45 protein-coding genes and 2 pseudogenes (2 of these 47 running past the window's edge) are annotated in these 57,671 nt (G+C 60.2%); 27 read left to right on the top strand and 20 right to left on the bottom strand.

What is annotated here, in order from left to right; genetic code table 11:
- The 6 genes and pseudogenes from HT585_RS14020 to HT585_RS13995 all read left to right on the top strand — a co-directional run.
- Positions 1–4,097 carry the 3' portion of an Ig-like domain repeat protein gene (locus HT585_RS14020; protein ID WP_176353520.1) on the top strand. The gene continues 835 nt to the left of window position 1, outside the view, so the window shows 4,097 of its 4,932 coding nt (coding positions 836–4,932); its start codon lies off the left edge, out of view; the stop codon is at positions 4,095–4,097.
- Between the two features lie 174 nt (positions 4,098–4,271).
- Positions 4,272–4,424 (top strand): annotated as a pseudogene (locus tag HT585_RS14015) (transposase); the annotation flags it as partial.
- Positions 4,425–4,907: 483 nt separating this feature from the next.
- Positions 4,908–5,192: a hypothetical protein gene (locus HT585_RS14010; protein ID WP_176353519.1), complete on the top strand. Its 285-nt coding sequence runs from the start codon at positions 4,908–4,910 to the stop codon at positions 5,190–5,192.
- 159 nt (positions 5,193–5,351) lie between these two features.
- Positions 5,352–8,480 carry a response regulator gene (locus tag HT585_RS14005; protein ID WP_176353518.1) on the top strand — a complete coding sequence of 1,043 codons (3,129 nt, stop codon included), beginning with the start codon at positions 5,352–5,354 and terminating at the stop codon, positions 8,478–8,480.
- Entirely contained in the window at positions 8,477–9,349 is an 873-nt protein-coding gene (locus tag HT585_RS14000) for a CheR family methyltransferase (protein WP_281410680.1), read from the top strand. The genes HT585_RS14005 and HT585_RS14000 overlap by 4 nt, the downstream gene beginning before the upstream one ends.
- Entirely contained in the window at positions 9,342–11,171 is a 1,830-nt protein-coding gene (locus HT585_RS13995; protein WP_176353517.1) for a response regulator, read from the top strand. Before HT585_RS14000 ends, HT585_RS13995 begins: the two co-directional genes overlap by 8 nt.
- Here HT585_RS13995 and HT585_RS13990 read toward each other — a convergent pair.
- The 8 genes from HT585_RS13990 to HT585_RS13955 form a co-directional block, all read right to left on the bottom strand.
- A complete protein-coding gene (locus HT585_RS13990; RefSeq protein WP_176353516.1) occupies positions 11,168–11,422 on the bottom strand; it encodes a hypothetical protein in 255 nt (84 codons plus the stop codon). The two genes, HT585_RS13995 and HT585_RS13990, sit on opposite strands and share 4 nt — an antisense overlap.
- Before the next feature lie 127 nt (positions 11,423–11,549).
- Positions 11,550–12,464 carry a LysR family transcriptional regulator gene (locus tag HT585_RS13985; protein WP_176353515.1) on the bottom strand — a complete coding sequence of 305 codons (915 nt, stop codon included), beginning with the start codon at positions 12,462–12,464 and terminating at the stop codon, positions 11,550–11,552.
- Between the two features lie 70 nt (positions 12,465–12,534).
- Entirely contained in the window at positions 12,535–14,079 is a 1,545-nt protein-coding gene (locus tag HT585_RS13980; protein ID WP_176353514.1) for an ABC transporter ATP-binding protein, read from the bottom strand.
- 5 nt (positions 14,080–14,084) lie between these two features.
- Positions 14,085–15,008 (bottom strand): ABC transporter permease, encoded by a 924-nt coding sequence (locus HT585_RS13975; protein ID WP_425513759.1) that lies wholly within the window; start codon positions 15,006–15,008, stop codon positions 14,085–14,087.
- 58 nt (positions 15,009–15,066) lie between these two features.
- Positions 15,067–16,161, bottom strand: coding sequence for an ABC transporter permease (locus HT585_RS13970; protein ID WP_176353512.1), 1,095 nt, complete (start codon positions 16,159–16,161; stop codon positions 15,067–15,069).
- 74 nt (positions 16,162–16,235) lie between these two features.
- Positions 16,236–17,228 carry a BMP family protein gene (locus tag HT585_RS13965; protein WP_176353511.1) on the bottom strand — a complete coding sequence of 331 codons (993 nt, stop codon included), beginning with the start codon at positions 17,226–17,228 and terminating at the stop codon, positions 16,236–16,238.
- Positions 17,229–17,280: 52 nt separating this feature from the next.
- Complete coding sequence (locus HT585_RS13960; protein ID WP_281410679.1) at positions 17,281–18,591, bottom strand: amidohydrolase family protein; 1,311 nt, start codon at positions 18,589–18,591, stop codon at positions 17,281–17,283.
- Between the two features lie 578 nt (positions 18,592–19,169).
- The gene (locus tag HT585_RS13955) at positions 19,170–20,066 is read right to left on the bottom strand and encodes a LysR substrate-binding domain-containing protein (protein ID WP_176353510.1); all 897 of its coding nucleotides are present in this window, start codon (positions 20,064–20,066) and stop codon (positions 19,170–19,172) included.
- A gap of 160 nt (positions 20,067–20,226) precedes the next feature.
- Between HT585_RS13955 and HT585_RS13950 the strand changes: the two genes are divergently transcribed.
- From HT585_RS13950 to HT585_RS13905, 10 genes are all read left to right on the top strand, one after another.
- Positions 20,227–21,618: a nucleobase:cation symporter-2 family protein gene (locus tag HT585_RS13950; RefSeq protein ID WP_176353509.1), complete on the top strand. Its 1,392-nt coding sequence runs from the start codon at positions 20,227–20,229 to the stop codon at positions 21,616–21,618.
- Positions 21,619–21,691: 73 nt separating this feature from the next.
- Entirely contained in the window at positions 21,692–22,555 is an 864-nt protein-coding gene (locus tag HT585_RS13945; protein WP_176353508.1) for an FAD binding domain-containing protein, read from the top strand.
- Positions 22,552–23,034: a (2Fe-2S)-binding protein gene (locus tag HT585_RS13940; protein ID WP_176353507.1), complete on the top strand. Its 483-nt coding sequence runs from the start codon at positions 22,552–22,554 to the stop codon at positions 23,032–23,034. Before HT585_RS13945 ends, HT585_RS13940 begins: the two co-directional genes overlap by 4 nt.
- Positions 23,031–25,337, top strand: a complete 2,307-nt coding sequence (locus HT585_RS13935; RefSeq protein WP_176353506.1) for a xanthine dehydrogenase family protein molybdopterin-binding subunit — start codon at positions 23,031–23,033, stop codon at positions 25,335–25,337. Before HT585_RS13940 ends, HT585_RS13935 begins: the two co-directional genes overlap by 4 nt.
- Before the next feature lie 2 nt (positions 25,338–25,339).
- Complete coding sequence (locus HT585_RS13930) at positions 25,340–26,458, top strand: CobW family GTP-binding protein (protein ID WP_425513758.1); 1,119 nt, start codon at positions 25,340–25,342, stop codon at positions 26,456–26,458.
- Positions 26,459–26,855: 397 nt separating this feature from the next.
- Positions 26,856–27,779: an amidohydrolase family protein gene (locus tag HT585_RS13925; protein ID WP_176353504.1), complete on the top strand. Its 924-nt coding sequence runs from the start codon at positions 26,856–26,858 to the stop codon at positions 27,777–27,779.
- Positions 27,780–27,797: 18 nt separating this feature from the next.
- Positions 27,798–28,742: an amidohydrolase family protein gene (locus tag HT585_RS13920; protein ID WP_176353503.1), complete on the top strand. Its 945-nt coding sequence runs from the start codon at positions 27,798–27,800 to the stop codon at positions 28,740–28,742.
- A gap of 60 nt (positions 28,743–28,802) precedes the next feature.
- Complete coding sequence (locus tag HT585_RS13915) at positions 28,803–30,176, top strand: UbiD family decarboxylase (protein ID WP_176353502.1); 1,374 nt, start codon at positions 28,803–28,805, stop codon at positions 30,174–30,176.
- 4 nt (positions 30,177–30,180) lie between these two features.
- Positions 30,181–30,762: a UbiX family flavin prenyltransferase gene (locus HT585_RS13910; protein ID WP_176353501.1), complete on the top strand. Its 582-nt coding sequence runs from the start codon at positions 30,181–30,183 to the stop codon at positions 30,760–30,762.
- Position 30,763: 1 nt separating this feature from the next.
- Positions 30,764–31,723, top strand: a complete 960-nt coding sequence (locus HT585_RS13905) for an XdhC family protein (protein ID WP_176353500.1) — start codon at positions 30,764–30,766, stop codon at positions 31,721–31,723.
- Positions 31,724–31,916: 193 nt separating this feature from the next.
- Here HT585_RS13905 and HT585_RS13900 read toward each other — a convergent pair whose 3' ends face one another.
- The 4 genes and pseudogenes from HT585_RS13900 to HT585_RS13885 form a co-directional block, all read right to left on the bottom strand.
- A complete protein-coding gene (locus HT585_RS13900) occupies positions 31,917–34,643 on the bottom strand; it encodes a cation-translocating P-type ATPase (RefSeq protein WP_176353499.1) in 2,727 nt (908 codons plus the stop codon).
- A gap of 307 nt (positions 34,644–34,950) precedes the next feature.
- Positions 34,951–35,185, bottom strand: a pseudogene (locus HT585_RS13895) (transposase); the annotation flags it as partial.
- 184 nt (positions 35,186–35,369) lie between these two features.
- The gene (locus tag HT585_RS13890; protein ID WP_425513757.1) at positions 35,370–36,416 is read right to left on the bottom strand and encodes an alpha/beta hydrolase family protein; all 1,047 of its coding nucleotides are present in this window, start codon (positions 36,414–36,416) and stop codon (positions 35,370–35,372) included.
- A gap of 420 nt (positions 36,417–36,836) precedes the next feature.
- Positions 36,837–37,064, bottom strand: coding sequence for a hypothetical protein (locus tag HT585_RS13885; RefSeq protein ID WP_176353497.1), 228 nt, complete (start codon positions 37,062–37,064; stop codon positions 36,837–36,839).
- Positions 37,065–37,398: 334 nt separating this feature from the next.
- Here HT585_RS13885 and HT585_RS13880 point away from each other — a divergent pair, with 334 nt between their 5' ends.
- The 5 genes from HT585_RS13880 to HT585_RS13860 all read left to right on the top strand — a co-directional run bounded on the left by HT585_RS13880 (position 37,399) and on the right by HT585_RS13860 (position 43,633).
- Entirely contained in the window at positions 37,399–38,394 is a 996-nt protein-coding gene (locus HT585_RS13880) for a Rossmann-fold NAD(P)-binding domain-containing protein (protein ID WP_176353496.1), read from the top strand.
- 81 nt (positions 38,395–38,475) lie between these two features.
- Complete coding sequence (locus tag HT585_RS13875; protein WP_176353495.1) at positions 38,476–40,086, top strand: MBL fold metallo-hydrolase; 1,611 nt, start codon at positions 38,476–38,478, stop codon at positions 40,084–40,086.
- Positions 40,087–40,840: 754 nt separating this feature from the next.
- Positions 40,841–41,377: an NUDIX hydrolase gene (locus HT585_RS13870; protein WP_176353494.1), complete on the top strand. Its 537-nt coding sequence runs from the start codon at positions 40,841–40,843 to the stop codon at positions 41,375–41,377.
- 225 nt (positions 41,378–41,602) lie between these two features.
- The gene (locus tag HT585_RS13865) at positions 41,603–41,809 is read left to right on the top strand and encodes a hypothetical protein (protein ID WP_176353493.1); all 207 of its coding nucleotides are present in this window, start codon (positions 41,603–41,605) and stop codon (positions 41,807–41,809) included.
- Positions 41,810–41,974: 165 nt separating this feature from the next.
- Positions 41,975–43,633, top strand: a complete 1,659-nt coding sequence (locus HT585_RS13860; RefSeq protein ID WP_176353492.1) for an FMN-binding glutamate synthase family protein — start codon at positions 41,975–41,977, stop codon at positions 43,631–43,633.
- Between the two features lie 169 nt (positions 43,634–43,802).
- Here the strand turns inward: HT585_RS13860 and HT585_RS13855 are convergent, their stop codons facing one another.
- From HT585_RS13855 to HT585_RS13840, 4 genes are all read right to left on the bottom strand, one after another.
- Positions 43,803–44,594 (bottom strand): sulfite exporter TauE/SafE family protein, encoded by a 792-nt coding sequence (locus HT585_RS13855; protein WP_176353491.1) that lies wholly within the window; start codon positions 44,592–44,594, stop codon positions 43,803–43,805.
- A gap of 235 nt (positions 44,595–44,829) precedes the next feature.
- A complete protein-coding gene (locus HT585_RS13850) occupies positions 44,830–45,264 on the bottom strand; it encodes a YeeE/YedE family protein (protein WP_176354161.1) in 435 nt (144 codons plus the stop codon).
- Positions 45,264–45,695, bottom strand: coding sequence for a YeeE/YedE family protein (locus HT585_RS13845; RefSeq protein ID WP_176353490.1), 432 nt, complete (start codon positions 45,693–45,695; stop codon positions 45,264–45,266). The genes HT585_RS13850 and HT585_RS13845 overlap by 1 nt, the downstream gene beginning before the upstream one ends.
- A gap of 5 nt (positions 45,696–45,700) precedes the next feature.
- Positions 45,701–46,639: an MBL fold metallo-hydrolase gene (locus HT585_RS13840; protein WP_176353489.1), complete on the bottom strand. Its 939-nt coding sequence runs from the start codon at positions 46,637–46,639 to the stop codon at positions 45,701–45,703.
- A 130-nt stretch (positions 46,640–46,769) separates the two neighbouring features.
- On the opposite strand from HT585_RS13840, the gene HT585_RS13835 reads away from it, so the two are divergent.
- From HT585_RS13835 to HT585_RS13820, 4 genes are all read left to right on the top strand, one after another.
- Complete coding sequence (locus HT585_RS13835; protein WP_176353488.1) at positions 46,770–47,408, top strand: peroxiredoxin; 639 nt, start codon at positions 46,770–46,772, stop codon at positions 47,406–47,408.
- A complete protein-coding gene (locus tag HT585_RS13830) occupies positions 47,405–47,827 on the top strand; it encodes an ArsR/SmtB family transcription factor (protein WP_176353487.1) in 423 nt (140 codons plus the stop codon). Before HT585_RS13835 ends, HT585_RS13830 begins: the two co-directional genes overlap by 4 nt.
- A 273-nt stretch (positions 47,828–48,100) precedes the next feature.
- Positions 48,101–48,463, top strand: a complete 363-nt coding sequence (locus tag HT585_RS13825) for an EF-hand domain-containing protein (RefSeq protein WP_176353486.1) — start codon at positions 48,101–48,103, stop codon at positions 48,461–48,463.
- A 158-nt stretch (positions 48,464–48,621) separates the two neighbouring features.
- Complete coding sequence (locus HT585_RS13820) at positions 48,622–49,011, top strand: DUF302 domain-containing protein (protein WP_176353485.1); 390 nt, start codon at positions 48,622–48,624, stop codon at positions 49,009–49,011.
- A 292-nt stretch (positions 49,012–49,303) separates the two neighbouring features.
- Here HT585_RS13820 and HT585_RS13815 read toward each other — a convergent pair whose 3' ends face one another.
- The 4 genes from HT585_RS13815 to HT585_RS13800 form a co-directional block, all read right to left on the bottom strand.
- Positions 49,304–50,542, bottom strand: coding sequence for a class I SAM-dependent methyltransferase (locus HT585_RS13815; RefSeq protein WP_343213977.1), 1,239 nt, complete (start codon positions 50,540–50,542; stop codon positions 49,304–49,306).
- Positions 50,543–50,860: 318 nt separating this feature from the next.
- Positions 50,861–51,556, bottom strand: coding sequence for an SDR family NAD(P)-dependent oxidoreductase (locus tag HT585_RS13810; protein WP_176353484.1), 696 nt, complete (start codon positions 51,554–51,556; stop codon positions 50,861–50,863).
- Between the two features lie 15 nt (positions 51,557–51,571).
- Positions 51,572–53,119: a cryptochrome/photolyase family protein gene (locus HT585_RS13805; protein ID WP_176353483.1), complete on the bottom strand. Its 1,548-nt coding sequence runs from the start codon at positions 53,117–53,119 to the stop codon at positions 51,572–51,574.
- A gap of 245 nt (positions 53,120–53,364) precedes the next feature.
- A complete protein-coding gene (locus HT585_RS13800) occupies positions 53,365–54,060 on the bottom strand; it encodes a VIT1/CCC1 transporter family protein (RefSeq protein ID WP_176353482.1) in 696 nt (231 codons plus the stop codon).
- A gap of 676 nt (positions 54,061–54,736) precedes the next feature.
- Here HT585_RS13800 and HT585_RS13795 point away from each other — a divergent pair.
- Both HT585_RS13795 and HT585_RS13790 read left to right on the top strand, forming a co-directional pair.
- Entirely contained in the window at positions 54,737–55,813 is a 1,077-nt protein-coding gene (locus HT585_RS13795; protein ID WP_176353481.1) for a sensor histidine kinase, read from the top strand.
- Positions 55,814–56,306: 493 nt separating this feature from the next.
- Positions 56,307–57,671, top strand: the 5' portion of a protein-coding gene (locus tag HT585_RS13790) for a bifunctional metallophosphatase/5'-nucleotidase (RefSeq protein ID WP_210270414.1). Its footprint extends 516 nt past the window's final position; only the first 1,365 of its 1,881 coding nucleotides appear in the window; its start codon is at positions 56,307–56,309; its stop codon lies beyond the right edge, outside the window.

Here is a 57,671-nt window from a genome sequence, read left to right as displayed (position 1 = left end):
TTTCCAATGTGAGCACGGATGATTTCAGCCTCTCGACAACTGGAACTGCCGCCGGGACGATAGCGAGCGTCTCGGCAGCAAGCGGCTCTTCGGTCAACGTAACGGTGAGTGGGATTGCCGGAACGGGCACAATCCGGCTCTACACAATTAGTGGCACGGACATCGCCGACGGGGCAGGCAACGCTATGCTCGCGGGTTTCACCGGCGGCATGGTGCACACAGTAAGCCCAGCCGCACCGACTGTCACCGTCTCGGCCTCCGAGAGCAGTCCGGCGCTTGGCGCGTCGGTGACCTTCACCGCCACGCTGGGTGGTGGCGCGTCGCCGAGCGGAACCGTCACTTTCAAGGATGGCGCCACTACGCTGGGCACCGGCACCATTTCCGGCGCCACCGCAATCTACTCCACCTCGGCCCTGACCAGCGGCGCGCATTCCATTACGGCCGAATATGCAGGCGATGCCAACAACTCAGCCGCCACCTCCAACGCCGTCACAGTTACCGTAGCCACGCCGACGATCTCCCTGACACCTTCGAGCCTGCCCAACCCCAAAGTGGGGGCGGCGTACGGCTCCGTTTCGTTCTCCGCCACCGGCGGCACGGGGCCTTATACATTCGCCGTGACGAATGGGGCGCTTCCCGCGGGCATGACCCTTTCGACCGCCGGCGTCCTCAGCGGCACGCCAACGGCGGGTGGCAGCTTCCCTACGATTACGGTGACGGCGACCGACGCGAATGGCGGCACCGGTACGCGGGACTACACCCTCACGGTCACCGCGCCGACCATCTCGCTCTCCCCGACGACCCTTCCAGCGGGGGCCTTCGGCGTTGCCTACCCCACGCAAACCATTGTCGCCACCGGCGGGACCGGGCCTTACACGTTCGAGTTTGCGCCCATGCTGCCAAACGGTATGACCTTCAACACCGCGACCGGTGCGGTGGCAGGAACGCCCACCCAGAGCGGCTACTTCCTCTTCGCAGTGAAGGTCACGGACAGCTCGACGGGTGCAGCCGGCCCCTATAGTTTCCAAACTTTCGTGAACATTACCATCGCCGCACCCGCCGTCGTTCTCGTGCCCGCAGACGGCACGACACTGACGGCCGGGGAGGTTGGCGCGCCTTACAGCGACACCTCGATCTCAGCTACGGGCGGCAGTGGGGCGATGTATTATTCCGCCACAAGCCTACCGACTGGGCTGTCAATCAACTCGGCGACCGGCGCCATCAGCGGCACGCCGACGGTGGCCGGTACCTTCCCCTTTACGGTCTGGGCCGCAGGTATGGCGGGCGGCGCCTCTTCAGCCGATTATGAGATCGTGATCACCATGGCGCCGCAGTTGTCGATAGCCGATATCAGCCAGTCGGAGGGCAATGCCGGCACCACGAATTTCAACTTCACCGTATCGCTGGACAAACCGGCCGGCGCAGGCGGAGTGACGTTTGATGTTTCCACGGCGGACGGCACGGCGAGCGCCTCTGGCGATTATGCAGCCAAGTCTTCGACTAGCCTGAGCATTGCCGCCGGCAGCACCAGCGCGACGTTTACAGTGATCGTCAACGGGGATACCGACCTCGAGCCGAACGAAACCTTCTTCGTCAATGTCGCGAATGTCTCCGGTGCGACGGTCCTCGACCACCAGGCTATCGGCACCATTGTCAATGATGACGCGGCGCCCGGTCTCCCCACGATCTCCGTTTCGGCTTCCGACAGCAATCCTGTACTCGGTGCGCCGGTTACCTTCACTGCCACGCTGGCGGGTGGCGCATCGCCAACCGGGGTCGTCACCTTCAAGGACGGCGCCGCCACGCTGGGGATCGGCACGATCACCGGCACCGCGGCGACCTTTGTTACCTCGGCGCTCACCCTCGGCCCGCATTCCATTACCGCCGAATATGCCGGCGACAGCAACAATACGGCTGCAGCCTCGGCGGTCGTCACCGTCACAGTCGGCCAGGTTATCCCGACGATCTCCGTCTCAGCTTCCAATAGCAATCCTGTGCGCGGTTCACCGGTTACCTTTACCGCCACCTTGGCGGGCGGCGCATCACCCACCGGCACTGTCACCTTCAAGGATGGCGCCGCCACGTTGGGAACCGGCACGATCACCGGCACGGCGGCGACTTTTGTCACCTCTGCGCTCAGTCTCGGTCCACATTCCATTACCGCCGAATATACCGGCGATACCAATCATGCAGCTGCGACCTCGGCGGCCGTCAACGTAACAGTTGCAGCCCCAACGTTCGTCTTCTCCCCCGCGGGAGGGGCTCTGCCTGACGGAAGGGCCGAAACAGCCTATAGCCAATCAATAACTGCGATCGCTTCCGGTAGCACGACCCCGATTGCCTATGCGGTCACTTCGGGAACGCTTCCGTCCGGATTGACACTCGATCCTGCAACGGGCGCGATAAGTGGAACCACGATCACGGCTGGAAGCTTCAGCTTCACGATCACGGCGACGGACAGCGCTGTCCCGCCCAATCGCGCTGCAGCGAGCTACACAGTGGCTGTAAAGCCTGTGGTGACTTTCTCCTTTTCGCCAGCGGGAGGCGCGTTGGCAGAGGCCATGCCTGCCGAGGATTACAGCCAGCAGATTTCCGCGACAGGCGGAACCGGCACGCTGACCTACAGTCTCGGCTCGGGCGAATTGCCGGCGGGCATGGTTCTCAACACCTCAACTGGGGAACTGACGGGCCCGCTGGATGTAAACGCAGAAGTGAAGGAATACAGTTTCACCATCGGGGTGCGCGACGGCGCCGGTGCGACCGGAGCGGCGCGTTACACCCTCAATGTGAAAGAACGCATCGTCACCGTCACCGACAAAACGATCGTCGTTGCGGCCGGCGGAACGCCCGCCAATGTCAATCTGGAACACGGTTCCACTGGCGGGCCGTTCACCGATGCCGAGTGGACTTTTGTGGAGCCGGCCAATGCCGGCACGGCGAGCATCGTCAGAGGAGAGTTCGCACAGGCGAGTGGCTCCACGCCTCTCGGCTGGTATCTGAAGTTCATCCCTGACCCGGCCTTCTCGGGCACGGTACGTGTCGGTTTCACGCTGACGAGCTCGCTCGGAGCCTCAGACAGCGGAACCGTGACCTACAAGCTCGGCTACGATCCGGCCAAGGTCGCAGAGGCGATTGATGGTCTCGTGCACGACTTCGTCCGCACGCGGCAGAGCATGATCTCATCGACGATCAAGGTTCCGGGCCTTCTGGACCGCCGGCAGGTGGGGAGCTCCGCCAACCCGGTTACCGCCCGCATGACCCCATCGGAAGAAGGCATGACTGCCAACTTCTCGACCAGCCTTGTACAGATGGAAGCGGCGCGTGACAGCGCGGACGGCGTCGCCGGCAGCTATTCCTCACCGTTCAATATTTGGATTGACGGTACGCTGATGTCACATAATCGGGAGGAGAATGGCGGAAAGTGGGGCAGCTTCGGCATGATCAGCTTGGGAGCTGACTATCTGCTTTCGGAGAAGGCGCTGGTCGGCCTGTCGTTCCACTTCGACCGGATGACCGATCCGACAGACGCCGACGCGGAGCTGAGCGGCAACGGCTGGCTGGCTGGTCCCTATGCCTCCTTCGAGATCGGCAAGGGTGTGTTCTGGGATACGAGCCTGCTCTATGGTGGCTCCGCCAACGATATTGATACTTCCTTCTGGGACGGCGGCTTCGATACGACGCGATGGATGATCGACACCGCGCTTATAGGTGAGTGGCAGGTCGATGAGGTGACAGTCCTGACGCCGGAACTTAGAGCCGTCTACTTCAACGAGGAGGTCGAGGACTATGCGGTTGGCAACGCGGCGGGCGACGAACTCACCATAGATGGTTTCAACGCAGAACAGTTCCGCGTGAGCCTTGGGGCTGAGATCGCCCGATCCTTCACGGTCGAGAACGGTTCGACGCTGACACCGAAACTTGGTGTCACTGGCGGTTATTCCGGTCTCGATGGTTCGGGCGCGTTTGCTTCACTTACCGCCGGTCTGACACTGGAGACCGCCGATTTCTGGATGCTTGAGGCAAGCCTGCTTTTCAACATCGAGGGCGATGGACAGAAATCCGTTGGCGGCAGAGCGACGGCCTCAAAGCAGTTCTGAATGTCTGACGTTCAAAAGGCGAAGCTGCGGTGAAAGTCACTGCGGCCAGACTGCAAACAAACCCCGTCAAATTCTGGCGGGGTCAGACTGCTGACAAACCCTTGGCGAGAGCTGGGGGTTTGTGATTCACTGGGTCATGTTGACAAACCCGTTCCCGAACAGACATCTCTCGAGATGGTTACGCTCGATAGCTTGGTTTCGAAGGATCACCTGCTTCGCAGAATAGACGCGGTGATCGATTTTTCCTTCATGCACGATCGTGTTGCAGGTCTTTACTGGGCCGATCACGGCCGCCCGCCGCTCGATCCGACCTTGATGTTCAAGTCCTCACCATCACCGAGGCACTGGCACACCGTCTTTCAAGCGATAACTCGCACTGCACTACCGTCTTAAGCCTGCCGGGCAAATGAAATCATGGGGAAGGCTCGATAACGTTAAGAACCACCTCCGCTTCGGGCCGCCTATAGTCTTGGCATATTAGCTCTCCGTCAATCCCAAGGCAGCAGTTGCCAATGCCGGATCATCGATCACGACGGCAAGAAGAACATTCGTTTCTACGAATATCACGGTTCGCCACGTCGAACGCCATTCCGGAATTTTCATTGGCCCAAGTTCCAGTGCCGTTTGCTCGAGGCGGCGCCCGCATTGGAAAGGTCGTCGTTCGGCAAACATCGTTAGTGGAACCGAAACGGCTGGGGAGAGTTACAAGACGTCTGCGATCTTCCTGTAGCGATCTTGAGCGCCCGGATCTGGCCCTTAACCCTCCATCTGCCGCTCCAAATCGCTGTCGTTTCGCAATGGACCTGCAAAATGCGTATAAAAAGTTTTCTTGAAACCACCTTCGGACCCGGCGACATCCAAACGGTCGAAACGGTGCTCGACGAATGGCGCAAGCGGCAGTCGCTGCCCAGGGATCACCCAGATACCGCACTAGCGGCGGCTATCTTGCTTAGCCTTTTCCGGGCGGGTCATGACACCGTCCCCAAACTCCAACTTGCCGCCAGCCGCCATAAGGGCCTGATTGATCTTGTTTCGGTCTATGAGCCGACGCGCGCGGGAAAATGGCCCCGGACAAAGACCAGCCAAACCAAGTGACGGGGGGCGCTGCACCCGACGGCGTCGCGAAGGCTCTGCGAAGGGGCTGAATATTTATCCAGCCTTGACTGGACAATGCGATGCCCGGCCCTATCTGGCGCGTTGCTACAGGGCTAGTTGTGAGCTGAACGTGGCATCGGCTCGAGGACATTGAGACACATGACGACTGCATCGGCGGAAAAATCCGCCCCTTGGATTTATGCTCTCCTCGCGATCTTGGTCGTGTTGCCCTTTACCGCCGACCTCATGCTGCCGCTCGGCACCGCCGTCTGGGTGGTCTACATTCTGGCGGCCGCCGTATCCTTCTTTGCCTGGCGGCAAGAGGTGCCCATCATAGTGGCGCTCGTGTCGACCATCCTGATCGTCATCGGGTATTTTCTGGCTCCGAGCGGTGTCTCCGAAAGCCTCGCTCAGATCAACCGCTCCCTCTGCGTCGCGACCATTTGGGTCCTGGCGGCCACCGGCTTTGCGTTCATCCGGAACAAGACCGAGGTTCGTCGCCAGGAGTGGTTGCAGGAGGGCCAGGTGGGGCTTGCTCGGCGCATAGCGGGCGAGCAGACGATCGATCAGCTCTCTGACAACGTGCTCGACTATCTGACGTCCTTTCTTGGTGCACAGAGTGCAGCGATCTTTATCCGCAAGGACGCCACCTTCTGTCGCAAGGCTTCGTTCGGCGTGCCGGACGATGCGCCGGTCCCGCAGTCGGTCGCAATCGGAGACGGTCTCATCGGTCAGGTCGCGAAGGATGGCAAGACCATCACACTCACGGCCGTCCCGGAGAACTACCTCTATGTCGGCTCGGGTCTTGGCCGCGCGGTTCCACGCAATCTCTTGATGTTTGCCGCACAGGATAACGGTGTCGTCAACGCTGTTTTGGAATTCGGCTTCCTCAACGATAACCAAACGGACGCCGCCGCGCTCGTTGAACGGCTGTCTCCCATGATCGGCATCGCCATCCGTTCGGTGGAATATCGCGAAAGCTTGCGCGACCTTCTCGAAGAGACGCGAGAACAGGCGGCCGAACTTCAGGCACAAAGCGACGAGATGCGCGCCGCCAATGACGAGCTCGAGGCTCAAAGCAGGTCCTTGCAGGATTCGCAATCACGGCTGGAGCTTCAGCAGACCGAACTGGAGCAGAACAACGCTCAGCTTGAGCGGCAGACACGCGAACTCGAGGCACAGCGCGACGACCTCGCTGGCGCCAAACTGGTGCTGCAGCAGCAGGCCCGAGACCTGGAAAAGGGAAGCCGCTACAAATCCGAGTTCCTCTCCAATATGTCGCACGAGTTGCGGACACCATTGAACTCGTTGCTCATCCTTGCCCAACTGCTCGCCGACAACAAGGCGGGCAACCTGAGCGCGGAACAGGTCAAGTTCGCCAACACGATCAAGTCCTCGGGTAACGACCTTCTGCTGCTGATCAACGATATCCTCGACATATCCAAGATCGAGGCCGGCCAAGTCGAGGTGCAACCTCGCTCGGTCGCAATTGCCGATATCGTCGGCAAGCTGAAGGGCATGTTCGAAACCACCGCCGTCGAGAAAGGGCTGAAGCTTCGCACGGACATCCAACCCCAGACGCCGGCGACAGTCGTCACCGACCCGCTGAGATTGGAGCAGATCCTCAAGAACTTCCTCAGCAACGCGATCAAGTTCACGCATAGTGGCGAAGTTGCGCTGGCTATCGAAAAGAGCGGAGGACGCCATATCGCGTTCAGCGTTCGAGACACCGGGATCGGAATTTCCGAAGAACACCAGCAGGCGATCTTCGAACCGTTCCGGCAGGCCGACGGCACGATCAGCCGCAGATACGGCGGAACCGGTCTCGGACTTTCGATTTCGCGCGAACTCGGTACCATGCTCGGTGGCCGCATCGAGGTGGAAAGCCTGGAAGGGAAGGGCAGCACTTTCAAGCTCGTCCTGCCTCTGGAGCTTGAAGCGGCAGTACCGATGCCGACCAGAGCGTCTGTCGTCGCCCGGCCGACAATTACACACACGCCACCCTTGCAGGCGCGTTCCTCGCAAGAGGGATCAACGATCAGCAGCCCGCCCAAGCTGATCCCGGACGACCGCGGCAAATTGACGGCCGGTGGACGCGTTATGCTCGCAGTCGAGGATGATGCGACTTTCGCCGAGATCCTTTACGATCTCGCCCACGAGCTCGGCTTCCAATGCATTGTCGCCGGCACTGCGGAAGATGGCGTCATTCTTGCCCGCCAGTACCTTCCACATGCCATCATCCTTGATATCGGTCTTCCCGATCATACGGGCCTGTTCGTACTCGACAGGCTGAAACATGATTTGCGGACCCGCCACATCCCCGTGCACGTCGTCTCCGCGTCCGATTACGTTCGCCGTGCGCGCGCGCTGGGCGCGGCTGGATACACGCTTAAGCCGGTCAAGCGCGAAGAACTGGTGCAGGCGCTGGAAGGCTTGGAGCATAAGATGCTCGAACCCGTTCGGCGCGTGCTCGTGGTCGAGGACGATGCGACGCAGCTTGAAAGCGTGCAACTGCTCTTGGGCTCCCGCAATGTCAGCACGGTCGGCGCCAAGACCGCAGCCGAATGCCTGGCAAAGCTGAGAGGCGAGACGTTCGATTGCATGGTGCTGGATCTGACCCTGCCCGACGCCTCGGGCCTGGATGTGCTCGACGAACTGAGCCAGGACTCGTCGATCGCCTTCCCGCCGGTCATCGTCTATACCGGTCGCGACATAACCCCGGACGACGAGCTGCGCCTGAGGCGATACGCCAAATCCATCATCATCAAGGGAGCAAAGTCGCCCGAGCGCCTGCTCGACGAGGTCACGCTTTTCCTGCACCAGGTCGTCTCCACGCTTCCAAACCAGCAGCAGGAAATGCTGGCAAAATCGCTCAATCGCGATGAAGCGGTGCAAGGCCGGCGGATCCTGATCGTCGAGGACGACGTGCGCAATGTCTATGCCTTGACCAGCATCTTCGAAACACATGGCGCCAGTGTCACCATCGCCAGAAACGGGCTGGAGGCATTGAAGGCAATAGACGAGGGGCAGCAGCAAGGCACCGGCACCGGATCGCCATTCGATCTCGTGCTCATGGACGTGATGATGCCCGAAATGGACGGATTGACCGCGGTTCGCGAAATCCGCAGGCGGCCGGGTCTGAATAGCCTGCCGATCATCATGCTGACGGCAAAAGCCATGCCTCAGGATCAGCAGCAGTCGATCGACGCCGGGGCCAACGACTATCTGGCCAAGCCGCTTGATGTCGACAAGCTTCTATCTTTGGCGCGGGTCTGGATCTCGCGATGACCGACGCTGCAATGCCTGCAAGCAGGATTGACGAGATCGAGCTCACCTTGCTGCTGGAGGCCATCTACCAGAAGAGCCACTACGACTTCAGGGGCTATTCCCAGGCATCGCTGGCGCGACGGATGGAACAGGCGAAGGTCCATTTCGGGTGCAGCAGCCTCTCCATGCTTCAGCACCTTGTGCTCCATCAGCCCTCGACTTTTCGTGAATTGCTCAATTTCCTGACTGTGCAGGTGAGCGAGTTGTTCCGCGATCCCGAGTATTACCGTGTGCTGCGGGAGAAGGTGATCCCGCACCTGAAAACCTACCCTTCGCTCAAAGTCTGGGTTGCGGGCTGCAGCGATGGAGAGGAGCTTTACTCTCTCTCCATCCTTTTTCGGGAAGAGGGTCTCGAAAACCGCACCATGTTCTATGCGACAGACATCAATCCGGCTGCGCTGAAGAAGGCGGAGGCGGGCATCTATGCGCTGGATCGCATGGCGCGCTTCACCGAGAACCACCGTTTGTCCGGCGGAAGGTCGTCGCTGTCCGACTACTATACCGCGGCCTATGGCTCGGCCGTTTTCGACAAATCGCTGCGGGCACGCACCGTCTTTTCCGAACATAGCCTGGTGAGCGACCAGGTGTTCTCGGAAGTCCATCTGGTCTCGTGCAGGAACGTGCTCATCTATTTCGACAGGGCGCTGCAGGATCGCGCTATCGCTGTGTTCGATCACTCGCTCGTGCATGGCGGGTTCCTCGGGCTCGGTATGCAGGAGACCTTGAGCTTTTCGGCATATGCAGACCGGTTCGATGTCTTTGGCCGGGCTGAGAAAATCTACCGCAAGCACACGCGGCATCATATCAATGAAGGAATGCGTCATGGCTGACCGTGACACCGTCAAGTTCCTGATCGTCGACGATCTGGAAGAAAACCTCGTTGCGCTCGAAGCACTGTTGCCTCGTGATGGGCTCGAGATCATCAGAGCCGGTTCCGGTGCTGAGGCTCTGGAATTGCTGCTGGTCCACGACATCTCTCTTGCGCTTCTCGACGTGCAGATGCCGGGTATGGACGGGTTCGAGCTGGCCGAAGTCATGCGCGGGCCCGAGCGCACGCGCAGCATTCCCATCATCTTCCTCACGGCCCTGCCGGCCGACGAAGCACGGCGTTTCCGGGGATACGAGGCAGGTGCCGTCGATTATCTGCAAAAGCCGATCGACCCGATCGTTCTGCACAACAAGACAGCCGTCTTCTTCGAATTGGCACGCCAGCGAAATTCGCTTCGCGCGCAGACCGCAAAGCTCAACCAGGCACTCGAGCTGATCCAGGCACATACAGACAACTCGCCGATGGCGTTCATACAGCTGGATTGCCAGTTTCGTGTGACATCCTGGTCGAAAGGGGCCGAACGCATGCTCGGCTGGGCGGCGCAAGGTGCAATGGGCCGCACATTTGCCGAGCTTGAGGTGTTCCGACCAAGGGATGCCGAACAGTTCGCGTCACTTGCAGCGACGCTCGTGGAGGATGGAGCAAGCGGAAGGGGCGTTTGCGAACTCGTCGCGCGCGATCGCAAGGGCACGCTGTTCACCGGCGAGTGGTATCTCTCCGCGCTTTACGATGCGCAGGGCCGTCTGTCATCCATGAGCGTCCAGGTCCTCGACGTCACCGGCCGCAAACGCGCCGAAGAAACGCAGCGTCTGCTGATCGGCGAACTCAATCATCGCGTCAAGAACACGCTGGCAACTGTTCAGGCCATGGCGGCTCATACACTCCGGTTTACCGGTGATCCCGCCTCGTTTGCACAAACGTTCGGCGGGCGCATTCAGTCGATGTCAAGGGCGCATTCAATGTTGAGCGCGGCAACCTGGCGGGGGGCAAAGCTGCATGAGATCGTCGAAGACCAGCTCAGGCTCGGACTGATCGACGAGGACCGTTTCACGCATGGGGGTCCGGCGGTCTATCTCAAGCCCCAGGAAGCTCTTCATATCGCGATGATCGTGCACGAACTCACGACCAACGCCATCAAGTATGGAGCCTACTCGGTTGCCGAGGGCCGAGCGCGGCTTGACTGGCAGTTCAAGGACGGGATGCTCTATCTGCGATGGGTTGAGGAAGGCAAGAAGGGCATCGAAGCGACGGCACCAAAGGGATTTGGAACCACGTTGATCGAGCAAAGCGCTAGGGCTGGGGGCGGATCCGCCCACATGTCAATCACGGCAAACGGGATCGAGTGGCATATCAAGCTTTCGATCGAAGACGTACCTGACGGCGCGGACGGCCAATCGCCGCTGACGTCGGCGAGTGAAAGTGATCGGATCGCTGCCATGGGCGATGTCTTGCCTTGTCAAAAACCAAGCCGGGCACTGATCATCGAAGATGAGCCGCTTGTCGCTCTCGATATTGCGACGTTGCTCGAAGCCGACGGGTTTGAAATCGCCGGCATCGCTGCGAGCATTGACGAGGCGTTGACCATCATCAAACACGCCGATATCGACGTTGCGCTCCTTGACGGAAACTTGCGCGGACAAGCTGTCGACGCCGTGGCTTCGGCACTGCAGGAGAGGAAAATCTCCTTCGTGTTTGTGAGCGGCTACGGCCGGGAGAACCTTCCGGCGAGATTTAAGGGCGTTCCCGTGGTCGCAAAGCCGTTTAGCGACCAGCAGCTTGTCGATGCCACAAGAAGTGCGATGGCCGCTGCCATGGCCACCTAGAACGCTGCGAATTCACGCGTATGGTTGTGATTGGCGCCGACGGCGCGGCCATGCGGCGTCGGCCGATCTGCTGCGACGTGACGTTGGCGCACCGAAGCGTTGGTCAGCAGTTGCCATGCATTGGCAACTGCCGGGCCGATGGATGTTATGCCGGGTCCCCATTGGTTTCTCCGCCGACTTTGTGAATTTCGCGAGACATCGGGCATCTCGTTGATGCGGATCACAGGACAGTCGTGGAAGCGCGACTGCATGATCCTGCTGCCCTTGCCGAGGGTATGGATCGGTCGAGATTGTGCCTCAGATTGAGATGCCGCTACCCGTGACCACTATCGGCGCACAGTTCGCTGTGAGCCGAGGAAGTGAAGGGGGATGTGCCTTTTAATCGCGGACGGACAAGCCAGTGCGGTCGGCCGCCCAGGCGACGAATACGGCTTTAAGATGCTCGGCGGCCGGCGAAAGGCTGTGCTGGCGGCGCTGCAAGAGTGAGACGTCTCGCATCACGTCCGGTTCGATCAGGTCGATAGTCGCGACACGAACGGCGGATGCGAGTTGGCTGGAATTCTCCGGCAGGACGGCAACGCCCATGCCGGCGGCGATCATGCTGATGGCGGTCGTCGAGAATCGCACCTCGTACTTCGGCCGAAAGTTCGGCACGACGCGGATAAGGTTGTGTTCAACGATGTTGCGCAACGGGTTGGCCGCTGCAAGCGTGATAAGGGATTCGTCCTTCATTTCCTCCCAGCGCACGGACTTTCGTTTGGCGAAACGGTGGTCCTCCCGGCAGACGAGCATCAGCTTGTCACGCAAAAGTGGGGTGGCGGTGATCTCGGGATCTTCTTCGGATAGCGTGCCGACGGCGATGTCGACTTCGTTGCGCTTGAGCGCGGGGCTGATCGCCTCCTCCGGCATGTCGCGGATGCTGACGGAAATCTCCGGATATATCCGCAGGAACCGGGCGATGATCGGCGGCACGATGGTTGCGGCGAGCACGATAGCTGCAGCGACGGTGACCTGACCGCGTTTCAGCGAGGCGTTGTCGCGCACGTCGCCGACAGCGAGCTCCAGGTCTTTCAATATCTTGCGGGCCTGCGGCAGGAACTCCTGCCCAACCAGCGTCAGCGATACCATGCGCGTGTGGCGGTCGAAGAGGCGCACACCGATTTCCGACTCCAGGTCCCGGACGAGGATGCTGACCGCCGATTGTGTAAGGTGAAGGTTCCTTGCGGCGATGTTGAACTGGCCGAGTTCGGCCACCGCGATGAAGGCCCTGAGTTGCCGCAGGGTTATATTCATGGACGCGACGCCCTCCTTCGGACATGCCGGTTGTACGGGTTACATCAAACGATGGTGCAGCCTCCTCTGTCTAGCCCGCAAGAGTGGGTTGCTCACTGTGATCGGCGGTTTTACCCGCCATGAGCAGTCCCAGTTCCTCGAGGCGAGCGCGGTCCGGTGGCAGTTCCCCGAGGATTTCGCCGTGGAACATCACCAGGATCCGATCGCAGATCGCGAAGAGTTCTTCGAGTTCCGTCGAGATCAGCAGGATCGCCTTGCCGCTTTCGCGCTGCTTCAGCATCTCCTCCATGACGAATTCCATCGCGCCGATATCGATGCCGCGGGCAAGCTGGTTGACGAGGATGAAATCGGGATTGCGCGCCAGTTCCCGCGCGACGACCAGCTTCTGCTGGTTGCCACCGGAAAGGTCGCCAATGCGCTGATTCTCGTTGTGGCACTTAATGCGGAAGCGCTTGATGAGGTCGCGGGTATGCGTGCCGATTGCGCGCCGGCTGAGCATGCCGCGGGCGGCAAAGGGCGGCTGGTCATATCGCTGGAGTATGGTGTTCTCGCTGAGCGAAAGCGACTGCACGATACCATGCTTGTGGCGATCTTCCGGGATATGGGAAAACCCGTGAGCATTGATGCGGGCAGGGGCAAGGCCAGTGATGTCCTTGCCGTTGAGCACGACGCGGCCGGAATCCACGGGTAAAAGGCCCGAAAGTGCCAGTGCCAACTCGCTCTGGCCGTTACCGGAAACGCCGGCGACGCCGACGATTTCGCCTGCGTGCACGCCGAGGCTGATGCCGCGCACCGCCGGAAGCCCGGTTTCGCTACGACAGATGAGGTTTTCGACCGACAGCACGAGCCGACCGGGGGCGGCCGCACTGCGGACAAGCTCCATGCCAACATCGCGCCCCACCATCATGCGGGCAAGGCCTCGCGCATCCGTGTGATCGACGCTGACGGTATTGACCACGCGCCCATCGCGCATGACGCTGATGCGGTCGCTGACCCGCATCACCTCGTCAAGCTTGTGCGAGATGAAGACGACCGTCTTCCCATCGGCGACCAGGTCACGCATCAGGGTAAGCAGGCGGTCGGTCTCCTGCGGCGTCAGCACAGCAGTAGGCTCGTCGAGAATGAGGAGATCGATACCGTTGAACAGAGCCTTGAGGATTTCGACGCGTTGCTGTTCACCGACGGAGAGATCCTCGATGAGGGCGTCTGGGCGTACGTCGAGCGCATATCGATCGCTGAGCTCGCGGATTTTTGCATGGACCTTGTCGATGTCGTTGATGACCCGAAACGCCGATCCCCGGCCGAGGATATAGTTTTCCGCGACGGTGAGGTTCGGCACCAGCATGAAGTGCTGGTGCACCATACCGATGCGTTGGCGAATCGCCTCGCGCGGGCTGTTGAAGCGAACGGGGACGCCTTTGTAGACGATCTCCCCCTCATCCGGGCGCACCATGCCGCAGATCATACTCATCAGCACGCTCTTGCCGGCACCGTTTTCACCCAGCAGCGCGTGGATTTCGCCCTCGTCGATTTGAAGCGACACGCCATCGCTGGCAATGATGGGGCCGAACCGTTTGTGGATATTGTCGATACGCAGGAAAGGTCTGGAGGACATATCCGTTACCTCATCTCGTAGGGCTGGCCGAGCTTGCTTGGCGCAGCGCCCTTGCCGCGAACGAAGACAAGCGTGATGATCGTCATGATGTAGGGAAGGGCTTGCAGGACCTGGTAGGGCACCACGACGGACGCCTGTGCCTGGAGCATGAGTTGCAGGGCGTAGAAGAGGCCAAACAGCAGCGAGACGAAGAAAGCCCCGATTGGGGACCACCTCGCAAAGACCACGACGGCAAGCGCGATGAAACCGCGCCCCGAGGTGATGCCCTCGACGAACTGGTTGGAATGTCCGAGTGTCAAGAACGCGCCGCCGAGGCCGGCCAGACCTGTGCCGACCATCACTGCTGCGTATCGGTATGTCGCGACGTTGCGGCCCGCGACGTCGACTGCTTTCGGGTGTTCGCCCACCGCGCGCAGTGTCAGGCCGAAGGCGGTTCGATAGAGCACGAGGGTGGCGAGGATCGCAGTAAGGATTGTGCTGTAGACGATGAGGTTCTGGCGGAAGAAGGCTTCTCCCAGGAAGGGCAGATCGCTCAGCCAAGGGATATGGACCGGCTGGGCAATCTCGATGCCCTTGCCGGTCGAGACGTAATAGGTGCGGAACAGGAAGGCAGTGAGGCCCATCCCCAGAAGGTTGAGTGCCGCGCCCACCACGATCTGGTCTGCCTTGATGGTAATTGTGAAGAAGGCGAAAACCAGCCCGAAAAGCATGCCGCCGCCGACCCCGGCAAGAAGGCCGAGCGGGATGCTGCCGGTGGCGAAGGCGGCTGCGAAACCGCAGAAGGCGCCGACCAGCATGGTGCCTTCCAACCCGATGTTGAGCACCCCCGCCCGTTCGGAAAAGACCGCCCCGATCGAGGCGAAGATCAGCGGTGTCGCGAGCCTCCAGGCCGCGCCCATCAGCGCTGCGAGGAACGTGAAAAACATCATGTCGTCCATGGTTGTGGACCTCTCTGGATCATCTTCGTCCCTTGCGGGCGTGGTTTGGCTAACGCAGGCCTGCGAACATGCCGCGGAACTTGGCGAAGGCCACGACCGACAGGATGACGATGCCTTGAATGACGAGGACGAGGACCTGCGGGACCTGCGATGTAATCTGGAGGACCTCGGAGCCGGACCGGAGCATGGCGAAGAGCCCGCCCGACAGGATCGCGGCAAGGGGATTGTTGTTGGCGAGCAACGCCACGGCGATGCCTTCGAAACCGTAACCCGGCGAGATGTTTTGATAGAGCCTGTGCGTGACACCCGCGACCTCGAAGGCGCCGGCAAGTCCGGCCATCGCGCCGCTGATGCAGATGGCGATCATAACGTTGCGGCGCACGTCCATGCCTGCATAACGCGCTGCATGGGGGTTGAGGCCGACGACGCGCAACGCAAAACCGCGGCTGCTGCGTTGCAGGAAAATATAGAGTGCGACTGCCAACACGATCGCGACGAGGATACCGATATGGAGGCGCATGTCCGAAACGATGCGCGGCGTCCAGGCCTCGCGTACCAGCCGGGCCGATTGCGGATAGGCAGCGCTTACGTCCCTCATCGGTCCGGTGACGAGATAGCTCGTGAGGATGAGGGCGATATAGTTGAGCATGATCGTGGTGACGATTTCGCTCGCCTGGAATCGAACCTTGAGATAGCCGGCGATGCCGGCCCATGCCGCGCCGGCCAACGCGCCCGCCAGCATGACGAGCGGGGCATGGATCCAGACCGAGAGGCCATCGATGCTGGTGCCGACGAATGTCGCGGCGATCGCGCCGACATAGAGCTGCCCCTCAGCGCCGATATTCCAGATGCTGCAACGAAAGGCGACACAAAGCCCCGCACCGATCAGGATGAGCGGCGTTGCCTTCAACAGGATTTCGCCAATCGAGCGCGCATCCTGGAAGGAGCCCATCACCATCACCGTAACCACGTCTGTGCCGGTAAAGCCGTTTAGCCACAAAAGAGCAGCACCGAACGAAAGGGCGACCAGGACCGCGGCGATCGGGGTCGCGGCGCTGATAGCCGCCTGCGAGAGCGTCCGGTAGAGGGCGTGCGCTGCTTGGGGATACACGTGATCACGCGCTCCCTGGTTTACCTGTTCCATGGATCGGTCCCGATATTGGTGCGGCGTTGAATGCATTGCTGCGACCGGCTATGGCCGGCCGCAGCAATGGCACGTCACTGAGCGTCTGTCTTGATCTCGCCGGCGGCGATCTTGTCGCTGATCGCTTTCACTTCCGCGCGGATGTCCTCCGGCACCGAGACCGGGCCGTCATCGCGGAAGGTGAACGAGATAACCTTCGGATCCTTCAGGCCGAAGACGACGTTTTGCGTGGGCGGGGTGCCGTCGTGAATAGAGCGTACGACCTCCACCACGCCCTGCGCATAATCGGCGACGTAAAGGCCGAGAATGTTGTTGGGCGCAACCTCCGTGAAGTCGCTGAAGATCGAGAAAGAACGCACGTCCGGCCCGGATTCCGATATGGCCTGATAGCCGCCGACGGTCGCCCCCGACGCGTTCGGCACGACGAAATCGGCGCCTTGCGAGATCATGCTAAGCGCGGCTTCCTTAGCGGCTGTCGTATCGGTGAAGTTGCCAATGTAGGCCTCGCTGATAGGAAAGTCCGGGTTGACGCTCTTGGCGCCGTTCTTAAAGCCGGCGAAGGCCTGCTGGATCGGCGGGATCTCCATGCCGCCGACAAGGCCGGCCTTTTGGCCCATCTTCGCGGCGATGACGCCCATCAGATAGAAGGGCTGGCTCGTATCGGTATTGAGGCCGATGACATTGCCTTCATGGATACTGCTCGACGAGATCAGGAAATAAGTATCCGGATAATCGAGGGCGACTTCGAGTGCTGCGTCCTGGAACTCAAATCCGTGGCCCAGGATTACCTTGTAGCCCTGGCTCGCGTAGTCGCGAAAGGCCTTTTCGAAGGACGCCGGGTTCTGTTGCAACTCGACATAGCTGATCTTGGCGCCGAGCTGGTCTTCAACGCCTTTCAGCGCATTGTAGCCGATCCGGTTCCATCCCTCTTCCGAAACGCTACCAGGCACGAGAAGGCCCATCTTGAAGTCTTCGGCATGCGCAATGTCGGGCCGGATCATTCCGGCGAGGGCCAATCCGAAAATGGACGCAAGCAGCGAGCGACGTGAAAATGCAGTTTTCTTCATTTCATTCCTCCCATTCGATTGTCGTTTCAATCCCCCCGGAGCCGCAGATCAGTTATGCGTCCTCCTTCACGTGGCTGTTTTCGACGCGCATGAGCGCGGTCGTCGTTTCTGAGACGAGACGTCCCCTTGAGAAGACAAAGGCTTGGTCCGGCCCGCCGGCAACCAGCGTGTCGGTGTCGAAGCAATTCGTGACCACGAAGTCGGCCCGGGCGCCTGCGCGCAGCCCATAGTCCTTGCCTAGCCCCATCAGGCGGGCTGGCGCCGTGGTGATCATGCGGTGGGCCGCGGCAAGCTCATCGCCGCGCAGATGCCCTGCAAGCAGCGTCCATCGCGCAATTTCCAGCATGTCGCCTGAGCCGGTCGGCACGAACGGATCCTGGATGTTGTCCGAGGCCGTGGCAATTGTGATACCGGCGCGATGCAGTTCGGCAACCCGGGTCAGCCCCCGCGGCGGAAGCATCTCGTAATCACGTCCCTGCAGGTAGAGGTTCGCGGCAGGAAGGGTAATGACACCGACGTCGAGGGCAAGGATGCGCTCGACGATGCTTTCGAATTTACGGCGAGGCAGGGCGCTCAGGACCGAGACATGACTGAACACGGTGCGCCCCTGCATGCCGAAGCGCTCGACCCGGTCGAGGGCGGCATCAATAAGATGAACGCTGGCGTTAAGGTGTTCGTCCAGATGCAGGTCGACGGGCTTGTCCGCCTTGACTGCGGCCGAAAAGAGCATGTCGAGATAACGCGGCGGCTCCTCGGAAACGGCCGGCGTTCCGCCGACAGCATCGGCGAGCGCCACCGCGCCATCAATGTTTTCGCGCAGCCAGTCGAAGTCCTGGCCCGGGTGCGGCGTCATGAACGCCACGAGCTGGAGGGTGATGCGGTCCTTCGCGCCGTCGCGAATGCCAGCCAACGTTTTGATGCCGTGGAAGCCGGCATCCTTGTCGACGTTGATATGGCTGCGAATGGCCGTCGTGCCGCGGGACAGACACCGTTCAATCGTGCGGATCGCCCGCTTGTGAATGTCGTCGGGGCCGGCCGTGCGGGCATACTTGGCAAAAGCCTCGCGGGCGCCCTGGAGCGTTCCTGATGGGTTGGGCGTGAACCGCAGCACACCGGTCTTGTCGAGATGCTGGTGCGCATCGACGAAACCGGGCGAAACCAGCATGCCGCTTATGTCGATGCAGGTTCTGCAGGATGCCGTGTTGAGAAAGGGTTCGATGACGACGAACCGCCCGTCGGCGCCCACGATGATGTCGCTGATCGATTGCGAGCCATCGTCATGGATGATGGTGCCGCCCGTAAGCGCAAAGGACTGACCGGCAGCCAGATTTGCGAGCGACGCTATTGGATTGTCACGTGCCATTCGTCCCCACCTTTTTGTTGTGGGGCGAAGCTAAACACGCGTCGTTAATTCAAACAAATTCATTATTTAAATATTTTAATAAGCAAATCGCAATAATCGGAGGCGCTTCGATTGTGCGTTTAGCAGTCGGGTGGCACGCCCGCCTTCCCTGGCCGAGACGTGTGACGTACGATTGGTCAATGTCGGTATTGCGGTTCTTCCGCGTTGAGCTGCCGACGGATGGCGTAGAGATGCGCACGCGCCGAGCGGCGCCTGAGTTCTTCCCTAGCGGTTTGGAGGGTGTCTGCGGCAAGGCAGGGCGATTCGGTCGGCCGCAGTCCTCAGAATGGTCCGCACGGTCTTTCGGGGAGTGGGCGATGGGTGCTCCTGATCTGGTGTGGCTGGGAGCGACGGCTGACCGGGGCGCAATCGTGCGCCGGACACCGCGCGCAGAAATACCCCCAAGGTTCTGCGCCCTGCCTGCTCGCGCAGTGCACAGTCCGGCAGCGACGCCAGATAGCGCTGAGTATTTTGTCCGGTCAGCCACGGTAATTTCGCAGCGTTGGATGATGAATTGCTGCGTGCTCCAAGGGGCTTGCTCAGTGCACCGCCTTCAGAAGGAAGTCGCGGAAGCGTCGGGCGGCAGGCGAGAGCGAGCGGGCTTGTTTCTGGATGAGGCTAACCTCGCGCCGGATGAGTGGTTCGGTCGGCGTGCGCACGATCAGCCCCATCGATGTCGCCAGCCGCACGACCGCCGAGGTCATGATCGCGACGCCGAGACCGGCTTCGACCATGCCGATGATGGTCAACGGCAGGGCGACTTCCTGCATCGTCTTGTCGAGCGGCAGCACGATGCCGTTGCGCGCCAACTCGTTTTCCAGACGGTCGCGAATGGGGTTGCCGCGCTGCGGGCCGATCAGCTTGCGCTCAGCAAGGTCGGTCCAGCGAAGCTCCGGGAGTTTCACCAAAGCATCTTCACAATGCAGTACCACCAGGAATTCGTCAGTCGTCAGCCGGGTGCCGAGCAGGTCGGTGTCTTCCTCCGGCACTGTGCCGACGCCGAGGTCGGCAGTGCCGTTGGCGACATAGTCGAGCACGGCCTTTTCGGCAACGTCGTGCAGCGCGACCGTGATTTCGGGATAGAGCTTGTTGAAGGCATTGATCAGTGGGGGCAGCAGCAGCGCGGCCTGCACGGTGCCGGCAGCAATCGAGACCTTGCCGCGTCGAAGCGCGTTCAACTCACGCGAGCTTTCCACCATGCCCTCGATGTCCGCCACGGCGCGAGACGCGACCGGCAGGATGTCGACGCCGGCCTGGGTGAGGCGCAGGAGACGGGTATGCCGGTCGAAGAGGCGGAGATTGAGGTTGGTTTCCAGTTGCCGCACCAACGTGCTCACCGCCGACTGCGATGAGCCGAGCTTGTCGGCGGCCAGCGTGAACTGCCCGAGGTTGGCCACCGTCACAAAGGCCCGCAGCTGCTTCAGCGTGATGTCCATGCCGCCTCATTCATTCAGTTACTAGATGAATAAATATAATTATGCCGATTGTTTGCTGATTTGGCCAGCCGCATGATCCTCCTCGTACGGCGTGCGGTGACATAATCACGAGGCCACGAAGCCCCACCGCGCCGGAAGCTGTTCGCTGGGAGGAAAGCGAATGTCCAATTCTGCAACGACGGATCCCGTCGAAAAGTTGTATCCGATCCCGAGCCTTTTTGCTCTGGGCCTACAACACGTTCTCGTCATGTACGCCGGCGCAGTTGCCGTGCCGCTCATCATCGGCAGCGCCTTGCATCTGCCGAAGGAACAGATCGCCATGCTGGTCAGCGCGGACCTGTTCTGTTGTGGTCTCGTGACCATCATCCAGGCGGTTGGCATCGGCAATGTCGGCATTCGCCTGCCGATCATGATGGGCATCGCTTTTACCGCGGTTCCCTCGATCATCGCGACAGGCACCAACCCGGAGCTCGGAATGCCCGGGGTCATTGGCGCCGTGATTGGATCCGGCATCTTCACGCTGCTGGCCGCTCCCTATTTCGGTAGATGGGTGCGGTTCTTCCCGCCGATTGTCACTGGCACGGTCATGCTGATCATCGGCTTGTCCCTGATGCGCGTCGGCGTGAACTGGGCGGCCGGCGGCCAACCGATGATCAAGGGTCCGGATGGAATGATCCCCAACCCGGCCTACGGTGCGCCCTTCGCGCTAGCCGTCGCAACGATCGTGCTCGTCGCGATCCTGCTCATGACGCGGTATCTCAAGGGTTTCCTGTCCAATCTGGCCGTGCTGCTCGGCATCGGCGTTGGTTTCGCCATCGCGATAGCCGCCGGCAAGGTCAGCTTCAGCGGTGTGGGGGATGCCGAATGGCTGCGGATCATTCAGCCGCTTGCATTCGGATGGCCAATTTTCGAGTTCTGGTCGATCTTCTCGCTGTGTGCCGTCATGACGGTGATGATGGTCGAATCGACCGGGCAGATCCTTGCGGTCGGCGACATGACGGGTCGCAAGATTTCCCAGGCGGATCTGGCGCGTGGCCTGAGGACAGATGGTGTCGGTAACATCATTGGCGGCATCCTCAACACCTTCACCTATACGACCTATGCGCAAAACGTCGGGCTGTTGCAGATCACTGGCGTCATGAGCCGCTGGGTGGTGGCGACGGGCGGCGTCATCCTGATCCTGCTCGGCTCGCTGCCGAAGGTCGCCTTCATCAGCGCATCCATCCCGAGTTATGTCGTGGGCGGTGCGGCCATCGTGATGTTCGGCATGGTCTCGGCTACCGGCGTCAAGATCCTGAGCAAAGTGGATTTCACAAACAACCGACGCAATCTCTACATTGTGGCGGTCAGCGTCGGCCTCGCCATGGTGCCCGTGGTTGCGGACAAGATCTTCGAACAGCTGCCGCAATCGTTGGAAAAATTCCTGCACAGCGGCGTTCTCGTCGGCACCTTTGCCGCGGCACTTCTCAACATCCTCTTCAACGGCGTTCCCGCAAAGGAGCCGGAGGAATCCGAGCTTAAACACGCTGAGCCCGCGCCCGACGCGGCCTGAAGCACAACCGACACATGTCCAGCGGCGTCGCGTCGCCGGCGACCCGCCAGAACCCCGAACAAAGGGAAATCTCATGAGACGCTTTGAATACCATCGCGCCGAAACGCTGGAGCATGCCTCTCGTCTACTCAACGAGCTTGGCGACGACAGCTTCTTGTTCGCCGGCGGTACGGACCTTCTGGTTGAGATCAGGGAGCGGCTGCGGCGTGTGCGCAACGTCGTTGACATCAAGCATATCCCTGGTCTTTCCGACATCACCTATGACGAGACGCGGGGCCTTACCTTCGGCGCGCTGGTGACGGTAGGCCGCCTCGAACGTCTGCCGTTGGTGGGCGCGCGCTATCCAAACCTTAGGGCCGCGCTCGCTTCGCTGGGTTCCATTCAGGTGCGCAACCGCGCCACCGTGGTCGGCAATATCTGTCGCGCCTCGCCGTCGGCCGATACGATTCCGCCGCTGATTGCCGACGGCGCTTTCGTACACATCTACAGCCGCACGAACATGCGTGTGATCCCGCTTTCGGAATTTTTCACGGGCCCAGGCAAGAGCGTGCTCGCCAGGGGCGAAATCGTCACCGGCATTACCGTGCCGCCTGCTACCGAAAACAACGGCAAGGCCTATCTGAAACATGGCCGACGGAAGGCGATGGAACTCTCTACGGTCGGCGTTGCCGTCAGCCTGACCATGGAGGATGGCGTATGCAACGACATCCGCATCGCGCTTGGCGCAGTGGGCGCGACAGTACTGCGCGCGCAACAGGCGGAACGCATGCTGCGCGGCACGGCGCTCGACGCTGCAACAGTCAAAGACGCCTCGGCGAAGGCGATGGAAGAGTGCACGCCAATCAGCAATGTGCGCGCCAGCGCAGATTATCGCCGCGACATGATCGGTGTGCTCACCGGCCGTGCGATCAAACAGGCATTGGAGGCCTTCGCATGAAACGGATCGTCGAACTCACCATCAACGGCGAGCCGCGCGAGATGGCGGTCGATACCTGCCGGTCGCTGTTGGACGCGCTTCGCGACGACGTCGGTCTCACCGGCACCAAGAAGGGCTGCGACGTCGGCGACTGTGGTGCTTGCACCGTGCTCGTAGACGGCGAGCCGGTCAACGCCTGCCTGATGCTTGCCGTCGAAGCGGAGGGCTGCGCGATCGAGACGGTCGAAGGGCTGCAGCCAGGCGTCGATACGCTTCATCCCCTGCAGGATGCCTTTATGCGGCACGGGGCCTCACAATGCGGCTTCTGCACGCCAGGCATCCTGATGATGGCAAAGAAGCTGCTCGATGACAATCCGCGGCCCACCGATGAGGAAATCCGCTTCGGGCTCTCCGGCAATATCTGCCGCTGCACTGGCTACACCAAGATTTTCGACGCGATCAAATCCGCAGCGCGCGAGATGGAGGCAGCAAGATCATGAACATGACGACCCCTATCGAAAAACGTGACTTCAAGATCGTCGGCAAGAGTGTTCGCCGCGATGACGTGCTCGAAAAGGTGACGGGTGAGGCGCAGTATACCGGCGACATCAAGCTGCCAGGCATGCTGCACGGCAAGATCAAGCGTGCAGCGATCGCCCATGCCCGCATTAAGGCAATCGACGTCAGCAAGGCGCTCGCCTATCCCGGCGTCAAGGCGGTGCTGACCCATGAGAATGTGCCGCGCGTCCTGCACTATGGCTCGCCGCATCCGCGCTCGGCGTCCTGCACCAAGGACCAGTACATCCTCGACGATAAGGTACGCTTTTGGGGCGAGGGCATTGCCGCGGTCGCCGCGATTAGCGAGGAGATCGCCGACGAGGCCCTCGACCTGATCGAGGTGGAATATGAAGCCCTGCCGGCCGTCTTCGAACCGGAGGACGCCGCGCAGCCAGGCGCGCCGCTGATCCACGACGTCGGCCCCGGTGGCAACCTGGTGCTCGATCCGGTGCGCGTCAACCGCGGCGATGTTGAAGCCGGTTTTGCCGAGGCGGATTTCGTTCTCGAGGGCACGTTTGCCGGCGGGCGGCCACACCCGGCCTACATGGAGCCGAATGTCTGCATCGCCGACTGGGACGGCTCCAACAAGCTGACCTTCTGGACCTCGACCCAGACCTCCTTCATGGTTCGCGGCATCCTCGCCGAAGTGCTCGGCCTGCCACTCACCAAGGTGCGGGTGCTCGTAGATCACATGGGCGGCGGTTTCGGAGCCAAGCAAGACCTTTTCCAGCACGAGTTTCTCTGTGCGCTTCTGGCGAAGGAAACCCGCCGGCCCGTCAAGATGGAGTTCACGCGCCACGAGACATTCGTGGCTGGTCGCTCCCGCCATCCCTGCAGGATCTGGCTGAAACAGGGTTTCAAGAATGACGGCACACTCGTCGCCCGCGACATGAAGCTGGTCTATGATTCCGGGGCATACGGTTCGCACGGTCCCGGCGTGACGATCGTCGGCACCACTGCCGCCACCTCGCTCTATCGCTGCGAGAATGTGCGGCTGGAAGGCCGCTGCGTCTACACCAACACCCCGATCAACGGGGCCTTTCGCGGCTATGGCGTTGTGCAAAGCTACTATGCGCTCGACATCCAGATGGACGAAGCGGCCGAACGGCTCGGCATGGATCCGGCGGAGTTGAAGCTAAAGAACGTCGTGCGTGCGGGCGACATCGCACCCTCCGGCCATCCGATTATCGGTCATGGGCTTGAAATCTGCCTCAAGCACGGCATCGACGTACTGGACTGGAAGACGCTGAGGGGCCGTGACCGAACGCCGGATCCCAAGCGCCCGCACATCCGCAAAGGATGGGGCATCGGCTGCGAAATGCACGGCTCGTCAGCCTATCCGGGCATCAAGGAACAGGGCAACGCCACCGTGAAGATCAACGAGGACGGCACGGTGACACTGCTAACCGGTGCGGCCGGCCTCGGCACTGGCGCACACACAGCCCTAGCCCAGATCGTTGCGGAAGAACTCGGCGTTCGCTTCGAGGATGTCGGCGTCATCCATGGCGATACTGACGTGGTTCCGTGGGATATCGGCGCCTTCGCCAGCCACACGACGTACCTGGTCGGCACGGCCGCCAAGATGGCCGCGGGCAAGGTCCGCGCCGCCGTGCTCGAACGGGCGGCGATGAAGCTCCAGGTCTCACCCGCCGAGGTGGATCTTTCCGAAGGCAAGGTCTTCGTCATCGCCGAGCCCGACCGCGCCATGACGGTGTCGGAAGCCATGGGGCCCTCGCGCGGCATTCCAGCCGCCAACATCGTCGCAAACGGCACCTACGAGCCGACGAAGTCCTATTCCTTCGCCGCGCACTTCACCGAGGTCGACGTCGATATCGAAACGGGCATCGTCGAGGTCAAGCGCGTCGTGCCGGTGCACGATGTCGGCCGGGTCATCCACCCGATCGCCGCACAAGGGCAGATCGAAGGCGGCATTCAGCAGGGCATCGGCCATACGCTGACCGAGGATTACGTGATCGACAAGAAGACCGGTCGATCACTTAACGCCGGCCTCGTCGACTACAAGATGCCGCTGTCCATGGACATGCCCGACATCGAGACGATCATCCTTGAGGCTGCGCCCGATCCGGGCGGCCCCTGGGGCGCCAAGGGGGTGGGCGAGGACCCGATCATCGCGATCGGGCCATCCATCGCCAACGCCATTCACGACGCGATCGGCATTCGCTTCCACCACTATCCGATTACTCCGGAAGACGTTCTCAAAGCATTGAGGGAGAAGGGCGCATGAACATGCATATCGAGCCAGCGAGCCAGCAGAAACTCCCGATCACGATCCTTACCGGGTTCCTGGGGTCGGGAAAGACGACGCTGCTCAACTACATTCTTACCGAGCGTCATGGCCATCGCATCGCGGTGATCGAGAACGAATACGGTGAGGTCGACGTCGATAGCGATCTGGTACTCGCTTCCGACGAGGAAATCTTCCAGATGCAGAACGGCTGCATCTGCTGCTTCGTCGACGTGCGCAACGACCTGATCGACGTGATGAAGAAGCTCCTGAGCCACAAGGACAAGTTCGACCACATCATCGTCGAAACGTCGGGCCTTGCCGACCCCACCCCGGTCGCCACCGCCTTCTTCGTAGACCGCAGCGTGGCCGACGAGGTGGAGCTGGACGCCGTCGTGACGCTGGTAGACGCGATGCATATCGACCAGCACCTGTACGATCCGGTTCTCGACGGCAGCGACAACCAGGCGGTCAACCAGATCGTCGCGGCGGACCGAATCCTCGTGAACAAGATAGACCTTGCCGAGGAGGAAGCCCTCGGCTCGCTGGAAACCTCGCTGCGCAGGCTTAACCAGACGGCGCCCATCCTGCGCTCCAGCTACGGCAAGGTGGATCTCTCCAATATCCTCGGCGTCAAAGGCTTCCGGCCCTCCTATGTGCGCGAGCGGGCGGAAATCCTCGACATCGACATGGACGACGATCATCATCATCACGATTGCAAGGAGCCTTGTTGCGAGCATCTGCATGACGATCATGGGCACCATCATCATGGCCACGACCATGGACATCCGCATGAAACCGCCCTGCGGCCGCACCAGCATGACGCGACGGTGAATTCCCACTCCTTCGTTTTTCCCGAAGCCTTCGATGGCGAGAAGCTCGCATCTTTCCTGAAGGACTATCTCGGCGAGCACGGCGGCGACATTTTTCGCACCAAGGGCATCGTTTCCGTTGCCGGCGACGACCGCTTCTTTGTGCTCCAGGCCGTGCACAAACTTGTCGATTTCCGGCCGGACCACGCCTGGGGTGAAGACAAGCGGAAGTCGAAGTTCGTGTTTATCGGCCGCAATCTCGATCGTGTCAGCATCGACAGAAACTTGCGTGCATGCCTGGTGCCCTAGCAGCGAGTCTCCCGCCGGAGGGTGCCTGCGTAAGCCTTTCTGTCTGAGCCGCCCGCGCACCTCCAGCGCGGGCGGTTGCTGCTGCTTCCCGTAAAAAAGCATTTAAAAATAATGACTTAACTAGATTTTTGTGTTGACAGAAATCACGCGGAGTGGTTCCCTTGAAGGCGAGTAGAAGCACCGACAATTGCTCACCGTCTGTTGGAAGATGAGGCTGCGATGTCGATGTTGACTACAAGAGGAATGCCCGGTTGCCCCGCCTTGGGAGCTTATGTGCCGGCCCGTTCCCTCCGTCTTCGGCATTTCCTGAGTTCGCGGATCCACGCCTGGCTTCGGCCGGCATGGCGTTCATCGCGCGGCCCCGCATCGACCGGACCCTCTACGACAGGAGAAACCTATGATTATTGACCTGAGCTGCTATCCCACCGATCTGGTGGACCTGGCTTGGCGACACGACGGACCGCCGTTCACCGGCGACAAACTGCTCAAGATGATGGATGGCCCGTACTTTGTGAACGGCAAGCCGCGCCGGATCGACAAGGCTTTTATCCAGCCGCCCCAAGGCAACACCATCTACACCCACGAGGTCATGGACCTAGAGGGCAAGGCCGCCATCCGCCAGTACATGGCCTACACGGAAAAGATGGTGACCGAGCATCCCGACCGGTTCCTTGGCTGCTTCGTCTACAACCCGCGCTACGGCACAACGAACGGCGCCGAAGAAATCGAACGCTATGCTAAGGAGTTCGATTTCAAGATGGTGCAGCTGCAGGCGAACATGCACGCCTACCGGCCCGACCGCGCGCTCGACTGGCTGCGCCCGGCACTGAAAAAGTGCGCGGATCTCGGCCTGATGGTGAAGGTGCATACGGGTGACGGTCCGTACTCGATCCCGACGGAGTTCTATCCGATCATTCGCGAGTTTCCGGAAGTCAACTTCATCCTGGCGCATTTCGGGGTTCAGACCGGCGGCGTGTACGTGTTCGAGCCTATGCAGATGGCGCTCGACACCCCAAGTGTCTACGTGGAATCCGGCTGGTGCCTTCAGTCGCGCATCGTCGAATTCGCCAAGGTGCTCCCCAAGCACAAGATCCTCTTTGGCTCCGACACACCGCCGAATGAGCCGGGCATGTGGATCAACCTTCTGGAAGTCCTTTGCCACGAGCCGCCGCAGGGCCTCAACCTCGATGAGGATACGCTCGAAGATTATCTGGGCAACAACGTCGCCCGGATGATCGGCCTGGAAGCCACGAAGCCACCGGCCACTGTCGAGGAAGCCGAGGCGTATCTGCGCCAGCACGGCGTAGCACTTGCCGCGTAAAATTGAACGGAGTGAACAATGATCATCGATACCCACCTTCACCCGACCAACCTCGTTGACGAGGCGTGGCGCCATACCGGCGAGCCCTTCACGGGCGAGCGCATGCTCAAGCTGATGGACGGTCCCTACATGATCAACGGCAAGCCGCGCCGGATCGACATGGGCTTTATCCAGCCGCCGCCGGGCAATACCGGTTACCGCGACGGCAACCGCAAGGGCCGCGAGGGCATTCGCGACTACATGGCCTATTGCGCGGAGCTTTGCCAGAAATACCCGGACCGCTTTATCGGCAACTTCAACTACAACCCGCGCTGGGGACCCGAAAACGGCGCGGCCGAGCTGGAATTCCACGTCAAGGAATACGGCTTCAAGATGTTGAAGCTGCACGCCAACATGCACGGCTACCGTCCCGACCGGGCGCTCGACTGGCTGCGTCCGGCAATGAAGAAATGCGCAGAACTCGGCGTGGTGGTTCTCATCCACACGGGAGACGGCCCGTACACCATCCCGACGATGTTCTATCCGATCATTCGCGAGTTTCCGATGGTCAACTTCATCATCGGTCACTTCGGCATCCAGACGGGCGGCAACTACTCGTTCGAATCCTTCTGGATGGCGATGGACACCCCGAACGTCTACTGCGAATCCGGCTGGTGCTTCCAGTCGCGCATCGTGGAATTCGCCCAGCAGCTGCCGAAGAACAAGATCGTTTTCGGCACGGACAGCCCGCCGAATGATCCGGGCATGTGGCTGCGTGAACTCGAAGTGCTCTGCAAGGACCCGCCGCACGGCATCAACCTGTCCGAAGACGATCTCGAAGGTTACCTCGGCAACAACATCGCCAAGCTCGTCGGCATCGATCCGTCGCCGCCGCCCCGTGACCTAAGGGACGCTCAGGCGCGCCTGAAGGATTCCTACGCCGGCGTCGACCGCGCCACGGGGAAGCACAAGGAATTTGCCTGAACAAGTCGTCGGCGCCCTTCCGGGGGCGCCTTCACCCAACCGCCGCGCCGAGGCCAAGATATGACCGAGTACCACAAGCAAGACGTTCGTCGCTTCCTGGCCGACTATCGGGAAGAACACCCCGAGGACGTGATCACCATCGACCAGCCGGTCCTGGACGACCAGGATGCGACGGCGCTGATCTGGAACCTGGCCGATAGGGGGCAGCACCCCATGCTGCACCTCAAGAACGTAAGCGGCATCGGCAGCGAGGTCCTTTGCAACATTTTTGCCTCGCGCGACCGCATCGGGCGGCTTCTTGGGTCGACCGCCGACAGGCTACACGAGGCCTACCAGGCGCGCGCCAATCGGCCGTTCACGCCAGAGGTCCTGGAAGAGGGAGCGATCACGCAGGAGATCATCTCCGGCGATGCCGTCGACCTCAATACGCTGCCGATGCTCAAGCACTTCGAGACGGACCGCGCGAAATACATCACCAGCGGCGTCATCATCGGCGAGCATCCCGAGACCGGTGCCGGCAATCTCAGCTATCACCGCGCGATGATCCATTCGAAGAATGCGCTTGCGACTTCGCTGCATTCACGCGGGCATCTCTGGCGCTTGATGAATATGGCGAAAGAGAGGGGCGAACCCATGCCGGTTGCCATGGTGATTGGCGGTCATCCGCTCTTCATGATCGCCGCCTCCGCCCGCCTTGCCTTCGGTGAAGACGAACGCGATGTCGCCGGCGGCCTGCTCGGCGAACCGCTTCAAGTCGTGCGCACGCCGAAACACGGGATCCGCGTTCCCGCCCATGCCGAGATCGTGCTCGAAGGCGTGCTGGATCCCGAGGCGCATGTGGAGGAGGGGCCGTTCGGCGAGTTCACCGGCTATTCCTCCGACCGCTCGACCAACAATCTCTTCACCGTCGAAACGATCATGCGCCGGCGCGATGCCATGCTCGTCAGTGTAGCGGGCGGTAATTCCGCCGAGCACCTAAACCTTGGCCGTGTGCCGCGCGAGGCGGAGGTGGTCGAGAAGCTGAAGGCTCGCTTCCCCTCAATCACCGCGGTACACTACCCCTCGTCGGGCACGCATTTCCACGCCTACATCGCCATGAACCAGACGCGCGAGGGGGAGGCGCGGCAGGTCATGCTCGGCCTTCTCGGCTGGGACCAGTACCTGAAGACCGTCGTCGTCGTGGATGCGGATGTGGACATCACCCGCGACAGCGAAGTGCTTTGGGCGCTCGCCACCCATTTCCAGCCGCACAAGGACGTCGTCATCATCGAGGGCCTGCCGGGCAACGCGCTCGATCCCTCGGCCAGCGGTATCGGTACGACCTCACGCATGGGTCTGGATGCCACGCGCGGTCCGAATTTCCACGGCGTGCGCGCCCGCATCAGCGACGAGGCCTGCGCGCGCGCCGCAGCACTCCTGAGAAGCGCGAGTTAGGGTGATGACGCATCCACGACGCATGATCGTCGGCATTTCGGGCGCCTCTGGCGTGGTCTACGGCAAGCGTATCCTCGAACTGCTGCGCGATCTCGAGATCGAGACGCACCTGATCATGTCGCGCGCCGCATGCATTACGCTTGCGGCCGAGGCGATCTTTACCAGGCAGGACCTCGAAGCCCTGGCGACGACCACCCATTCCAACAAGGATATCGGCGCGGTCTGTTCCTCCGGCTCCTACAGGACCCTCGGCATGATCGTTGCGCCCTGTTCGGTGAAGACGCTTGCCGAGATCGCCACGGGCACGACGGACAACCTCATTTCTCGCGCAGCCGACGTGGTGCTGAAGGAGCGGCGTCGCCTTGTGCTGATGCTGCGAGAGACGCCGCTTCATCTCGGCCATATCCGCAATATGGCACAGGTGACCGAAATGGGCGGTATCATCTATCCACCCGTGCCGGCGTTCTACGCGAAACCCCAGAGTATCGAAGACATGGTCGACCACACCGTCGGTCGGGTGCTCGATCTCTTCGACCTCGACCCGGGCATCGTGCGCCGCTGGCCGGGAACACAGGGAGTGGAATGACATGACTGCCTGCATAGCCGCCGATCCGGAGACGCTTGCACCAGAACCCCGCGTCGCCTTCCTCTCGGACGATGCGATTGATATCCTTGCCTACGCCGTTCAATCGCTCGAAGAGGGGCGCGGCGCCGCCCTCGTCACGCTCGTCGAAATCCGAGGCGGGGCCGCGCGCCGTCTCGGCGCGCAAATGGTCGTGCGCGATGACGGTCTTTATTGTGGCTTCGTTTCGGGTGGCTGCACGGAAGCTGCCGTCGCCGCTGACGCGATGATTGCCCTTAAGAAGGGCATGGATCGCCAGCTTCGTCTTGGTGAAGGATCGCCCTTTATTGATATTGTTCTGCCCTGTGGCGGCGGCATTACGCTTGCGATTCATGTATTGGCGGACGTCGCAGTCTTACGCAAGGCACTGGCCGCTCTTGATCGCCGCATGCCGGTGTGTCTGCGTTATCGTCCGGGTAAGCGCGCCCTCTGCCTGCGGATGGGCGAAGGAGCAAGCGGCTGGGAAGGAGAGTGGTTCGTACGGGCCTATCGGGCGAAGCCACGGATCGTCGTTGCCGGCACGCCGTTGGAGGTCGGAGCGGTTGCAAGCGTTGCCATCGCGGCCGGCTACGAGACAGTGGCGCTCGAGCGTGGACAGGTACCGTCGCCAGGCGAACTCGACGCTGACACGGCCGTCGCTCTTCTATTTCACGATGTTGACCGTGAGTTAGCGGTGCTCACCACGGCGCTCGCGTCAGACGCTTTCTACGTCGGCGCCCTCGGGAGCCGCCGCACGCATGCCAAGCGTTGCGAGGCCCTACTTGCGTGCGGGCAAGTGGAGAGTGTGCTTGCCCGCATCAAGGCGCCGATAGGTATATTTGACAAAGCAAGGGATGCACGTGCACTCGCCATCTCTATTGTAGCAGATATCGCGCATGCGCGGACGCGGCTAGAAGCGGCCTTCAATCCAAATTCTCACCGCTGAGTCCACCGGCGCGACACAACTCATCTCGGCCACACTCGCTGACACGAGCGTCGTCTTCCCGTGGCGCTCGCACCCGAGCATGGTGGGTGGTCCGGCCTATTTCCTCGACATCGATCGGTTCGCTGGTGCTGGGGTCGAATAATGTATCGAGAGGAACTCTCAGCTCTGGCGGCTAAACCCAGGGGCAAGATGGCTAAAGCGCTTCCTTACCGCTCGCTCCTGGCCTTGCCGCCCGGGCTGACATTCGCGGGCGTCCGGACGCCGCGCCCACTACCAGCCATGCCTGCCCCCCAAGTAGCGGCAGCAAGCTGCACCCGAGCGCCAGGGCCCATCCGGCGAGCCCAACCGGCACAATTTGAAGCGCTTCAGCCGAGACCGGCACTGTAACCGCTGCCAAGATCAGCCCGAGACACAGCGCGAGCGCATACCAGACGAGGCGATTTTTCATTACAGCGTTCCTCCATAGTCCACTGCCGCGGCTGCGCATGTTGAAAACTTGCCACAGCTGTGCAAGCGCAATGGTGAGAAAGGAGATCGTCGTCACCTGCTGCGCTCCAAGCTCGAGCCAGCCGTTAGCGACTACGAGCGCGATCAGCGTGCTTGCCGCGATGGTCAAGCCGAAGCTCACCACTGCGCGCCACTGTTCGGCTGAAAGCATCGGTTCCTTCGGCGGTCGGGGCCGACGGGCCAGCACATCTCCCTCCCCCTCACCAGTTGCGAGTGCGAAGGCAGGGAAGACATCTGTCACGAGATTGAGGAAGAGAATCTGCAACGGCGTCAGTGGCAGCGGAAGGCCGGCAAAGACGGCAAGGCCTACCACCAGCACCTCGGCGAGATTGCAGCAGAGTAGATAGGTCGAGAATCGACGGATGTTGTCGAAGATGATCCGCCCCTCGCGCACTGCGTGCACAATGGTGGAGAATTCATCATCGAGCAGCACCATGTCGGCCGCCTCGCGCGCCACGTCGGTGCCGCGCCGGCCCATGGCAATGCCGATATTGGCCTTAGTCAGCGCCGGCGCATCGTTGACACCGTCGCCGATCATGGCAACCACCTCCCCCTCGCGCTGGAAAAGGGCGATCAGGTTGAGCTTCTGCTCTGGAGTCATGCGGGCAAAGACATCACGACGAGCGATCTTCTTACACTCGGTTTCCGCCGCTTCCCCGAGGCGCGACAGTTCTGCCCCGGTCGTCACCGTAGCATCTGGGTCCGTCATGCCCACGGCCCGGGCGATGCTGAGAGCCGTGCTCGGATGATCGCCGGTTGCCATCACGACGCGGATGCCGGCGCCGCGCATTGCCGCGACAGCATCGGCGATATCGTGCCTTGGGGGATCGCGGAATGCGACGAGGCCAAGAAAGGTGAGGCTATGGGCAACCGGTTCCTGCGGCTCCGCTGTCGGGTGGATGGCGACCGCGAGCACACGCAAGCCATCCGCCGCCAGGCGTTCGGCACGGACGAGCCATGCTGCTCGTGCGGTGTCGTCCAGCGAGGTCGCCTCAACGCCGATCCGATCGGCCGACGCCAACACTTCTTCCGGTGCACCTTTGACGGCGGCGAAGTGGCCTTCGCCGTGGCGGTGCACAGTGGCCATCCGCTTGGTCGCCGTATCGAAAGGATGCTTGGCTACTTCCGGATAGGTGTCGATCTGCTCGCGGCGGCGGAGTCCCGCAAAGCCGCCAGCACGCAAGAGCGCCACTTCCATCGGGTCACCTGTGCCGAAATCCGCATGGTGGTCATATTCGGCGTTTGAGCAGAGTACACCGACGAGCAGCGCCCGCATCAGCGCTGGATCAGTGGCGGGGTCGACCAGGTGGCCGCCTTTCAGGATCACAGCGCGCAAATGGTCGATGGAGAACTCGCCGGACGGGGTGATAACGCGCTCCACCTCCATACGGTTCTCGGTGATGGTGCCGGTCTTGTCGGTGAGGATTAGTGTTGTGGAGCCGAGCGTCTCCACCGCCGCCAGGTTCTCCACAAGCGCATTGCGACCGGCCATGCGCATCATGCCGCGGGCGAGCGCCAGCGTGGCGACGATCGGGAGACCTTCCGGGATTGCCGCTACGGCGAGCGCGATCGAAGTCTCCGCCATCAGGAAGATCGGCCTCCCGGAATAGATGCCGGCAGCTGCGACGACGGCGGCGAGCGCTAGCGTGAGCCAGATGAGCTGACGGGAAAGGAGTGCGAGTTGCCGCTCCAGTGGTGAATCGCCGCTCTCGGCCTCCTCAACGAGTTCAGCGATACGCCCGATCTCGGTGGCAATTCCCGTGCCGGTGACGATAGCCTCGCCGCTACCCCGCACGACGTGCGTGCCTTTGAACAGCATGGCGCTGCGTTCGGTAAGCGCGGCGAATTCGGAATTGGCCTCGACACCTTTGTCGACCGGGAGGGATTCGCCAGTCAGTGCAGACTCGTCCACGCTCAATGCGGCACTGCTTGCGCACCGCATGTCGGCCGGCACGACGTCGCCCGCGTCGATGACCACGACGTCACCGGGCACGAGCTGGTCGGCAGAAATCTGGCGAGGCTGGCCGTCCCTCCGCACCCGTGCGTTGCGCGCCGCCATTTGCCGCAGCGCCTCCATTGAGCGCACAGCTTGCCGCTCCGTGTAATAGCCTATGGCTGCATTGATCACGAGCACGGCGGCGATCGCCGCCGCCTGTTTCCATTCTGCATAAATGAGCGAGAGGACCAATGCCGCCATCAGTAACGCCACAATGGAGCTGGCGAACTGCCGCAGGATCAGGTCTATCTCGGTGACTGGCCTGCGCGCGGCTAGTTTGTTGGGCCCGAAACGGTCAAGCCGCCGTGCAACCTCTTTCTGGGTTAGTCCAACTGCCAGGTCCACACCAAAATGATCCGCAACGGCCGCTACCGAAAGGGCGTGCGAACGGTGCGGCAAAGTCTCCGCCCTGGTCATTTCGGGTTCCACACTCAACTCCACTTTTTGAACAAGGACCTCGCGACCGACTGAAATCCGTAGCGCTAGAGTAACTTGTCTTGGAAGCCAGCGACCTTGATGCCCGTCAATGAAATGCTACGCGCTAACTGATGGCCTTGAAATGGAACGGCGGGCTTTGTGCCCGATCCATCCATATTTGGGAACGGCGGGTGCGGATCTCATCATGGCCTGGCTGCAACTGCAGTCCTCTCGCAAGGCCGGATATTTTTATGCAACTGGAATCGTCATTGCGATGTCGCGAACCCTGCACGGACGGGGCGCACGACACATTTTTTGCAAGAAGCGCACGAAGTGCGACTGCATCCAGCATCTGTTCGGCCAGCAGCTTCTTCAGCCTCGCGTTCTCCTCTTCTAGCGCCTTCTGACGCTTCGCCTCGGAGACCTCCATGCCGCCCGTATTTGGCTTTCCAACTATAAAACGTCGCTTTTGAAATTCCGCGCTTGCGGCGAAGGTTGACCACCTTCGCACTGGCCTCCTGCTTCTTCAACAACGCAATAATCTACGCTTCCGTAAATCCCTGCTTCTTCATTCGTCCGTCCCTAATCAAGCCGGACTATTCCAATCTGGAGGAAATTAACCGTGGCAGGTCAACCCCGTGTGCCGGCGGAGCAAAACAACGCGCCGGAAGATGAGGCGGCGCGCTGTAGTTCGGAAAAATCAGTGGTCCCGAGAGAACAGGGCGCCTATCGTTTCGTTTTCAACTCTCGAGCAAAAGCCTCAGTTACCAATTTGATCAACTGCTCATGAATTTCGAGGCGGGACTGTCCGCCACCGTCAGAGCAGATGGGATCGCCAAGTTGTTTGGTCTCAGCGATTTCGGCCGCGTTGGGCTTGCACTCGCCAAACATGCTGTAATGGCTCGCATCCTCGATGGTGGAATACTTGCCCTCCGGAATGGCTTTTGCAATTTCCGAAGCGAGCGCGGTCCGGGGGATCTTTCCTGGCCGTCCAAGGTTTACAATATCGACCGGAATAGAAGCCTCCGAAAATGTGCTGACCTGAAACACATCCACCGGCGCAGGATCAATCGCCATAACAAACTGGATTCTTTTGTCTTTGTTGTTTCGACCAGCCAGCTTCATATCCATGGCGTGAAGATCGACGCCACTTTGTCTAACCCATCCGCAAAGCGAGGGATTGAGGACATCGGTGTCACAATAGCTTGCCAGACGGATTGGGTCGATACGGGCGCCGGCGAGCGTCAGGACAGTGCTGCCGCCCATCGAAAGCCCAAGTGCGCCGACCCGCTCGGGTTCAAGGTGGTTTTCGAAAAGCGGCTGTTTTTCCACCATATCCAAGGTCGCGCCAATATCGGCAGGCCTCAGCCAAAGCTTCATCGTTTCTGCTGCTGATCTGTTTGTTCCCGTGTTGCCAGGATGAGTAGGGGCGGCCACGATGAACCCCTGCTTCGCCAATGACGTTGCAATCCAGCTCATGGCTTGCGGAGTTCCTCCGAGGCCAGCGCCATGGGATAACAGGATCAGCGGATATTTTCCGCGCGTGATCGGGGCTTCGAGCATGGCGTCCGTCCCCACAAAAAATGCGCTCTCGCCAAGTGTGACGACTTTGCCGCCCGCCTCCGCCGGATACCAGATCGTCACAGCCAGATCGCTGCCACGTTCTTTGGAGGGAGCCGCGATCTGCTGCACGCCGACAAATTCGCTGGCAGCGGCAGAGTGGTGCACCATCATTGGCGAGAGGCAGCAAAACATAGTGGCAATCTTTAACATCAGTTTCATTGAAGTTCCCTATGGCCGTGAAGTCAGGCCGGAACTTGCCGAAACACAAAGAGCGGCGCGTCCTTGAACGCGATCCTGGACGTTCGAGATCGCGATTCAGGTCGTTTCGGCGCGATTGCGACGCAAGATTGAGAAGGATCCTGCGCATCGTCGCTGATCAAGTCCGTGACGGAGCTTTGTTTTCGGCGTCCCCCCGGAGCGGCTATAGTCACAGGGCAACCGGTATCACAACACCGTTCCTGGGATTAGGACCTTTGTCTGTCCCCACGCTCGGATCGATGCTTTCCCCAATAATGTATCTGCAGCTGTCGGCGCGCGCCATCGCCATCAAGGAACCCATCAGAGCGCTGGAAACCCCGGCAGTGTCTGACACGGTCGCGACCACGAAGACGGGCACGTCGAGGGTATGCCCTAACCCGCGTCGTTTCCCGGATAGGCGATACTGACGCCTTGGATGTAGCCAAGGGAGTTTTCGACGGTGATCACGTCACGTGGTGAGGAGGACATGAAGCGACGATTGAGTTGGCGGATGCAAAAGCTTCGCCACTGCTCCGGATCGACCGGAGAGTCGACGGCTTCGATCAGACGATACGCACGATCGACCTGGTTACGCTTGATACGTCCAACGAGATACGCCATCGCCATTTCCAACTCCGTGGCTTAGCAGCCATCGGCCGCGGCACATCGTCAAACAAACGTGCCGCGGTGCTAAGGTATGGCCTCCGCATGTTCGATGCGGAGCGGTCGCGCTCAGAACCACCGACACACATGCGATCCTCATGTGCCGATAGAGCATTGGCCAAACCACTCGAACGATCATTTACCCCGATCAACGCCGGCAAAATGATGCCGAGCACCCTCGGTTGTTGACTGGGATCAACGCTGTCCGCTTCCGTCTATGATCTAGTCGAGGCTCACTGGCCGTCAGGGTTGCCATAGGGGGCGACCGCATCTGAAGGGTGGGAAGGGCGCTATGTCGATCAATCTCCATGGCCGGAACGTGCTTTCGGTGGATGCGCTCTCCTCAAACGATTTGCGTTTCCTTTTGCAGTTGGCGAGCGACCTGAAAGTCGCGAAACGCAGCGGGAACGAAAGTAAGCAGCTCCACGACAAAAGCCTGGCATTCATCTACGAGCGCGAATTTCCATTCCTTCGCGCGGCATTTGAGGTGGCCGCACACGACCAAGGAGCGCACGTCACCTGTCTTGGCCCGAGCCAATATGCGGGCGGCACCGTCTCCGAGACCAGGATAGTAGCTGGAATGCTGGGACGTATATTTGATGCGATCGAATGCTGCGGGCTTGCGCACAGCGTCGTTGCTTGTGTCGCCGAACAGGCGGGCATACCTGTCTATAATGCTCTGTCGCAGGAATGCGATCCCTGTCAGGTCGTCGCTGATTTTCAAACGATGCGCGAATTCACACACAAGCATCTTTCCGACGTAACGTTGTCGGTCGTCGGAAACGGCCGCGCAAGCGGCGCTCGATCGTTGGCTACTGGCGCCGCCAAGATTGGCATGGATTTCCGTCTGGTGTCGCCGAAGGAATTGTGGCCGGATCAGCCATTTGTCGATCGCGTGAAAGCCGAGGCTTGGAAGAACGGGGGCAGGTTCACCGTGATGGAGGACATCGCAGCTGGCGTACTCGATGCGGACTTCGTTTATGCCAGCCGCTGGTTTTCCCATGACGAGGACGCGGCACGCATCGATCAGGATATAAAGCTCCTGACACCCTTCGGTGTCAGGATGGCAACGCTTGAGGCTTCCGGCAATCCACATACTAAGTTCATGCATTTCGTGCCTGATTTTGTTCATGAGGGAAATCAGAAACCTCGGCCAGAGCTCAACGTTTCCGGCTCGCCAGAAGCATCCCAAAATGTCCTGGAAGCAAGGTCATCGGTTATCTTTGGTCAAGCTGAAAACCGCATGCACGCGACGAAGGCGATCCTGGTGGCCACGTTGGCGCTGTAGCCCAGGGTCGCGCAACAGCCAATGGCAAAAAGAAGCAATCTACCTAAACGCAAACGGTCTCAGCTTTTGGAGGCGTGCGACATGCCCAGGGAACCAACCCTTCATTTTCACGGTGCCGCCGGCGCGGTTACCGGATCTTGCCAGCTCATCGAGACGCCTCAAGCAAGAATTCTCGTCGACTGTGGCCTGTTTCAGGGTTCGAAGACCGAAAAGGAGTTGAACTATCGTCGCTTCCCCTTCGAGCCCGAAACCATCGACGCCGTCATTTTGACGCATGCGCATATAGATCATTCCGGCCTGCTGCCCAAGCTCTCGAGCATGGGTTACGACGGCCCAATCTTCGCAACGCCCGCGACGATCGATCTTTGCTCCGTGATGCTTCCGGATGCGGCTCATATTCAAGAGAGTGAGGTCGAACATCTGAACCGTCGCAACCAACGCAGGGGCAAACGGACCGTCACTCCCATCTATACCGCTGGCGACGCTGCCAGGGCGATAACCTTGTTTCGGCAGGTGGAGTTGGGCGTGTGGCAACGAGCCGCAGAGGGTATCCGTTTTCGGCTTTGGGATGCCGGTCACCTGTTGGGATCGGCATCTGTCGAGATGGAGATCGAAACGGGTTCGTCTCCACTACGCCTGCTGTTTTCCGGCGATATTGGCCCCCGCCATAAGTTGCTGCAGTTTGAGGCCGAGGCTCCCAGCAATTTGGACTATGTGATTTGCGAAAGCACCTACGGCGCCGTTGATCGGACTGAAATCTCGGATGAGGGGCGCCGCCAACAACTACGCGATGAGGTGCGCGCCGCGACGCATCCAGAAGGAGCGCTCATCATCCCGTCGTTTGCGGTAGAAAGGACGCAAGAGCTTCTGACGGACCTGATGGTTCTGATGCACGCTGGGGCGGTCGAAACCTGTCCGATCCTCATCGACTCACCGTTGGCGACACGCGCGAGCGAGGTCTTTTCAAGGCATGCCGTAGAGCTGGAGAACGGCGATCTGTTGTCAAAGGCGATGCGGGCGAAAAATGTTCGCTTCACCGAGACAGTCGAACAGTCGAAGGCGATCGACTTCATCAAGGGGTTCCACATTGTGATCGCTGCGAGCGGGATGTGCGAAGCGGGGCGGATACGTCATCGGTTGAAGAACTGGCTTTGGCGCGAAGAGGGTACTGTCCTTCTGGTTGGATACCAGGCAGCGGGAACTCTTGGTCGTATTTTAGAGGATGGAGCGTCCGTCGTCCGCATCCAGGGAGAGGAAATCAGTGTACGTGCCCGTATCCGTACGCTGGACATCTGCAGCGGACATGCCGATGGTCGGGAGTTGGCCGAATGGGTGCGGGCGCGCCTGCCGATAAAGCGAAACGTCTTTCTGGTCCACGGCGAGGAAGTCGGGCTTTTCGGCCTCCGGCAGCGCCTGGCAACTTTCTTGCCGGAGGAGCAAATCGTCCAGCCATACCTGGATTCAGGTTTCGTATTGGGGCAGCAGGGAGCGCTCGAGATCAAACCGGCGCTGTTGCCGCCCAGGATCGATCCTACAAAGGCTGGCCGCAGAGATTGGCACAACGACTTCCAATCCCTCGTGCTCGACCTGCGGGATCAGCTTGATCGCGCGGCCGGCGACAAGGCGCGAAGAACCGTGTTGCGTCAGATGAGGCGGGCCCTTGAGGCGCCAGATGACGATGCGGGGGTATAAATGTTATGTGCACGTGTGTTGTGCAGGGGGGATGGTCCAGTCAATAGGGAGCCGGCTCATTCGAGCGAGCGCGTGCACAACAACTAAGCGTCGGCGCAGATAGAAGACCGATCAAGCGACACCAAAGCTCGAATAGGCATTTCGCGATACTTTAGCTGACCGGATGCGGTTGGTTTCGGAGGGTGGTGAATGGCAGCCTTCGTTCTGAACGCAAAGGCGGCGAAGCGAGGAATTCGTGCTCACCGCTTCGCGACCCAGCGTCGGAGGATGAGCGAGGCCTTCTCTCAATGCTTGACACCACATCCGACGCTCTTCCCAGTATCGAGCCCGCGACAGAACCGTCAATGTCAATGAAAGAAGCGCCCTTCTTGAAATTGCCGCATTCGATAGTCAAATCGATAGCATGTGCATGGAAACGTTCGTAAAAATTTCGAGGCTCTGCGATCAAGCGCGCTCCCTGACCCGGAGCTGGCAGCCTTGAACCTGTAACGCCGCCACAGATCTCGCCGCTCCGGGAGCCCACTATTGAACAGTGCGGTTCATTTCGCGTCGCATATGCGACGCATCGATGGAGTGTGCCAATGCTTGTCTTGAGATCCGGGACGATCTGCGTCACCTATGACCGCCGCCTGCCGTGCGCGACCAGCCGTTCGCCATTGTGCAAAACGCCAATCCACATCGCCGCCGCTTCTCTTCGTTCCGGATTGTTGCGCGGTCATTCAGGACAACGAGTGGTTGGCAAAGGAACGCGGCTATGAATGCAGCGGCGAAAATTGACGGTCACGTCTCCGAAGTCAACGTCACGGACGAATTGCAGCAGGTCGGTGTTCTTCCCTGGCGCATTCGGCGCGACGGCGAGCCGAAGGTATTGCTGATCACGTCGCGCAGGCGTGGCCGCTGGATCGTGCCCAAGGGATGGCCGATGAAGGGCCGCGCTCTCCATCTTGCAGCATCGCGGGAGGCATTCGAGGAGGCCGGCATCTTTGGTGAGATTTGTCCGACCCCGATAACCGAGTATCGGTACATGAAGGCGCTGGACAGTGGCTTGGAAGCGCGCTGCCGAGTTACCGTGTTCGGCATGAAAGTGCGCGGAACGTTGAGCCACTGGCGCGAAAAGGGGCAAAGGCAGCGGCGTTGGTTTTCCCTCGGCGAGGGGGCGGACAGACTTGATGATGCGGAACTCGCCGAATTTGTGAGGGAACTCGAAGCCACGCCGGATCGTCTCAAGCAGTTCGTCGATTTCTCGGAGTGGGATCGCCTATCCAGCGAACCGCAAGATCGCGCGGAGTAAGGAAGCGTCGATGGTTTCGACTGTTTTCGTCGCCCGCTCTCGTCAGCGGCTCCTTATCCTTCCTTTCCGCATTGTCAGTGCCGAACGCTGACCGCCTGGCGCCACTGACTGCGATGGCAAGCGTGGCGCCAGGATTTCGTCCCCACCCCGAATTTGAAACTTGCGGGTCACGCCAGATGCGTTCTTGCGTCGGGCCCGCTGCCTATTGTCGGAAAAGAGCCAGCAATGAGCTTCAAGTATAGCCACACCTTTCCCATCATTGGTCCGAACAAACTGCCGCGCTTCAAGGAGTGGGCGGCTCTGAACCTGCCGGGCGTCGCCGTCTCTCTCCCACCCCAGGTGCCCGTCAAGAGCACAGCTTTGACGGTGCGGCTGAAATCCATCGAGGATCGTGATGCCTTGATGGCGAAACTGGAAGGCGCAAGCTTCTAAGCACCTGAGACTGCGGCGAGCGACCGGCCTCATTTATCGTCCCATAAACATTCGGTTACCAAAGAATGGATATTGGGAGAGGTCGTGTCGTTCGCTGCCTGGCGAACATCTCGAACCGCGGCTTCTCCCTCGATAGCCATGATCATTTTTTGGGACCGGATAACAATGGTAAAGGCACTCATTTCCAATCAGCGCTATGCTGTGTTCTGTTGTGTCGGAGTGGCTGCGTTCGCCTCTCTTGGTGCCGCCATATTGTACAGCGGCTGGCTGTTCATTGTTGCTGCAGTCTGCGGCGCATTGTTCGTTCTCGGTATTTGCGATCTGCGCCAGCATAGACACGCGATTTTGCGCAACTATCCGGTCGTCGGACACCTGCGCTTTCTGCTTGAAAGCATCCGACCGGAGATCCGGCAGTATATCATCGAAAGCGATAACGACGCCGTTCCATTCAATCGGCAGGATCGCGGCCTTGTCTATCAACGCGCCAAAGGCGAGGAGGACAAACGACCGTTCGGCACAATCGAGAATGTCTACGGCTCCGGCTATGCCTGGCTTACCCATTCAGCGACACCAGTTACCATCGCCGATACGGATTTCCGCGTGCGGGTCGGCGGCCCGGCTTGCAAACAACCCTATGATGCCAGCCTCTACAATATCTCTGCCATGAGTTTCGGTGCGTTGTCGGCCAATGCCATACTGGCGCTCAATACGGGTGCGCGAAAGGGTGGGTTCGCCCACGATACCGGTGAAGGCAGCATCAGCCGATACCACCGCCGGGGCGGCGGCGATCTGATTTATCAGGTCGCGTCCGGCTATTTCGGCTGCCGGGGCGACGATGGCCAGTTCTCTGCGGAAAAATTCGCCCGGCTTTCTGCGGACCCCCAGATCAAGATGATCGAGATCAAGCTGAGTCAGGGCGCCAAGCCTGGCCATGGCGGTATGTTGCCGGCATCGAAGATTTCACCCGAAATCGCCGAAGCCCGCGGCATCGCCATGGGGATCGATTGCACTTCGCCTGCGGCACACAGCACGTTTTCCACACCGATTGGCTTGATGCAGTTCGTGGGCCAACTGAGGGAGCTTTCAGGTGGAAAACCGGTCGGTTTCAAGTTGTGCATCGGCCACCGACGTGAATTCATGAGCATGGTCAAGGCCATGCTTCAGACAGGTATCGTACCCGACTTCATCGTCGTTGACGGCGCTGAAGGTGGTACAGGCGCTGCCCCCGTGGAGTTTGCCAACCGTGTGGGAATGCCTATGCTCGAGGGTCTCACCTTCGTTCACAACACGTTGCGCGGAGCTGGTATTCGCGGCCAGGTCAGGATCGGTGCCGCAGGAAAGATCGTGTCCGCATTCGATATTGCACGCACTCTGGCGCTCGGAGCTGACTGGTGCAATGCCGCGCGCGGTTTCATGTTTGCGATCGGCTGCATTCAGGCGCAGTCCTGTCACACCAACAAATGTCCGGTCGGCATCGCGACCCAAGACCCCACACGCCAGCGCGCGATTGACATCGGCGACAAGAGCGACCGCGTAGCCCGGTTCCATCGCAACACCATGCGGGCGCTTGGGGAAATTGCTGGGGCGGCGGGTCTCAACGATCCGAGCAACTTCATGCCCTACCACTTCATGTTCCGGCAAAAGGACAACGAGTTCCTCGACGGCAACGAAGCCTACCCCTACCTTCCCGAAGGATTTCTCGTGGCGGGAGAGGAAATATCCGAGCTGGCCGATTGGCACGATCGCTGGGACCGCGCCAGCGCCGAGAGCTTTGCGCCACCCGAGATCCCGCATGGACCTTTTCGGAAACGTAAGGCAGCGTGACGGCTTGCCCGGGAAAATGTGCGCTTGAACAGGCATTCCAGCCTGATCGGTCACAGGCGCCTTCGGCTCTTCTGAAATTTTCTCAGGGGATTGAGCGTCACGATCCCGGCTGCCAAGGCCTTTTCGGGCCGCAGCCGCCGGAATCGCGGGCTACGCTCTGGTGCATGCCTCAGGCTCCGGAGATCTGGAGGTAGCCCCTGTAGAGCATGTATCCAGCGACGACGAAGATGAGGAGCGCGAAGAAGCTATTCAGCGCGCCTTTTCGGGCGGCAAGCTTCCTGGCCGCGAAACCTCCGACAAATCCGCCAATCACGCCGCCGCCAATGAAGACTGCCGCCAGAGCCCAGTCGACGAGGCCGGAGAAGGCGTAGTTCAAAGCTGTCGTCAAACCGAAGGCGGTTACGGCGACGAGGGATGAGCCGATGGCGAAAAGGATCGGCATGCCTGTCGATGCGATCAAGCCGGGTACGATGAGGAAGCCGCCGCCGATGCCGAAGAAGCCGGAAAAGATGCCGGTCAGTCCGCCGAAGGTAACGACCTTCAAAGCATTCTCGCGCGAGCATTGTGCGCCTGGATCTCCTTCAGCGCCTCGGCCCTTGAACATCAGCGCGCCGACGACAAGCATGAGAAGGGCAAACAGGATCAGCAGGTGCTGCCCGTCGACGATTTTGCCGACGGTAGACCCGATCAAGGCGCCCGCAATGCCCGATAAACTGTAAATCCCGGCGCAGCGCCATTTGACGTTGCCGAAGCGCGCATGGCCGACGAGATTGGCGAAGGCATTGACGGCAACCGCAAATGCGCTTGTCCCGATTGCGAGGTGCGGGCTCTGAACGCCGACTACATAGACCATCAATGGTACCGCAAGGATCGAGCCGCCGCCGCCGAAGAGGCCGAGGGTGAAGCCCACAAGCATACCGGAAAACGCGCCGAGCGCGTATTGGATGGGTTCCAGATACATGTCTAAACCTTGCTGTTGGCCGCGCGCTCAGGCGGCAACTTTACATTTTGCCCGGTAGACGGGCGTGCTTGCGAGTTCAGGTGCCGCGCCTGATACGTCGCCGGCAGCGTTGCTGACCACCCCGTCCCTGACCGGGATATTCTGGCAAGCTCGGTCATTTCAGAAAGAGCCTACTGCGGAGAAACGGATAGGGTGTTGGTTAGCCTGCGGTGATACGTAGTTTCCTCCTCGCGGATTATTGCGTCGCTGCGGAAGGGCGACCAAAAGTCAAGCGATGGATGATCATACCGGCAAGCATAGCTGTGACGAACAGGCCGGCCTGCCAATGGCCAGTGATGAGTGCGGCTATTGCCGGACCCGGGCAGAGGCCGACGAGCCCCCAGCCAAGACCGAAAAGCACGGCGCCGCCGACCAGCGCGACGTCGGGGCGGCCGTTTGCAGGAACATGGAACCGGTCGTCGAAGGCGGGCGCAGCTTGCCGTTTGCGGATCCAGTAGGCGATCGAGGAAGGAAGCAAAGCGCCGCCCATGACGAAAGCGAGCGATGGATCCCAGTTACCGGCAATATCGAGAAAGGCGAGCACGCGCGCCGGGTTGATCATGTCGGAAACGACGAGACCCATGCCGAACAGAAGACCGCACAGGATCGCGGCAAGGATTCTTGCAAGCATCATACCGGACCTCCCGTGACAAGGTGGACGACGAAGACAGTCGCCGCGGCGACGGTCATGAAGGTGAGCGTCGCGACCAGCGAGCGCGGCGACAGCCGCGCAAGGCCACAGACGCCGTGCCCGCTCGTGCATCCCGAGCCGAGCCGCGTTCCAAAACCGACCAGGAGGCCGGCAATGACGAGCAGTGGCGCTGACGATGTGACGACGATCTCTGGCTGGCGGATGAAGGCCGAAGCGAGTGCCGCACCGGCGAGAATGCCGCCCAGGAAGCCTATTCCGAGCTTGCTGAAGCCAGCGCCGGTGAGGCCGATCGCAGCGGCCGTGAGGCCGGAAATCCCGGCGATCCGACCGGTCGTCAGGAGATAAAGACCTGCCGAAAGGCCGATGAGAAGACCGCCTGCCAGCGGCCACATCATATTGAAGTCGTTCATTGCGATCACAGCGTATTTAGAGGGATCTTGAGATACCGTACGCCGTTATCCTCGGCGGGCGGCAATTGGCCAGCGCGCATGTTCACCTGCACGGAGGGCAGGATCAGCTTGGGCATGGCAAGCGTTGCGTCGCGCTCGGTGCGCATCTTGTAGAACTCGTCCTCGCTCACACCGTCGCGAACGTGGATGTTGCCGGTGCGTTCGGCGCCGACGGTGGTCTCCCAGGCGTAGTGATCGCGGTCGGGCGCCTTGTAATCATGGCAGAGAAACATGCGCGCCTCGTCCGGCAGTTTCATGAGACGCCGGATCGACCGATAAAGCTGGCGGGCGTCACCGCCAGGAAAGTCGCAGCGCGCCGTGCCGTAATCCGGCATGAACAGCGTGTCGCCGGGCAGGACGGTGTCGCCGACGATATAGGCGAGGCAGGCGGGCGTATGGCCTGGAACATGCAGGACTGTCGCATCGAGGTTGCCGATCTTGAAGCGATCACCATCGTTGAACAGCAGGTCGAATTGGCTGCCGTCGCGCTGGAACTCTGTGCCTTCGTTGAAGATTTTACCGAAGGCTTCCTGGACACGAATGATCTCCCGTCCGATCGCAAGCTGACCACCAAGTTCGGCCTGGAGAAGGGGGGCGGCCGAAAGATGGTCGGCATGAGCGTGGGTCTCGAGCAGCCACTGCACTTCGAGGCCTTCTGATTTGACGTAATCGATCAGCTCTTGTGCGGAGGTGTTCGTGGTGCGGCCGGATGCTGCGTCATAATCCAGCACACTGTCGATGATGGCGCAGGCATTCGACTGCGGATCGCGCACCACATGGCTGATCGTGAAAGTCTGATCATCGAAGAACGATGTGACGATGGGACGTTTCGCGGGGTCGGCGAGGGCGTTCTCGACGAGCGAGCGGGCAAATTCAAGGGGCAGGTCGGTGCCAGGGTCGTTCATGGCGGTGATCCTCCGTGAGTGATTTCGTGATATATACATATTTACATTAAATATGCAAGTGTGTATATTCTGGCTTCCGAAGTGCTTTGCAGCTATCACATGGGAAACCGACCGCAGCCAGGATTCGACGATGAACGAAATGACGATTCCTCCCGCCATCCCTCCGCGCTTGAATGATCTCGCGCCAGGCTTTGCCGCGCGCTCGACGGCCGGGCCGATCACGTTGTCGGCCTTCCGAGGTCGATGGGTCGTGTTGTTCTCGCACCCTGCGGATTTCACGCCGGTCTGCACCAGCGAATTCATAGCGCTTGCTCGCGCGGCTCCGCAGTTCGAGAAACTCGACTGTGCCCTCCTGGGCCTTTCGGTCGACAGCCTTAACTCCCACATTGCTTGGATTCGCGATATCCATGAGCGGTTCGCGGTGAAGGTGACCTTCCCGATTGTCGAGGACGCCGCGATGGTGATCTCGCGCGCCTACGGAATGATCGACAGCTCCTCCGAGAGCAGCGCGACCGTGCGGGCCACTTACGTCATCGACCCGGCCGGCGTAATCCGGGCGATTGTCTGGTATCCTATGAATGTCGGCCGCTCGGTCGATGAATTGCTGCGTCTTGTCGCCGCGATCCAGACTACCGAACGGGAAGATGCCTCCACCCCCGAGGGCTGGAGGCCGGGTGATGCGCTGGTCGAACAGGCGCTGATTGCTCAGATGGATGGAGACGATCTGCGTGAGGGCGAAACCTGGTACTTCCGGGAGAAGCGGGCATGAGCGGGAAGCCCAGCGTATCGCTGGAGACGATGATCGCCAAGGCGCCGGAAGCAGCGGATTTCATGCGCCAGTTCAGCAATGCAAACCGCCTCATGCTGTTGTGTCAGATCGCCAGGCAGGAATCGTCGGTCAGCGATATTCAGGAGGCGCTCGGCATGAAACAACCGGCCCTTTCTCAACAACTTGCCGAGCTCCGGCAGGCCGGCCTGGTCAAGACGCGGCGGCAGTCCCGCCAGATCTACTATTCGATCGCGGATGGCCGCGCCGAGGCGGTAATGGACCTGCTCTTCAACCTGTTCTGCGGCGTGGAGACGGCTGCTCCCGGAGTGGCGGTGGAAGCGGTGAAACCGCTAGCCTCGGGTGCGCCGTCCGTTGGGGTTGACGCCGCACATTTTGCACGCATCCTACCCGCCCGATAGTTGCGTTAAACACGTAAGCGAAGCGCCCCTTTATTTCCACACCCATCGTCAAGTACGCGGAGACTGCCGACATCACGGACGGTCTATGAAGTCGGTCCTCGAGCTTGCGATCAAGCCGGTTGGATAAATGTCGAACTCAATTGACGTGGCGCAAGGAAGCCGGTCCGCTTCATTGTTAGTGTGTCGGATGTTCATACGACTGCAGGCGAATACCTAAGCGCGGACGCGGACAGCCCCCCGCACCGGATTCCCTGCTTCGAAGGGAGAACGCATATGACACCGGCAAAACTCGCACATGTGGCGATTGTCGCCACGCTCATTGCAGGCAGCCCCACGCTTTCCTTCGCACAGGCGGCCCCCGCCGAAGAACAAGATGCGCAGCCAGGTTACTCCGAGGCTATGCCGGGTGTGATGATGGGGGGGAGGCGCTACGGCATGATGGGTGGCATGCGGCCCAATATGATGCCGGGTCATATGATGAAGATCATGTTTGTGATTGCCGATGTCGATGGCGACGGCGCCCTTTCGTTCGAGGAAGTCACCACGATCCATAAGCGAATCTTCGACAAGGTCGATGCGAACAATGACGGCAAGGTGACTCCCGAGGAAATGCAGGCCTTCATGCGTGATCAATAGGGGCTGGGAACGAGCTTCCTTGCGGCAAAAACACCATCAATGTCCGTGCAAACCGCATCTGTAGCATCGCGAGGCTCATCCGGTCTGCGCTGTGGCTGCGCGTAATCTAGCCTACCATTCTACAGCAGCAGGCGACGAGATCGGATCGGACCCATTCCATGACCTATACAATTGACAAGACGATTGATGGAACACCGTTTGCCACCGTGGTTGAGAGAACCAAAGATGCGTTGGGCAAACACGGATTTGGCGTGCTGACGGAGATAGACGTCAGAAGCACGATGCGGAAGAAGCTCGATGCTGACGTCGGCGACTATCTTATCCTTGGTGCCTGCAATCCGAGCATGGCGCTGGAGGCCATGAAAGTGGAGCCGAAAGTCGGAGCAATGCTTCCATGCAATGTGATTGTCAGATCTCTTGCCGGCGGCAATGTCATGGTGAGTGCGATTGACCCTGTTGCCTCGATGCAGGCGATTGAAAACACCAAATTGAAGGAGGTCGCCGCAACCGTTCGAGACTTGCTCGTGCAGACTGTCAAAAGCATCTGACATCCGGCCTGCACTAAACCGGCAACCGCTCAACGAGACACGCCGAACCGGGATAATGACAACGCGCACGTTTGCACAGCTTCACATTGGGCCTCGCGGGAGCGGGCGTTGAGGCAGATCGAGGCGCAAAGCCGGTGTCGTGGCTCACTTGTGGCCAATCGAACAGCGGGTTCGCCGTTCGATGCGAGGGTCGCGATCGCAGAATACGATGCTTCGACCTATGATCGCAGAAGCGTTCAGTTCTCGCCGGGGCTGTGACAAAGCTACCCTGAGCCTGCCGGCTTCTCGTGCTTCAGCAATCCGCAGCCCCATCCAAATTCCTGGCGTCTTCGAGAAGGAATTGTCCCACGTCTATCCGGCGGCTTCGAAAGCCGACGGCACAATAGTGGAAATAGTAGCGCCACATCCGTTTGAAGCGTGCATCAAAACCAAGCGGCTCGATCAGATGCCAAGCTTCAACAAACGCCTTGTCCCAAGCAAGAAGTGTCCTGTCGTAGTCCGCGCCGAAGAACGTCTCATTCGGCACGGCCAGTCCCTGTTCCGCCGCCGCGGATCTAAAGGCCGCGGGAGAAGGCAGCATTCCACCGGGAAAAATATAGGTTTGTATGAAATCGGCATTGCGTCGGTATCTTGCGAAATGACTGTCGGCGACGGTGATGACTTGGACCAGGGCACGACCACCCGGTTTCAGGAGCTTGCGCAGTGCATCGAAATATTTGGTCCAGTTTTCCTCTCCGACTGCTTCGAACATTTCGATCGAAACGATCTTGTCGAACTGCCCCTGGCAGTCACGGTAGTCCTCAAGTCTGATCCGCGATTTGTCGCTGAGACCTGCCGCCGACAGACGCTCTCTGGCAAAGTGTTCCTGCTCGCGCGAAAGCGTGAGCCCAGTCACCCGGCAGCCCTTCTCGCGTGCTGCATATTCTGCAAAGCCCCCCCAACCGCAGCCGATCTCCAGAACGTGGTCGTCCGGGCCCAGCTCGAGTATTTCGGCAATGCGGGCGTATTTCGTCAACTGCGCGTCTGCGAGGCACTGGTCGTCGCGAAGAAAGAGCGCAGACGAATACGTCATCGTCTTGTCGAGCCACAGACGGTAGAATTCATTGCCGAGATCATAGTGGAAAGCGATGTTTCGACGGCTGCCGGCGCGTGTGTTGGCCCGAAGGCGGTGTCGCATGAATGCGGCAAGCCTGGCTGGCCAAGCAGCGTCGAGGAGAGTGCCAAATGCCGCTTCGTTGGCGTGGCCGAGTTGCAGCAGCGCCCCGAGATCCGGAGTATCCCAGTCGCCATCGATATAACTCCGGGCAAATCCCAGACTGCCACCACAAGCCAGTTTCCATACCAGCTTGGACGACTGCACATCGAGCCTCGCCGATGGGCCAGGCAGCGAGCCTTGGGCAATGTGTTCGCAGCCATTGGGAAAACGGATTGTAAGCTGCCCTCTGGTGATCCTGTTGGCCCAGCCGCAGACAAGACGAGTCCACGACGGCAAGCGCGCGCTCGCCGAGATCTTTCCAATGTTGCTCATCATGAATTGCGTCCGGACATCGTGCGCTCAACGATTGTCGTCAAGGCCCCGGAAGGATCCGAACGCCCCGACCCAACGATTGCAACCCGCCGCGCATGGTCCGGCAATTTCCTATCCGTCTGAATTCGCATCTAATATCTTTTCTAATTGCTGCATTTCTGAACGGATACGCAACCAGGGGTGCGCTGGATCGGTTGAGGCAGAAATTTCGCAAGGCGTCGATCCCGCCACAGCAAGGCGCGTTTAAGGCTTCATAACCATGGCTTCCACAAGCCCGGGTAGCGCTGCCGTCATCGAACCTTCGGGGACACGTCAATCGCTCTACCAATCGATGGGCGTGCCGTCGTATGCAAGGAAACGACCTGTATCTGCGGGGCCAAGGCGACCAAGAACGTTGAGCATCGCTCTGGCGCTCTCTTCGGGAAGCATTCGCTGGCGGCCAGCGGCATAATTCACCGAAAGCTTGGTTGCCACAGTTCCTGGATGAAGCCCGACGACGGTGGCTTGCGGATGGGTGCGGTTGATTTCGATGGAAGCGGTGCGAACAATCTGGTTGAGTGCTGCTTTGGAGGCCCGGTAGGAGATCCAGCCTCCGAGGCGATTGTCACCGATTGAACCAACTCTTGCGGAAAGGAACGCCATCAAGCTCCTTTCGCGCCGAACGAGCTTTGGCACGAAATGCTTTAAGATGAGCGCTGTGCCAAGCGCGTTGAGTGCGAACTGTTTCATCATCGCATCCGGTGCGATTTGCCGAAGCGACTTCTCCGGCCCCACCCCATCGATCGTCAATCCTCCTGTCGCACAGAAAATCAGATGAATCTCTCCCTCGATACACGCCGCAGCGGCCGCGACACTTTGCTCGTCTGTTACGTCAAGGCCATCGTGCCTGCGTGAAAGCCGAACAAGCTCACGGCAATCCGGATCAATGCCGATTTGATCGGCAATCGCAGCACCTATTCCCCCGCTCGCTCCAATGACCAGCGCACGGTAGTCGTTCGGTAGAGATGCAAGTCGCATTTGAATGTGTCCTCGTTAAACATCGAGCCCGTCATCGAGTTTCTTCAGGAAGGCATTGGCGCTTAGTCGATATTCACTTTTCATACTCTCGTTCATCCGTGCCCAGGCCGCATAAGGTTGCGCGAGCCGCCGGTTGGTGGAAAGCCTGTCGATGTTGCGATCGAGGAAATCCCAATAGAGGGCATTGAAAGGACAGGCACCTTCTCCCGTCTTGCGGCGCACGTCGTAGCGGCAGGCGTCGCAATAGTCAGACATTCGCGAGATATAGGCGCCGCTGGCCGCATAGGGCTTCGAGCCCAGCAATCCGCCGTCGGCGAACTGGCTCATACCAATCACGTTGGGCAATTCCACCCATTCGTAGGCATCCGCATAAACCTCCAGATACCACTCGTGCACCGCATGGGGATCAAGACCGGCGATCATGGCGAAGTTGCCGGTCACCATCAGTCGTTGAATGTGATGAGCGTGGGCGGTGGCGATGGTTTCGCTGATGACTGTCGCAAGGCAGGCCATATTGGTCCGGCCCGTCCAGAAGAACTCGGGAAGGGGACGCGAAGCTGCGAGAAAATTACGCTCCGCATAATCTGGCATGAACCGCCAATAAACACCGCGCACATATTCACGCCAGCCGATGATCTGCCTGATAAATCCTTCGACAGCGTTTAAGGGGGCGCGCCCCTCGAGATAGGACCGTTCGGCCGCATGGCAAAGAGCGAGTGGATCAAGCAGGCCGAGATTGATGTAAGACGATAGAAGAGAGTGGTGGAGATAGGGATCGTCCTTTAGCATCGCATCCTGCGTTGCGCCGAACTCGGGTAGAAAGTCCGTTAGGAACGCATTTGCCGCCCGCTCGGCGTCGGCGCGCGTAACGGCAAGATGAAAGCCCTCAGGGGTCCCCATGTGCCCGTGGAAGCGCGCCTCCACCAGTTGTGCAACTTGGCATGTCGTCGCATCCGGCTCAAATCGAATGCGCTCGGGGCGAAAAAGATCTGGCTTTGCAGGTTTTCGGTTTTCGCAGTCGAAATTCCAGCGACCGCCGAGCGGCGCGTCGCCTTGCATCAACAAGCCGGTTTTCCTCCGCATCTCGCGATAGAAGAACTCCATCGTCAGTTCGCGGCGACCGTTAGCCCAATGCGCGAATTCCGCGTGCGAACAAAGGAAGCGATTATCCTGACGAATGTCGACGGGAATGCCAATTTCCGATTGCCAGAGCTTGGCAGCTTGCATCACCCGCCATTCCCCTGGTTCGGTCACTGTCACACGATGTGGTCGAAGCGTCTCAACCGCACGCTTCAACTCGCCGGTGAACGAGCCGGAATTGTTCGCCTCGTCGAGGTGAACATATCGAACCTCGAACCCTCGCGCGCGAAGCTCACATGCGAAATGGCGCATAGCGGACAGGATCAGCACGATCTTCTTGCGGTGATGGCGCACATAGGTTGTCTCCTGTGCCACTTCGCACATCAGAACCACGTCGCGCCGTGGGTCTGCCCCACTCAGGCTCGAAATTTCAGGCGAGAGCTGGTCGCCCAGGATGAAGATGAGATTTCTACAGCAGGCCATGATCTCTGGAACCGGTTGGGCATACTGTCGTTGTACGCACCCGCCCCGCGGACGGATCGCCTAGGTCCCGCGGATTCCGCGACTTGTCGATTGGGAAGGCGGTTTCAAAGATGTGCGGCATCGCATTTCGACCACGGCGTTGCGAGAGGCTGTCGCGGTTTCAGCGGCGCCGTGGAACGGGCCATCGCTCGTACCGGAAGCGATACGGTGTTGCGCTCTACCGATTTAGGAAGGGACCTTGCGCGCTAAACCGCGGTACCGACAAGCGCACCGATGCCTGCCGTCAGCGCCATGGCGAAGGCGCCCCAAAAGGTTACCCGGGCAGTCGCTTTGATCACATTCGCGCCGCCCGCCTTTGCTCCAATTGCGCCAAGGAGTGCGAGGAATACGAGCGACGCGATTGAGACCGCGATGACAAGGCTGTCCGCTGGTGCGATCACCACCATTCCGAGGGGCATGATCGCTCCAACGGCAAACGTACATGCCGATGTGAGGGCGGCTACGACAGGTTGTGCCGTCGTGATTTCCGAGATCCCCAGTTCGTCCCGTGCATGAGCTTTCAAGGCATCTTTTGCCATCAGTTGGTCTGCGACCTGCCTTGCCAGTTGGATCTCGACGCCGCGCTCGACGTAAATCTGCGCCAGTTCCTCGCGTTCAAACTCTGGTTGCGTGGCGAGTTCGCTTGTTTCGCGGGCCAGATCCGCCTGCTCGGTGTCCGCCTGCGAGCTTACCGAGACATATTCACCAGCCGCCATCGACATGGCGCCTGCAACCATGCCTGCGATGCCGGCGATCAGTATTTCGGAGCTGGCGGCCGAAGCGGAGGCGACACCGACGATAAGGCTTGCAGTGGAAACGATACCGTCATTGGCGCCAAGGACCGCAGCCCTAAGCCAGCCAATGCGCGAGACGAGATGGTTTTCGCGATGCATGCGGCTCATGTTTTTCTCCTCGCCGTTGCGTCAACGTGCACCGCCGCGGCGGCCGCAGCCGTGGCGATCTGTCGGTGACGCCTGTGGCAACAACGGATACACGATCAACTGGGATGCTACGTGGATGGTTGTGTCGCCGAACTGCGGGAGCGACGATCGTTGCGGAGGGGTTCTGCCGGCCGCCACTCGATAGTCCAGCATTCTCAATGCTCCCATTTGAAATCTGCCAGGCGGAATCTGATGCAATAAACGTTATCATGCCGTCCGGGAGGGGGCTTGACCGACATCAACAAAACGAGGGCGAGGCGCAGCATCGCAAACTCGCGACAAGGACGTAGTGGAAGCTGAAATCGGGCAGGCGTGCGCGCCGGGAGGGCGGCGCTTCCTCTTTGAACGTGATACGTATCAAGCTAAGGTTCACGATCACCGGGCCTTCGAGCGGAGCGGCTTTGCGGGATACTCGACGGCACGGTAACGTGTGAAGGCCGCACCTTTACGTTGCGTTGGCGTTCAACAAATCTGATCCATTGCGCCCTGCAATCTTGGGCTCCCGATTTATTGCTGGCAGTGGCGGCCGTTCCACGAATGCGACCGGTGCTCGCTTTAATAGGGAACATGAGAATGTTGTAAAGATCAGGCTGTGATCCAGGCGCAAGGGAAGAGCCACGTTGATTGGGGAGGCGCCATGAGGCAGTTTGAAAACCCTGAGGATGCAAGGACACTTGCTCTTGCGATCGTTGAAACCATTCCGGAACCATTCGTGGTCCTGGACGACAGTTTTTGCGTTGTTGCTGCGAACAACGCGTTTTATTCGACGTTCGAAATCGATCCTAGCCATTCACACGGGATCACATTCTTCGATCTCGCTAGCGGGCAATGGGATATACCGGTCCTGCGCGATCTCCTGACGACGGCAATCCAGCAGCACAGACCCATCGCCGGATTCGAATTCGAGCGCGATGTATCCAAGCTTGGCAGGCGTACGATGCTCCTGACGACTATGACCGTCGGCTACGATGGCGCACTGCGTTCCAACACCCTGTTGGTGTTTAGGGATGTAACGGAAGCAAGGAAGGCCGAGGCGGACAAGCAGGCCTATCTGGAGCGCACGGAGGCGTTGCTGGCCCAACAGCGCGTCCTGTTTCAGGAGATGCAGCACAGGGTCGCCAATAGTCTTCAAATTATTGCCAGTATCCTGATGCTAAAGGCTCGTGCCGTCACATCACAAGAGACGCGTCACCATCTTGAAGATGCCCATCAAAGGGTGATGTCGGTGGCTGCAGTCCAGAACTACCTGTATCTCACAGATGGCATCGACCAGATCGAAGTCGCCGCTTATCTGAACAAACTTTGCGCGGGATTGGCAAAGTCTATCGTGCTCGACAGCAATCCAGTGAGGATCGATGTTACAGCGAATGAAAGCTGCATTCCGTCGCAGACCGCGGTCAGTCTGGGCCTAATCGTGACCGAGTTGGTTATTAACGCAGTAAAATATGCTTTCCCTCGGCCAAAGCCGGACGCTCGTGTTCTCGTGAGCTATGAGGTGCAAGACACGGCGTGGAAATTGGTCGTCTCTGACAACGGCGTTGGCAAAGGCGCGGTTCAGGGGAACCCGAAGCCCGGTTCCGGCTTCGGCACTCTCATCATAGAGGCGCTGGCCAAGCAACTCGATGCGCGGGTTGAGACCTCATCAAGTTCGACGGGGCTGAGCGTTTCGATTACCCACGCAACCTTCACGTCCCGGATGCCCAACACCGCGTGACGATATATGGCGGGCGTGCCCGCCCGGGCGTAAATTGCATGAGAGAACATGCGAACCAAAAATCAAGAAGTTGAGGAGCAAGCCGGGACGGCTTGCGTGCGGCATCGGGGCGCATTCGCCGATGACCGGCCCCCGAAAGGTCTGTTGCCACTGCGGCTTCGAGGACGATCCTCATCAAGAACAAGGCCGATGATGTCCCTGCCGCTGTTTTCGAGCGGAAAAGCAGTCCGAAGCGGAGCGCGGCTGCAACGGCGCGCTCATAGCTTTGGCGACACCCTTCATGCCCCTGTCATGTGGGCTCGGTAGTGCAGCGGCGCACAGGTGCACGCAACCTGCGCGTTACTGACAAGAGGGTACACTAATGACGAAAATTGAAAGCCGTTTCTCCAGGCGGTCGGTCCTGAGAGGCGGAGCAGCGCTAGCAGCCACTGCGGCCGTGTCGCCATACCTGGTATTTCGCGCTCACGCGGCGCCCGCGACGGGCGAATTGGCCATGATCGCCAGCACGCCGAACCCGAACGGTGCCTTGGAGAAGCTCTATCTGCTTAAAGGTGACCCTCTTGCGGGACCGATCCAGTCGATCGTCACTGAAGCAGGGGCGCCGATTCCTGCCTCCGGCCTTGAGCAGGGCGAGCGCCGACTGGTGCGGCTGATGCACTTCAACGACATGCACAATCACATCACCGAAATGCATGCGAAGAAGGGCGACACTCACGTTTTTTCGCAGATGGTCAAGCAAGTGAAAACGCTCCGCGCCGGCGCCGCCGACGACGAGGTGGTCTTGTTCATCTCCGGTGGTGACGACCACACCGGCTCAATCTTCGACGAGTTGATGGGCTGGTCGCCACAGGAATTCATCGCTGATGCCGGATATAGGGTCTACTCGGCCGGAGGCGTCGATGTTGCGGTGCTGGGCAACCATGAATTCGACCGCGGCGCCGAAGTGCTCAAGAAGGGCATTGCCACAGATGCTCGCTTTCCGCTGCTCTCCGCCAATGTGCATGGATCGGCTTTCTTGAAGCGCGACGATGACTACGTGGCTGCCGCCATTGGCGAGGTAAAAGGGCTGAGGATAGGCTTTGTCGGCCTCACTACCTCCGTCGATACCCGTGTGGGGCAGCCTGCCGATCCGGGATTGGCGGTTGCGAGCCCGCTCGATGCGGTACGCAACGTGCTGCCGGCGCTGGCCTCGATTACCGACATGGTCGTGGTGTTGTCGCACTGCGGTTATGGCAGCGAGCAGCACAAGAGCGGTAAGGCGGGCACAACACGGACCATTGGCGAAGGCGATTTTGCAATCGCCGAAACCATCGCCCCGCTGACGGACAAGCCGATCGTGATCATCGGCGCTCACACCCACACCAAGCTCAATGCCGATGGCATAGACCCTCACAATATGGTCGAGGGCGTTCTGATCACCCAGGCCCAGGCACATGGTGCCTTCCTGGGGGAGATCGCCATGTCGATCCGCGCCGAAAATGGTCGCAAGGGATGGTTCAGTTCAGTTGGGCTGCGCCCCACCAAGAGCCGAGACGAGCGCGTCAAGGCTGGCGAACCCGGCTTCGAAGCTCTCGAACAAGAGGAAGATTATGATGTCGATTTCGAACAGGCCCACGTGGCACCGCTCATCAAGGCGCTCGACACCCGTCTGAACGAAGTTATCGGCCAAGTGCCCGACGACCAGCTTGTCTCGACCAAGCGCACCTTCGCCGACCGGTATGTCGGTGAAACGGCCTTGGCAAACTTCATGAACGATGCCCTGGTCAAACGTTCGGAGAACTTCCCGAATGGTCGCATCGATATTGCCTTGTTTAACGCCTCAGGCCTTGCGTCGGGCCTGTCGCAGGGTTCCCTCAGC

This window comes from Ensifer oleiphilus, from assembly GCF_013371465.1.
Taxonomy (GTDB): Bacteria; Pseudomonadota; Alphaproteobacteria; order Rhizobiales; family Rhizobiaceae; genus Ensifer; species Ensifer oleiphilus.
This window is presented reverse-complemented; position numbering and strand designations above follow the sequence as displayed.

Excerpts from the sequence above, each read along its gene's own strand:
- HT585_RS13850 (WP_176354161.1), bottom strand. The coding sequence starts at position 45,264 with ATGCTTGCAAGAATCCTTGCCGCGATCCTGTGCGGTCTTCTGTTCGGC.
- HT585_RS14000 (WP_281410680.1), top strand. The coding sequence starts at position 8,477 with ATGACCGACGCTGCAATGCCTGCAAGCAGGATTGACGAGATCGAGCTC.
- HT585_RS13810 (WP_176353484.1), bottom strand. The coding sequence starts at position 51,556 with ATGCGACTTGCATCTCTACCGAACGACTACCGTGCGCTGGTCATTGGA.
- HT585_RS13815 (WP_343213977.1), bottom strand. The coding sequence starts at position 50,542 with ATGATGAGCAACATTGGAAAGATCTCGGCGAGCGCGCGCTTGCCGTCG.
- HT585_RS13800 (WP_176353482.1), bottom strand. The coding sequence starts at position 54,060 with ATGAGCCGCATGCATCGCGAAAACCATCTCGTCTCGCGCATTGGCTGG.
- HT585_RS13930 (WP_425513758.1), top strand. The coding sequence starts at position 25,340 with ATGCATATCGAGCCAGCGAGCCAGCAGAAACTCCCGATCACGATCCTT.
- HT585_RS13820 (WP_176353485.1), top strand. The coding sequence starts at position 48,622 with ATGACCTATACAATTGACAAGACGATTGATGGAACACCGTTTGCCACC.
- HT585_RS13970 (WP_176353512.1), bottom strand. The coding sequence starts at position 16,161 with ATGGAACAGGTAAACCAGGGAGCGCGTGATCACGTGTATCCCCAAGCA.
- HT585_RS13950 (WP_176353509.1), top strand. The coding sequence starts at position 20,227 with ATGTCCAATTCTGCAACGACGGATCCCGTCGAAAAGTTGTATCCGATC.
- HT585_RS13885 (WP_176353497.1), bottom strand. The coding sequence starts at position 37,064 with ATGGCGTATCTCGTTGGACGTATCAAGCGTAACCAGGTCGATCGTGCG.
- HT585_RS13795 (WP_176353481.1), top strand. The coding sequence starts at position 54,737 with ATGAGGCAGTTTGAAAACCCTGAGGATGCAAGGACACTTGCTCTTGCG.
- HT585_RS13980 (WP_176353514.1), bottom strand. The coding sequence starts at position 14,079 with ATGTCCTCCAGACCTTTCCTGCGTATCGACAATATCCACAAACGGTTC.
- HT585_RS13945 (WP_176353508.1), top strand. The coding sequence starts at position 21,692 with ATGAGACGCTTTGAATACCATCGCGCCGAAACGCTGGAGCATGCCTCT.
- HT585_RS13845 (WP_176353490.1), bottom strand. The coding sequence starts at position 45,695 with ATGAACGACTTCAATATGATGTGGCCGCTGGCAGGCGGTCTTCTCATC.
- HT585_RS13905 (WP_176353500.1), top strand. The coding sequence starts at position 30,764 with ATGACTGCCTGCATAGCCGCCGATCCGGAGACGCTTGCACCAGAACCC.
- HT585_RS13990 (WP_176353516.1), bottom strand. The coding sequence starts at position 11,422 with ATGCAGTCGCGCTTCCACGACTGTCCTGTGATCCGCATCAACGAGATG.
- HT585_RS13860 (WP_176353492.1), top strand. The coding sequence starts at position 41,975 with ATGGTAAAGGCACTCATTTCCAATCAGCGCTATGCTGTGTTCTGTTGT.
- HT585_RS13870 (WP_176353494.1), top strand. The coding sequence starts at position 40,841 with ATGAATGCAGCGGCGAAAATTGACGGTCACGTCTCCGAAGTCAACGTC.
- HT585_RS13855 (WP_176353491.1), bottom strand. The coding sequence starts at position 44,594 with ATGTATCTGGAACCCATCCAATACGCGCTCGGCGCGTTTTCCGGTATG.
- HT585_RS13835 (WP_176353488.1), top strand. The coding sequence starts at position 46,770 with ATGAACGAAATGACGATTCCTCCCGCCATCCCTCCGCGCTTGAATGAT.
- HT585_RS13955 (WP_176353510.1), bottom strand. The coding sequence starts at position 20,066 with ATGGACATCACGCTGAAGCAGCTGCGGGCCTTTGTGACGGTGGCCAAC.
- HT585_RS13965 (WP_176353511.1), bottom strand. The coding sequence starts at position 17,228 with ATGAAGAAAACTGCATTTTCACGTCGCTCGCTGCTTGCGTCCATTTTC.
- HT585_RS13900 (WP_176353499.1), bottom strand. The coding sequence starts at position 34,643 with ATGACCAGGGCGGAGACTTTGCCGCACCGTTCGCACGCCCTTTCGGTA.
- HT585_RS13805 (WP_176353483.1), bottom strand. The coding sequence starts at position 53,119 with ATGGCCTGCTGTAGAAATCTCATCTTCATCCTGGGCGACCAGCTCTCG.
- HT585_RS13880 (WP_176353496.1), top strand. The coding sequence starts at position 37,399 with ATGTCGATCAATCTCCATGGCCGGAACGTGCTTTCGGTGGATGCGCTC.
- HT585_RS13985 (WP_176353515.1), bottom strand. The coding sequence starts at position 12,464 with ATGAATATAACCCTGCGGCAACTCAGGGCCTTCATCGCGGTGGCCGAA.
- HT585_RS13840 (WP_176353489.1), bottom strand. The coding sequence starts at position 46,639 with ATGAACGACCCTGGCACCGACCTGCCCCTTGAATTTGCCCGCTCGCTC.
- HT585_RS13875 (WP_176353495.1), top strand. The coding sequence starts at position 38,476 with ATGCCCAGGGAACCAACCCTTCATTTTCACGGTGCCGCCGGCGCGGTT.
- HT585_RS13830 (WP_176353487.1), top strand. The coding sequence starts at position 47,405 with ATGAGCGGGAAGCCCAGCGTATCGCTGGAGACGATGATCGCCAAGGCG.
- HT585_RS13890 (WP_425513757.1), bottom strand. The coding sequence starts at position 36,416 with ATGTTAAAGATTGCCACTATGTTTTGCTGCCTCTCGCCAATGATGGTG.
- HT585_RS13865 (WP_176353493.1), top strand. The coding sequence starts at position 41,603 with ATGAGCTTCAAGTATAGCCACACCTTTCCCATCATTGGTCCGAACAAA.
- HT585_RS13925 (WP_176353504.1), top strand. The coding sequence starts at position 26,856 with ATGATTATTGACCTGAGCTGCTATCCCACCGATCTGGTGGACCTGGCT.
- HT585_RS13935 (WP_176353506.1), top strand. The coding sequence starts at position 23,031 with ATGAACATGACGACCCCTATCGAAAAACGTGACTTCAAGATCGTCGGC.
- HT585_RS13995 (WP_176353517.1), top strand. The coding sequence starts at position 9,342 with ATGGCTGACCGTGACACCGTCAAGTTCCTGATCGTCGACGATCTGGAA.
- HT585_RS13915 (WP_176353502.1), top strand. The coding sequence starts at position 28,803 with ATGACCGAGTACCACAAGCAAGACGTTCGTCGCTTCCTGGCCGACTAT.
- HT585_RS14010 (WP_176353519.1), top strand. The coding sequence starts at position 4,908 with ATGCGTATAAAAAGTTTTCTTGAAACCACCTTCGGACCCGGCGACATC.
- HT585_RS13910 (WP_176353501.1), top strand. The coding sequence starts at position 30,181 with ATGACGCATCCACGACGCATGATCGTCGGCATTTCGGGCGCCTCTGGC.
- HT585_RS13825 (WP_176353486.1), top strand. The coding sequence starts at position 48,101 with ATGACACCGGCAAAACTCGCACATGTGGCGATTGTCGCCACGCTCATT.
- HT585_RS13960 (WP_281410679.1), bottom strand. The coding sequence starts at position 18,591 with ATGGCACGTGACAATCCAATAGCGTCGCTCGCAAATCTGGCTGCCGGT.
- HT585_RS13940 (WP_176353507.1), top strand. The coding sequence starts at position 22,552 with ATGAAACGGATCGTCGAACTCACCATCAACGGCGAGCCGCGCGAGATG.
- HT585_RS13975 (WP_425513759.1), bottom strand. The coding sequence starts at position 15,008 with ATGATGTTTTTCACGTTCCTCGCAGCGCTGATGGGCGCGGCCTGGAGG.
- HT585_RS14005 (WP_176353518.1), top strand. The coding sequence starts at position 5,352 with ATGACGACTGCATCGGCGGAAAAATCCGCCCCTTGGATTTATGCTCTC.
- HT585_RS13920 (WP_176353503.1), top strand. The coding sequence starts at position 27,798 with ATGATCATCGATACCCACCTTCACCCGACCAACCTCGTTGACGAGGCG.